Annotated in this window: 47 protein-coding genes and 1 pseudogene (2 of these 48 cut by a window edge); 11 read left to right on the top strand and 37 right to left on the bottom strand. The window is 35.5% G+C overall.

Going from position 1 to position 57,671, the window contains the following annotated elements:
- A protein-coding gene (locus MMB69_RS10865; RefSeq protein WP_277447710.1) for a GmrSD restriction endonuclease domain-containing protein crosses the window boundary here: on the bottom strand, positions 1-990 show its 5' portion. The gene continues 807 nt to the left of window position 1, outside the view; 990 of the gene's 1,797 nt are visible here — the first part of the coding sequence; it begins with the start codon at positions 988-990; the stop codon falls past the left edge of the window.
- Between the two features lie 881 nt (positions 991-1,871).
- On the opposite strand from MMB69_RS10865, the gene MMB69_RS10860 reads away from it, so the two are divergent.
- Positions 1,872-3,287 (top strand): excalibur calcium-binding domain-containing protein, encoded by a 1,416-nt coding sequence (locus MMB69_RS10860; protein WP_277447709.1) that lies wholly within the window; start codon positions 1,872-1,874, stop codon positions 3,285-3,287.
- 766 nt (positions 3,288-4,053) lie between these two features.
- Here the strand turns inward: MMB69_RS10860 and MMB69_RS10855 are convergent.
- The 7 genes from MMB69_RS10855 to MMB69_RS10825 all read right to left on the bottom strand — a co-directional run bounded on the left by MMB69_RS10855 (position 4,054) and on the right by MMB69_RS10825 (position 11,544).
- Positions 4,054-4,746, bottom strand: a complete 693-nt coding sequence (locus tag MMB69_RS10855; RefSeq protein ID WP_277447708.1) for an HNH endonuclease — start codon at positions 4,744-4,746, stop codon at positions 4,054-4,056.
- Positions 4,715-4,972, bottom strand: a complete 258-nt coding sequence (locus MMB69_RS10850) for a hypothetical protein (RefSeq protein ID WP_277447707.1) — start codon at positions 4,970-4,972, stop codon at positions 4,715-4,717. The genes MMB69_RS10855 and MMB69_RS10850 overlap by 32 nt, the downstream gene beginning before the upstream one ends.
- A 30-nt stretch (positions 4,973-5,002) precedes the next feature.
- On the bottom strand, positions 5,003-5,896 hold the full coding sequence (locus tag MMB69_RS10845; RefSeq protein WP_221813242.1) for a hypothetical protein: 894 nt from the start codon (positions 5,894-5,896) through the stop codon (positions 5,003-5,005).
- Between the two features lie 258 nt (positions 5,897-6,154).
- The gene (locus MMB69_RS10840; protein WP_221813240.1) at positions 6,155-6,589 is read right to left on the bottom strand and encodes an SMI1/KNR4 family protein; all 435 of its coding nucleotides are present in this window, start codon (positions 6,587-6,589) and stop codon (positions 6,155-6,157) included.
- Between the two features lie 3 nt (positions 6,590-6,592).
- The gene (locus MMB69_RS10835; RefSeq protein WP_221813238.1) at positions 6,593-8,734 is read right to left on the bottom strand and encodes a T7SS effector LXG polymorphic toxin; all 2,142 of its coding nucleotides are present in this window, start codon (positions 8,732-8,734) and stop codon (positions 6,593-6,595) included.
- 674 nt (positions 8,735-9,408) lie between these two features.
- Positions 9,409-10,593 carry a tyrosine-type recombinase/integrase gene (locus MMB69_RS10830; protein ID WP_277447706.1) on the bottom strand — a complete coding sequence of 395 codons (1,185 nt, stop codon included), beginning with the start codon at positions 10,591-10,593 and terminating at the stop codon, positions 9,409-9,411.
- Positions 10,594-11,544 (bottom strand): hypothetical protein, encoded by a 951-nt coding sequence (locus MMB69_RS10825; protein ID WP_277447705.1) that lies wholly within the window; start codon positions 11,542-11,544, stop codon positions 10,594-10,596.
- Between the two features lie 132 nt (positions 11,545-11,676).
- Between MMB69_RS10825 and MMB69_RS10820 the strand changes: the two genes are divergently transcribed.
- The 4 genes from MMB69_RS10820 (at position 11,677) to MMB69_RS10805 (ending at position 13,520) form a co-directional block, all read left to right on the top strand.
- Positions 11,677-11,868 (top strand): hypothetical protein, encoded by a 192-nt coding sequence (locus MMB69_RS10820; RefSeq protein WP_277447704.1) that lies wholly within the window; start codon positions 11,677-11,679, stop codon positions 11,866-11,868.
- A gap of 73 nt (positions 11,869-11,941) precedes the next feature.
- A complete protein-coding gene (locus tag MMB69_RS10815; protein WP_277447703.1) occupies positions 11,942-12,142 on the top strand; it encodes a helix-turn-helix domain-containing protein in 201 nt (66 codons plus the stop codon).
- A gap of 57 nt (positions 12,143-12,199) precedes the next feature.
- Positions 12,200-12,700 carry a hypothetical protein gene (locus MMB69_RS10810; RefSeq protein WP_277447702.1) on the top strand — a complete coding sequence of 167 codons (501 nt, stop codon included), beginning with the start codon at positions 12,200-12,202 and terminating at the stop codon, positions 12,698-12,700.
- Complete coding sequence (locus MMB69_RS10805; RefSeq protein WP_277447701.1) at positions 12,633-13,520, top strand: ATP-binding protein; 888 nt, start codon at positions 12,633-12,635, stop codon at positions 13,518-13,520. The genes MMB69_RS10810 and MMB69_RS10805 overlap by 68 nt, the downstream gene beginning before the upstream one ends.
- 460 nt (positions 13,521-13,980) lie before the next feature.
- On the opposite strand, the gene MMB69_RS10800 is transcribed toward MMB69_RS10805, so the two are convergent.
- Positions 13,981-14,736: a hypothetical protein gene (locus MMB69_RS10800; RefSeq protein WP_277447700.1), complete on the bottom strand. Its 756-nt coding sequence runs from the start codon at positions 14,734-14,736 to the stop codon at positions 13,981-13,983.
- Positions 14,737-15,200: 464 nt separating this feature from the next.
- Here MMB69_RS10800 and MMB69_RS10795 point away from each other — a divergent pair, with 464 nt between their 5' ends.
- Positions 15,201-16,079 (top strand): hypothetical protein, encoded by an 879-nt coding sequence (locus MMB69_RS10795; protein WP_277447699.1) that lies wholly within the window; start codon positions 15,201-15,203, stop codon positions 16,077-16,079.
- 451 nt (positions 16,080-16,530) lie between these two features.
- Here the strand turns inward: MMB69_RS10795 and MMB69_RS10790 are convergent, their stop codons facing one another.
- The 5 genes from MMB69_RS10790 to MMB69_RS10770 form a co-directional block, all read right to left on the bottom strand.
- Positions 16,531-21,000: a PGAP1-like alpha/beta domain-containing protein gene (locus MMB69_RS10790; RefSeq protein WP_277447698.1), complete on the bottom strand. Its 4,470-nt coding sequence runs from the start codon at positions 20,998-21,000 to the stop codon at positions 16,531-16,533.
- Positions 21,001-21,621: 621 nt separating this feature from the next.
- Complete coding sequence (locus MMB69_RS10785) at positions 21,622-24,441, bottom strand: zinc-ribbon domain-containing protein (protein WP_277447697.1); 2,820 nt, start codon at positions 24,439-24,441, stop codon at positions 21,622-21,624.
- 577 nt (positions 24,442-25,018) lie between these two features.
- Positions 25,019-25,267, bottom strand: coding sequence for a hypothetical protein (locus tag MMB69_RS10780; RefSeq protein ID WP_277447696.1), 249 nt, complete (start codon positions 25,265-25,267; stop codon positions 25,019-25,021).
- 181 nt (positions 25,268-25,448) lie between these two features.
- A complete protein-coding gene (locus tag MMB69_RS10775; RefSeq protein WP_277447695.1) occupies positions 25,449-26,015 on the bottom strand; it encodes a hypothetical protein in 567 nt (188 codons plus the stop codon).
- On the bottom strand, positions 26,016-26,249 hold the full coding sequence (locus tag MMB69_RS10770) for a hypothetical protein (RefSeq protein WP_277447694.1): 234 nt from the start codon (positions 26,247-26,249) through the stop codon (positions 26,016-26,018).
- Between the two features lie 460 nt (positions 26,250-26,709).
- Between MMB69_RS10770 and MMB69_RS10765 the strand changes: the two are divergent.
- Positions 26,710-27,859: pseudogene (locus MMB69_RS10765) on the top strand (IS3 family transposase).
- Positions 27,860-28,020: 161 nt separating this feature from the next.
- On the opposite strand, the gene MMB69_RS10760 reads toward MMB69_RS10765, so the two are convergent.
- The 3 genes from MMB69_RS10760 to MMB69_RS10750 are packed head-to-tail and all read right to left on the bottom strand — an operon-like array spanning position 28,021 to position 30,420.
- Complete coding sequence (locus MMB69_RS10760) at positions 28,021-28,416, bottom strand: hypothetical protein (protein ID WP_277447693.1); 396 nt, start codon at positions 28,414-28,416, stop codon at positions 28,021-28,023.
- Between the two features lie 20 nt (positions 28,417-28,436).
- The gene (locus tag MMB69_RS10755; protein WP_277447692.1) at positions 28,437-29,822 is read right to left on the bottom strand and encodes an FAD-dependent oxidoreductase; all 1,386 of its coding nucleotides are present in this window, start codon (positions 29,820-29,822) and stop codon (positions 28,437-28,439) included.
- A gap of 55 nt (positions 29,823-29,877) precedes the next feature.
- The gene (locus MMB69_RS10750; protein ID WP_277447691.1) at positions 29,878-30,420 is read right to left on the bottom strand and encodes a DUF6423 family protein; all 543 of its coding nucleotides are present in this window, start codon (positions 30,418-30,420) and stop codon (positions 29,878-29,880) included.
- An 811-nt stretch (positions 30,421-31,231) separates the two neighbouring features.
- Between MMB69_RS10750 and MMB69_RS10745 the strand changes: the two genes are divergently transcribed.
- Positions 31,232-32,143, top strand: coding sequence for a hypothetical protein (locus MMB69_RS10745; protein WP_277447690.1), 912 nt, complete (start codon positions 31,232-31,234; stop codon positions 32,141-32,143).
- Positions 32,144-32,707: 564 nt separating this feature from the next.
- On the opposite strand, the gene MMB69_RS10740 is transcribed toward MMB69_RS10745, so the two are convergent.
- From MMB69_RS10740 to MMB69_RS10710, 7 genes are all read right to left on the bottom strand, one after another.
- Positions 32,708-34,420 (bottom strand): TcaA NTF2-like domain-containing protein, encoded by a 1,713-nt coding sequence (locus tag MMB69_RS10740; RefSeq protein WP_277447689.1) that lies wholly within the window; start codon positions 34,418-34,420, stop codon positions 32,708-32,710.
- 79 nt (positions 34,421-34,499) lie between these two features.
- A complete protein-coding gene (locus MMB69_RS10735; protein ID WP_277447688.1) occupies positions 34,500-35,408 on the bottom strand; it encodes a phosphotransferase in 909 nt (302 codons plus the stop codon).
- A 98-nt stretch (positions 35,409-35,506) separates the two neighbouring features.
- Complete coding sequence (locus MMB69_RS10730) at positions 35,507-36,835, bottom strand: 6-phospho-beta-glucosidase (protein ID WP_182006067.1); 1,329 nt, start codon at positions 36,833-36,835, stop codon at positions 35,507-35,509.
- Between the two features lie 39 nt (positions 36,836-36,874).
- Complete coding sequence (gene celB / locus MMB69_RS10725; protein ID WP_277447687.1) at positions 36,875-38,227, bottom strand: PTS cellobiose transporter subunit IIC; 1,353 nt, start codon at positions 38,225-38,227, stop codon at positions 36,875-36,877.
- 11 nt (positions 38,228-38,238) lie between these two features.
- Entirely contained in the window at positions 38,239-38,544 is a 306-nt protein-coding gene (locus MMB69_RS10720) for a PTS sugar transporter subunit IIB (RefSeq protein ID WP_277447686.1), read from the bottom strand.
- A gap of 262 nt (positions 38,545-38,806) precedes the next feature.
- On the bottom strand, positions 38,807-39,289 hold the full coding sequence (locus MMB69_RS10715; RefSeq protein WP_277447685.1) for a hypothetical protein: 483 nt from the start codon (positions 39,287-39,289) through the stop codon (positions 38,807-38,809).
- A 56-nt stretch (positions 39,290-39,345) separates the two neighbouring features.
- Complete coding sequence (locus MMB69_RS10710) at positions 39,346-40,278, bottom strand: ADP-ribosylglycohydrolase family protein (RefSeq protein ID WP_277447684.1); 933 nt, start codon at positions 40,276-40,278, stop codon at positions 39,346-39,348.
- Between the two features lie 149 nt (positions 40,279-40,427).
- Between MMB69_RS10710 and MMB69_RS10705 the strand changes: the two genes are divergently transcribed.
- Both MMB69_RS10705 and MMB69_RS10700 read left to right on the top strand, forming a co-directional pair.
- Positions 40,428-40,916 carry a DinB family protein gene (locus MMB69_RS10705; RefSeq protein WP_014459715.1) on the top strand — a complete coding sequence of 163 codons (489 nt, stop codon included), beginning with the start codon at positions 40,428-40,430 and terminating at the stop codon, positions 40,914-40,916.
- 46 nt (positions 40,917-40,962) lie between these two features.
- Entirely contained in the window at positions 40,963-41,529 is a 567-nt protein-coding gene (locus MMB69_RS10700) for a DUF6434 domain-containing protein (RefSeq protein ID WP_277447683.1), read from the top strand.
- Between the two features lie 114 nt (positions 41,530-41,643).
- On the opposite strand, the gene MMB69_RS10695 is transcribed toward MMB69_RS10700, so the two are convergent.
- From MMB69_RS10695 to MMB69_RS10655, 9 genes are all read right to left on the bottom strand, one after another.
- The gene (locus MMB69_RS10695; protein ID WP_013083523.1) at positions 41,644-43,146 is read right to left on the bottom strand and encodes a malate:quinone oxidoreductase; all 1,503 of its coding nucleotides are present in this window, start codon (positions 43,144-43,146) and stop codon (positions 41,644-41,646) included.
- 745 nt (positions 43,147-43,891) lie between these two features.
- On the bottom strand, positions 43,892-44,488 hold the full coding sequence (locus MMB69_RS10690) for a DUF4352 domain-containing protein (RefSeq protein WP_277447682.1): 597 nt from the start codon (positions 44,486-44,488) through the stop codon (positions 43,892-43,894).
- Positions 44,489-44,723: 235 nt separating this feature from the next.
- Positions 44,724-44,999, bottom strand: a complete 276-nt coding sequence (locus MMB69_RS10685; RefSeq protein WP_277447681.1) for an Imm3 family immunity protein — start codon at positions 44,997-44,999, stop codon at positions 44,724-44,726.
- Positions 45,000-45,483: 484 nt separating this feature from the next.
- Positions 45,484-45,873, bottom strand: a complete 390-nt coding sequence (locus MMB69_RS10680; RefSeq protein WP_277447680.1) for a hypothetical protein — start codon at positions 45,871-45,873, stop codon at positions 45,484-45,486.
- Between the two features lie 31 nt (positions 45,874-45,904).
- Positions 45,905-46,771, bottom strand: coding sequence for an EndoU domain-containing protein (locus MMB69_RS10675; RefSeq protein ID WP_277448052.1), 867 nt, complete (start codon positions 46,769-46,771; stop codon positions 45,905-45,907).
- A 286-nt stretch (positions 46,772-47,057) separates the two neighbouring features.
- Positions 47,058-47,501: an SMI1/KNR4 family protein gene (locus tag MMB69_RS10670; RefSeq protein ID WP_063247811.1), complete on the bottom strand. Its 444-nt coding sequence runs from the start codon at positions 47,499-47,501 to the stop codon at positions 47,058-47,060.
- Complete coding sequence (locus MMB69_RS10665; protein WP_277447679.1) at positions 47,498-49,648, bottom strand: T7SS effector LXG polymorphic toxin; 2,151 nt, start codon at positions 49,646-49,648, stop codon at positions 47,498-47,500. The genes MMB69_RS10670 and MMB69_RS10665 overlap by 4 nt, the downstream gene beginning before the upstream one ends.
- Positions 49,649-49,848: 200 nt before the next feature.
- Positions 49,849-50,121: a DUF5344 family protein gene (locus MMB69_RS10660; protein WP_045292218.1), complete on the bottom strand. Its 273-nt coding sequence runs from the start codon at positions 50,119-50,121 to the stop codon at positions 49,849-49,851.
- Between the two features lie 6 nt (positions 50,122-50,127).
- The gene (locus tag MMB69_RS10655; RefSeq protein ID WP_016764505.1) at positions 50,128-50,481 is read right to left on the bottom strand and encodes a YwqH-like family protein; all 354 of its coding nucleotides are present in this window, start codon (positions 50,479-50,481) and stop codon (positions 50,128-50,130) included.
- 336 nt (positions 50,482-50,817) lie between these two features.
- Between MMB69_RS10655 and MMB69_RS10650 the strand changes: the two genes are divergently transcribed.
- A complete protein-coding gene (locus MMB69_RS10650; RefSeq protein WP_264407750.1) occupies positions 50,818-52,950 on the top strand; it encodes a GDYXXLXY domain-containing protein in 2,133 nt (710 codons plus the stop codon).
- A 221-nt stretch (positions 52,951-53,171) separates the two neighbouring features.
- Here the strand turns inward: MMB69_RS10650 and abc-f are convergent, their stop codons facing one another.
- From abc-f to MMB69_RS10630, 4 genes are all read right to left on the bottom strand, one after another.
- The gene (gene abc-f, locus MMB69_RS10645) at positions 53,172-54,800 is read right to left on the bottom strand and encodes a ribosomal protection-like ABC-F family protein (protein WP_277447677.1); all 1,629 of its coding nucleotides are present in this window, start codon (positions 54,798-54,800) and stop codon (positions 53,172-53,174) included.
- A 370-nt stretch (positions 54,801-55,170) separates the two neighbouring features.
- Positions 55,171-56,493 carry an alpha-glucosidase/alpha-galactosidase gene (melA, locus tag MMB69_RS10640; RefSeq protein WP_255901294.1) on the bottom strand — a complete coding sequence of 441 codons (1,323 nt, stop codon included), beginning with the start codon at positions 56,491-56,493 and terminating at the stop codon, positions 55,171-55,173.
- 26 nt (positions 56,494-56,519) lie between these two features.
- Complete coding sequence (locus MMB69_RS10635; protein ID WP_014459693.1) at positions 56,520-57,350, bottom strand: carbohydrate ABC transporter permease; 831 nt, start codon at positions 57,348-57,350, stop codon at positions 56,520-56,522.
- On the bottom strand, positions 57,350-57,671 hold the 3' portion of the coding sequence (locus MMB69_RS10630) for a carbohydrate ABC transporter permease (protein WP_221784903.1). 611 nt of this gene lie beyond the right edge of the window; the window shows 322 of its 933 coding nt (coding positions 612-933); its start codon lies beyond the right edge, outside the window; its stop codon occupies positions 57,350-57,352. The genes MMB69_RS10635 and MMB69_RS10630 overlap by 1 nt, the downstream gene beginning before the upstream one ends.

The following is a 57,671-nucleotide window of genomic DNA, read 5'->3' as shown; positions in this document are numbered from 1 at the left end:
TTTCAGAACTCCATCATGCAGCTTTTTAAAGGAATCTTCAATAATTTCTTCTTTATATTCTCTTGTTTCAAAGTCTCTTCCTGACAATAAGCTAACTAAATTTGATAATCTACCGCGAAGAAACTTAAATGTAAAAGATACTCTTAACAAGTCAGAATAGCTAGGTTCGTAAATATTGGTATTATACTCTTTCAACCATTTTATTTTTTTGAAGTCCTCAGATTGAGCAAACTCCTCGTCGTTTTGAACAATATTATCATAGATGGAAGGACTTTTAATTAAATGACAAAAGTAATCTATTGTTTTTCTAATTAAAGGACCGTTGTATATATCGTTCACCGAAACTTTTGACATTGCAAAATCGGCTTGACTCAAGTTAACCCCTGCTGAATTTATGCGGATAAATATTTCCGTTACTATTTCAATATCTAAAGTGTGTGCTAATTCAATAACACCGATCGAACTATACCGAACACTTGTTAGTTTTTGTAAAATTTCATTTAGCTTGTTGTTACTAATCTCAAGGTTTTGTTCACAGTAACGATTAATGAATCCAAAGGTATCGAAACCTTGTTTGAACACCTCCGAGATATCTGGAATCCACCTTTTATCTTTTAAAATAGCGGGGTTCTGTACTTCGAATGTTTCTTCTATTGGGTTAAAAGCAATTGTTATTCTTCTTTTACTATAATCCTTCGTAACCACTTCTTTTCCTGCGATAGCAGCCATAATAGCTGTCACACGCTGCTGACCGTCAATTAAAATTTTCTTACCATGAGAGATCGTCCCATCTTTAAGACGGGCATCTGGATTTTGCCATGTAATTATGTATCCCACGGGATAATCATTATATAAAGAATCTAGCAAATCCCTTACTTTAGAAGGTTTCCAAACGAATGGACGCTGTATTTCAGGGATAGCAACAATCCCCTGCTCAATCCAGCTTATAAGCGCATTAACATTTGTATTGTTTACTTGATAATTTGACAAAGAATCACCACCAAATTAAAGTTTTTTAAAATCTCACTACAATTTCTTTTAATATCGCTTGTTTCAGTACCAATATTGGATGTTAAAATTTCGATAAGATACTCTTCATTTCAAACCTAAATTTTTCATAACATAGCACTTCAATTTTTCTACATTCTTTAAGACACGCTTTATATTTCCTTATACTAGGTACTCTGAAAAGACATATCCAATTTCTCATTATCTTCTTTGATTGCCTTTTATAATATTCTTCCTTCATACCTATACTCCAAAAGCGTTTAACAATGCAAAAATATAAATTTTTTTTAGTTACATTGAGGCCCCCGCTGAAATTTTGGCCCCTATGAGGACTTCTCCTAACCGAATACCGTTAACTCTTGAAGATAATCTTGTATACGGTTAGCTACATTTTGATTAAGAAAGCAATTATTCTCATAAGCAAGGTTTTCTATCACATCTGCTAACTCATTATCAATCTCATTTTTTCTTCTTCCCTATTTTGGAGATAATAATATACCTGACGCTCATTTTTTTTACAAATTTCAAAATGCCAGGAGAAATATTCAAAATATGCTCACCCTCTATAAACAATTTTTTAGTAATTACTTATCCACCTGACTTGTCCTTTCAAAACGATAAATCACTGTCAATATTAAACCTGGTTAAATATTAAACTAGCTTGTAGTATTGCATTATCTTGATAATTATATAGACAAGGTTACCGATTGAGCCTGTCATGCTAATAAAACTAACTTAATTAATTATTCTAACTTTATATAATTCCTAATTATATATTTATGATTTTTTTTACAATTTTAACGTTACTTGGTGTAAGATTAAAATTGTGCATTTTAATGTTTACAATTAACAGGAGGTCAACTATGCAGAATATGCAGAAATGGTTTGGAAATAAACCTACAATGTCACAAAGTGCAGTAAAATCTAAGTATGAGAAATTACTTATTCATGCCGAACATAATGTCCTTAGTCTGGATGAAATTATACTAAAAGTTATTGAGGCTGAGTTTGACAAGAAAAGTGGAAAAGAAGTAGATGGCATACTCGTGCTTACTAACTATAGATTGTTATTTATCACTAAACACGAACATCGTGCTTTTGAGTACAAGGATATTAATGATATGAATATCCAAGCCGATGAAAAAGACAAAAATGAGTGGAAATTAACCATATTTGTGGGCTATACTTCTCAAAGATTTGATGATATTAAAAAGAATGATGATACTCAAGAATTTTTAGATATTTTGGAAGAGAAGATTTTAAACCCTAATATTAATATTCTCACAACTGTTACCCATAACTTTGATTATTTTCTACATGCTGAAAGGTTAAATGAACTCAAAGAAGATAGTACCAAAACTACTGCGTTCCTTATGAAACGTGATGATATGGGATTTTCTAAAAATGGCAATAGATTATTAAAAGAAAAACACCCTGATGCCCCCCTTATTATAGAGGGTCACTATCGTGAAAAAGATAAAAAAGGTAACTTTATTGTTGTTGATAAGCTTGTTTATCTTTATGAATATGACAATGAGCATAGAAAAGCTAAAAAAGTTTTTTCATGGTCCTTCTCATTTTTTGATGGTATGATTATTGATCATTTTGCTCTCAAAACTGAGATTGCAGGTGATGAAGGTAGACTTATACTAAACAATTCCGGGAAAAAATTTGAATCCTTACTGTCTGAAGAGGGAGTCTCCTTTAAAATAAAGACTCGAAAATGGTATCAAAAAATTCTAGGTTTCCGTAGCGGAAAATGGTGGAAAAGATCAATTGCATCTCTTACTTATCTTTTTATTCTATTAATTGCTAGTATCATTATATTCGGTGAAGATCCGCAGGAAACTAAGACCTCTAAACCTAACAAAAACAATGAAAGTGTTGAAGTAAGTTCAAAAGAGAACGAAGAAACTAAGAAATTAGATCAAGAAAAAGATAAAAAAGAAGAAACTGCTCGTCTTGCAGAGGAACAACGCAAGAAAGAAGAAGAAGCTAAAAGATTAGCTGAAGAAAAGCAAAAACAAGAAGAGGCAGCTCGCCTTGCAGAGGAACAACGCAAGAAAGAAGAAGAAGCTAAAAGATTAGCTGAAGAAAAACAAAAGCAAGAAGAGGCAGCTCGTCTTGCTGAAGAACAACGCCAACAAGCAGCAAACAACGTTTTTTACAAAAATTGTACTGCAGTACGTGAAGCTGGTGCAGCACCAATTCATAAAGGTGAACCAGGATATGCTAAACACTTAGATCGTGATGGAGATGGAATTGCTTGCGATCAATAATAATCCAGGAAGTAATAGAAACTTTAGCTCAAGCGGTTTATTTTATAAATTTTATAACTAATTAAAGCTAAGATAAAAACAGAGCAAGTACGAATGCTCTGTTTTTATTTTTTGTCATGCCCTGTATCTTATCTCTATAATAATATAACCCGGATGAATAACATATTTTTCATTGTTTTAATTTATCTTCACACAGCTTTTTCCTAAACAAAAAACGCCGGACTGTAAAGTATACTCCTCCCTACTATCATACTTATACTGAAAGAATGATAAGCTTAGCGAATCAAAGAACCCATGTTTAGGAAATGATCATTTTTCTTTATTAAATAACCTAGGTTTCTTTGATGAGAATCTTTAAAAATATATAATCCACTTAATAAATACGGCATACCATCACATCTCAAAATCATATCATTCTATAAAAGGCAAGCTACGTTTACCACAAAAATATTGATCAGATTTTTTTTACACGCTACAGAAAATTAAAGAAAACTATAGTTCATTTAATTTTCAAAATCACCCTTAACCCCTTAATATAAAAACATTTTGAACATAGTAGAAAATTGCAGAAATCTATTTTTTTACCCGTCAAACTTCTTAACTAACTTGGTGGTCTTTTGTAATTAATTCTTTGATTGATTTCACCTGTAAACCTTCAAAATCATCTCTATTAAATTAAAAAGTATATTTTACACTATTTGTACCTATTCGAGTAAAGTTAAAGTCAACACCTATTTCAATATAAAAAAGAAATGTACTGGCTTCATTATTCAATATAACGCTTAAATACATGTTCTGCATGCCATTGGAGAAATTCTCTCTTAGGTGGAGCAAATTTAAGATATTTAATTTTTTTATTTCCATAAGGTTTTAATAGGTTATAAAGAATAACATCCTTTTCTAATGCCGGTGAAAGAAGAACTCTATACTCAGATGTAATTGTTAGATAGCCCTTATCAAATGCCTTATCTACTAATGTCGATAAACAAATGCCATTCTGCGGATCTAGTCTATCTTTTTTACTTTGAGACCAAGGAATGATATGAGAAGCAACTAGAAATTCTTGTAATCTAATTCCTGTAATAGCACATTGATACCCATAGTTTAATTTTACTTGATCTGCAAATACTTTGTGACCTACTCTTCTTTTTTGTTCTGTTACTTGATCTTCTACAAAGAAGTGTTTTCTTTGTTGTTGCTGAATTAAGCTTACCTCTAACTTAGCATCTTGTACCTCTAAGTCATGTTTAAATGCTATTTCGAGAATTCCTAAAAAATCATCTTTGACTATATGATTCATTCCATATTGATTAAAAAAGTGTTTCCAATTTAATCCCCGCTGTTTAAATTTCCATATGTAAAGGTCAAGTTCTTCAGGAAAAAGCTTCCTCTCAAAGGGTAATGCTTTTTCAATTATCCCTCTCACTCTATCTACACCAATTTTCTCTATTTTTTTCAATTTTTCCAGCTCCAAAAAAATAAAATTTCCGAGTTTCTGAAGCTTTACTTGGACGTCTATAGAGAAATAAGTCCCCCTCTTTGACTTTATTATATTTACTAGGCGACCAATCATAGGAAACAAAATCTATATCCCCATAATCCGCCAGTTTTCCTTTAGTATCTAAAATAAAATAATTTGTATCTAAATTTCTTAGCTCTGACTCAAATAATTTAATAATATTCATTTATTGCCTCTCTTTATTTCGCTACTGACTTTATGAGTTTTCTAAAATCACAATTTGATTTTTATGATATAGGGAAATATTTATATTCAGATATGTGTTTTTTTCTCGAGCAGTACATAAAGCACATACCACAATACGCTGTCCTTCCTTAAATATTTCAGATGAAACATCTTGTTCATTACCAAAAATAGAAGGAGATGAAATTAGGGTTAAACCTTGATCGTTTGTTCTTTTATCACCAAAACGAAGGCCAACTGCATATCTACCTTCTTGATCTAAAGATTTAACACCACGTACAATCCCTTCAATACAAAGAGGGTGATTATCTTTCCACTCTAGCTTTTTCAAATAGTTGAAAGCCTTTGTATAATAATTAGATTCATAATAAAAATTATTCCAAGCAATTTTCTTATTGTACATTTCAATCTTAATTATAGAGTGTAATTCTGTATCTGTTTCCAAAATATTTCGTAACTCAATAATTTTTTTCATAGTAGCTAAATAGGGAGTTAATTTACCTCTAGCTTGATAACTACGATTTTTTTGCCTATTATTTATTGACGCATTGTCTTTTTTAGAATATTCACCTTCTTTTACCTTATTTAACTGTTCATGGATCATTGTTAGTCGAAACGTAAAATTTTTCTGATCTATATTTTCTAAAATTTTGTCATTGGATTGACGGGCTATTATAGAAACCTGTCCCACTGTGTTATATTTACAGGAATAATCGTGTTCAACTTTGCGATAAAAATGAGCTGGAATCCAGACCTCGTTCCTTAGATGCTTAGTTCGATGATACACAGGGATACCGCAACAATTACATTCTAGCCCTTTTTTTAGCTTCACATCTCTATCTACTTCTTCAGCCGTCACTTCCCGATTTATAATTCCAGAAAACGCCTTTTCCATAGATATCGCCATATATAGCCTCCTAAAAATTTTTTCTCACATTCTATGTACCATTATAATCCATATTAAAATCGGTTTTAAGGATATATTGCAATTTATATTTATAGAAAGGTTTGTCTTTCTATAAATGTACCTTCTTAACAATATCTTCCTAAATAAAAAACATTGACTAAAGCTTAGCCAATGTTTTTTTATTTGTTGGGTTCTTTATTTTGTCTATCGTTCATTATTTAATATAAATAAAGTCTTTAATATTCAATAAATATTGTATTATTCTAAATCAATATAATACTTATCATCTTCCATGATTTTCTTTAAAAATTCTTCTAAGGAATCTGCGATTTTTATATCATCATAATAAATAGCATTATTTTGTTCTTCACTTATTTCTATTAGTAGCAACGCACTTTCATTAGCTTCAAAAAATATTAATTTGTCCTCCTCCAGATCTTCGTAAACTTCTATATCAGGATAAAATTCAAAATCATTAACTTTTAATCTAGCATCTCTGATAGAAGAAGGCCCCATAATACGATTGATATTATATTCTGATCTTTGGAGGAAGCCATAACCAACCTCTAAAAGAAACTTCCTTAATTCAAAAGGGAACTTTAATCCTAATGTTCCTTCTACCTCTTCAATATCATTTTTACTTACAGGATAAAATTGATTATCTTTTTGATTCTTAACAAAATCGTATCTCATAATTTAATTATCTCCTTTAAATAATTCATTCGCCGGTGATCCAGTACCATGAATACCAGACTGATGTTCATTTGGAAATTTTGCGGGGTGTATATTCCACCATTCATGTTCTCCACGAAAGCTATTTTCAATTATATGATGTGCATCATATTTATCGCCTTTTCTTCTAACTGGTTCACCTGTATTCTCTGAAATAATATCTTCACTGTAAGTGGGCCATTTTTGCCCCGTTTTTATCTCCCATTCCTCAATAAGTTTATCTTTAATTTTATTAAAGGCCCGTCGATGCTTCCGCGTTTCTATAGGAGAAAGTTTTTGATATTCCTTATTTCTTAAGGTCTCTTTAAGCTTCTCTATTTGATTTTTTGACAGTTTTCTCGATGTTCTCATTTCAACATCTTTAATATACCTCTTTATTAAGTCAGAATTAATTTTGACTCCAGTACCGCTATATCTGTTAGTATTATTTTCTACTACCGAAATCGAATGTGTTGTTTTATCAATTTTTGAATCTTCTTTTAAAGATTCAACATGACTATTTTCCATCTTACTAACATGGTTTGGATCTTTCTTCTTTATAAACCTTCCCCTAGCATCACGCCAACGTTTTCCGTCAAAGTAGTCTTTCCCCATAAAATGCATCGTATCTTTAGCCGTACTCTTCAACACATCCCGTACAGTTTGCTGCGCAAAGTCTACACTCACACCCACTGGTGCTTCCTGCGGTAAGAACCTAGGTACTTTCGCATCTAATATCGCATCATACATCTTTTTGGCTTTATCAACACCAGCTGCTGGCATTTTTCGCATCGCCTGCTGAATGTCTTTTCCATATTGAGTCACTTTACTTGTACGAACTACGTTGCGCATATCATTGAACTTTTTCGTGACTGCCTGTGCACCTTTTTCGACAAGCTGAGTGGATGCTTTTGAAGCAAGTAAACCGCCTGTCGCAATCCCAAAGGATTGAAACAAACTAGCCTGCTGCTCTTCTTTAGTAAGCTTATTTCCTAGTAAGTCCTTCCCCATTGTATACTCATACATGCCATTTGTTAAGACAAGTCCATACAATCCTTTTTCTGTTTGTTCAAGCACTTTAAACGCTTTAGGTGTTTGGTAAAGAGCCATTGCACGATGCGCAGCACTCATGCCTTTTGCCGTTTTGTAGACAACGCTTCCGCCTTTTACCGCTCGTCCTGCCCAGCCTACGAACGGGATAAATCCAGCTGCTGCCATTGCTCCAGCCGTGACTCGCTGGGTAGCAGACAGTTTCTTATGCGTAACCGGATCGACTCCGTCTACGGCTCGTTTAAAATCATAGTATCCAGTAAGTTCTCCTGCAATATCCAGGCCTTTTTCATACCACGGCTTATTGGCTTGGATTTGTCTTTGTCTCTCAGCTTCAATGGCTGCTTTTCTTTCTTTAATTTCTTGTTTTTGTTCAGCTTTTCCTTCTACATAACCTGAAGCGACTTTATCAATTTGCTGCTGTGTTTTGTATGCTTCGCTATTTTTGTAAGCTTTGGTATCAAAAGTGAGCTGATAAGCGCTGCCGCCTTGAGAAGTCAGCTGTTCCAAACCATTTACGCTAAATTGAACGGATTCATAGAAAGAATTTAACATTTCATATTCACTTGAAAGTTGATTATCTAGTTCTTCTACTGCGGTAATAGTTTCTGTTCTTTTTTTCTCAGCAGCGCTTAACTCATCTTCAAAGCACTCTGTGGAAAACGGTGTAATATGTATAATATCTTCAATATTGCTTAAAATCGCTTCAAGTTCAGTGTGCTGCTGTTCGACCATTTGCTTAGATCGATCATTAGCAACAGCCAGCTCTTGCTCTAAAAATGATACGTCTACAACCGTATCACCTTTTAATTTAGCTTGTTCCGCATAATCTGCAATGCTATTAAAATAGGATTGATGTGAAGATACAAGGCTTCTCCAATGCTTGACCATATCTATTTGTGATGTATAAAAGCCTTTTATGCTGTCGGCACCTTTCCCTTGAAATTCATGATCCAGTGTAGCCACGGCATGAAGGGCTTTTTTTAATGCATCTAACTGTTCATCAAATGCTTTGTACGCCTGCACCCTGTCTTTTGCATAAGCTAAAAGCGTACTGGCTTCATATACTTTTCCCATTACGTACCCTCTTTTATTTTATGATTAACATATCTCTGGTTTGAGATTTTCCTCTATTATCCATTATAAAACTGCTAATACACTATCTAAATAGGATAATAATCCCTTTTACAAGCTTGTTGATTCAGTAAAAAGGATATAACTTCAAAATAAAAGGAAATAGTCATAGGTACAAATATTTATCTCTAGTTTATATTATATATAAAAACATTACGCTTCATGGTCATACTACATTACTCTTAATTGCTTTCTTGTAATTCCACCTAAGTGGAAAGGTAACTTACGGCATACTATCACATCTCAAAATCATATCATTCTACAAAAGAAAAGCTGCATTCACTCCAAAAATAATGGTCACACCCTGGTCATATTATGGTCATACACTATAGAAAATTAAGGGAAACTATAGTTCATTTAAATTTTAAAAATCCTCTTGAATCCTTGATATGGAGGCATGTCTGAACATAATAGAAAACTACAGGAAATTTCATTTTCCACGCTGGCAGCGTAGAAATCAGGGGTTTAATCCCCTTATATTTCTATAAACAGTAGCGGCTAAAAACCTAATAAATCAAGCTTTTTTCTATATAACAGGTTATTTGTTTTTTAGTGGTACAGATTTTCCGGGGACACATTGGGGACAATTGAATTTATAAAGGGATTTAGAAGTAATTTTATGCTTCTAGATCTCTTTTTTCATTATTAGTGAATAACTTATCGAAATGTTTTGTTGCTTCCTTATCTGCCTCTTGCAAAGCATGACCATATACGTTCATTGTTGTTCTAATATCGGCATGTCCTAAACGTGAGCTTATAATTTTTGCATGGACACCGCTATTAATAAGTAAAGTAGCTGATGTGTGCCTTAGATCATGAAAACGTATATACCTTAATTGATACCTGCTTATAAACCTCCTCCACCACGTAGTAACACTTGAAGGATGAAGCGGTTTTCCATGCCATGAGGTAAACAAAAACTGATATTGTCCTCCTTCCCATAAATCACTTGCTTTAAGACGTTTCTTATTCCAAGTTGATTTATACTTTCTTAGTTCATCGATTAATGCTACTGGAAGGGTAACTATTCTAACTGAATTTTTAGTTTTTGGCTCTCTAATGATGTGTTTTTGATTGACATACGTTAAAGCCTGCTTAACTTGCAGAGTACCTTTTTCTAAGTCTACATGTTTCCATTCAAGCCCTAATAACTCTCCTCTTCTCAATCCAGTTGTAATAGCAATTTTAATCATAACGTTCCACATCATTGCTTCTTTTTGCAAACAACTCATTAGTAATTCAGCCTCGGAATTGTCGTATACTGATGTTTCCTTTTGTATTCGCTTCGGCTTTTTAATATTCTCCATAGGATTTTTCTTAATGAGTTGCCATTCCACAGCTCGGTTGAAAATGTTTTTTAATATCCTGTGATTGTATTCAATAGTTGAAGTAGATAAAGTCCCCTCCTTTCCATCTTTTCTAAGCCCCTCACCTTCTAAAGATTTCAAAAAGCTTAAAATATGCAATGATTTAATTTGGTCTAATTTCATTTCCCCAAAGTAAGGAATAATACGATTTTTTAAATGTAGCAAGTATGTTACCAATGTATTGGGACTTAGATGTGCTTCTGCATATTTACTTTTCCATTCCTCAATAAAAGCTGAGAATAGCATTTTCTCGGGTGCGATATATTCTCCCGCTTCAATCTCTGTTATGAATTGAGCCAATAATTTTTCTGCTTCTCTCTTAGTGACTCCCTTTACGGTTTTGGTTTTCTTTACTCTCTTTCCATTTGCTCCAAATCCCATGCTGTAGACTAGACGCCACGAATCTTTTCCCCGCTTTTCAACACTTCCAGCCAATTACTTCTCCCCCTCTTGATCTTCCGTCCATGACATTACTCTACATGAAGTACCGCAAAATCTCTTTTTTCCAAACTTCTTGAATGGCCGACCACAATGGTCACAGAACTTGATTTCAACATCCTCATTGATAAGTTGCCACAAATCATAATAAATAGCTCCTAACAAATAATTAGTACTATAAACCTCTTTAATACGAAAACCCATTCTAGAATCCTTAGCCTCAACAACATCTGAAAAATCCACATTTATAGCATTTTTCAAACCATTTCTGACCAGTGTAGTAAAAATATTTACGCCAACTACTTGATCATAGTCTTCATAATCATCTAACTCTTCCTCATCATGAGAAAAAGGAATACTCCCACCATCATTCCATTTAAATATAGCGCTACCATCCTCCTTATTTTCTTTATAATCTATAAGTTCACCAATAATATCAATATCTTGATTTCTACGCTTTTTTTCCAACATTTTATATAACTTAAGTATCCGTTTAACTTCCTTGATATAAAATTCCCAAAAATAAAGTGGCTCAAATACTGTAACTCCATAATCTGTATTTTTAAAGGAGGGGGATAAAACGCCAAGTAATCCGTATTCTTTAGCAAAATTGATAATATCCTTATCTGTCTTTAATGAAGCAAATCTAGTTGCAATTCCTTTTGTCTCTTTTCTTACTGGAAGGGATTCTTGAGGAAGAAAAAAAAGACACGGTATATCTCCGGCAATTAACTGCTTAATAAAAAACTCATAGTTTTCAATAACCCCTCTTCCCTTGCTTAACTGGAAACCATAGAATTTTTTGAATTCTGAATTAAACAACTCACCTCTTATACCTTTTCTTTCATGATTACTAAGTATAGATTCTAAATTCATTTCGCTTAATATAGACGCCTTAGACAGTTTAATTTGCTCTGGTAGATGAATTGTATTAAATAATAAGTCCAAATTAATCACTCCCTTAAAAAATTTACGGTAATTTACGATACTTTCATTAAAATAACTTAAGTAACGTAAAATTCAATGTTATTGTAATTATAGAACAACAATATCATCAATTACAAGGGGAGGCATAAAAAAATGGAAAATAATAAAGATGTTAGAAATGCTATTAAAGAAGCTAAGCTCAAGCAATGGCAAGTTGCAGACATATATGGATTATCTGAAGGGAACTTTAGTCGAATGCTGCGTAAAGAATTGCCGAAAAAAAAGAAGGAAGAAATCTTTACAGCTATTGAGAAAGCTAAAAAAGAAATTAAGGAGGTTAATTAATATTATTAAAATGTAGACTCGTATGAACGTTAAGAGCTTAACTATTTAAAAATATTATTAAGGAGGAATCTTCATGGACAAACAAACAATATCAGTTAAAGAAGCTGCAGATTATATGGGAGTTTCAAAAGATTTGGTTTATCAACTGGTTAGAGAGGGCAAAGTGCCTCATTTAAGATTGAGTCGCCGTATTCTGTTTAGGAAAGAAGCTCTTAATAAATGGTTAACAACTAAAGAAACCCTCTCGGTTCAACAAAATGATAAGAATTATTAAATTCGTATACAATTTTTGAACTTTAATATCATATTTCCATAAGAGTGAGGTAATTTAATGACACAAGCTGGATGGATAAGCATTCATCGAAAAATTCGCGAACATAGTTTTTTTAGACAAAAACGAACCTTTTCCTATTTTGAAGCTTGGATAGACCTTTTATTGTCTGCTTCCCACAAAGATAACACAATTCTATTAAATGCTAATATAACTTCTGTAAAACGTGGAGAGCTTATTACTTCAAAAAAGACTCTAGGTGAACGTTGGAAATGGTCTAATAATAAGGTAAATAAATTTATGAGAATTCTTGAAGAAGATCATATGGCAATTGTCAAATGCACATCAAAGTATACACGGATAACCCTTGTAAACTATGATCTTTATCAGGTAACCCCCTTGAAAAAAGGAGATCAAAAGCACATCGAAAACACTTCGGATAGAAATCAAACACATACATTCAATAATGTTAATAATTCAAAAAATACTAATAATGGAGATGAAAACAATAATGCCGAACAAAAAAAAGAACCAAATTCCAATTACAGACTCTATTTCTGAAAAAAATAAACCTACACCCCTTACATGTGAATATTGTGGAAAGGAAAGACCACTATTATTTATCAGAAATATCGCTTTAATTGGTGATAAATGGGTAAATGCTGCTTGTTCGTGTATAGAAGTGCGCGAAAATGAGTTTTTGAAAAGACAAGTACAGAAAGAAACAAATCGAAAGACTCGTCAATTTCTACGCTTATCATCTAGTATTGAGGAACTTAGAGAATATAGCTTTAACAACTTAAAAGTCCGCTCTGGTATGGAGACAGCATTAAAAAAAGTACAGCAATTTGTAGAACACTTTGAAGACAATGGAAAACTGGGTCTCCTAATCTTCGGTGAAAGCGGAAATGGAAAAACACACCTTACAGCAAGCGGAGCAAACGAACTCCTAAAGCAAGGATATAGTGTCATTTTCTTAACGGAAAAAGATTTGCTTTCTCGACTTAAAGAAACCAACAATTTTAATAATGAGGAACGCTTCTTCGAAATCATGAATGCTTGTGTACATGCTGATCTCCTTATTTGGGATGACTTTCTTTCTTCTCAGCGGCTCACTCAAAACGAAAAAGATTTAATTTTTCAAGTTGTTAATGGTCGAGAAAGAGCAAATAAACCAATTTGGTTTACCAGTAACCTAACGGAAGAAGAGTTTATTAAAGACAAATATGCGAAAGTCTTAGATGATAAAGGACGAACGTGGTCTCGTATTGTTGGAAACACAATTCCAATCATCAATAAAGCTGGCGATTACAGAAAATTAAGAGCTATCGCGCGGTTGAATAACCTATCTATAGAGGAAATCGAAAATGAAACGACCTAATAAAAGGATCGTAATAAAATAGGAAAGGCTATAAAAAGTTACAAAAGAAAATAAGGATTAACTATTGAACAATTGAATGCTATTGATTTATTAGTAGGAGGAAAAACTAATTGAGAGGTTGCTAAGTGGTGAAACCATGATATATATTTTCAAACTCAACTGAATAAACCCTTCCTGACAGTTTAATAAAGGAAAACAATTTTCAAAGAGTATCCCTGCTAAAGAACTAATGAATTAAATATCCATAAAAATGTTGATTGGAAAGACTCAATTATTGAAAGAGTGGTAAAAAATAAAATTGTCACCATAAAAGGAAATTCAGAATCACGCATCACAGAATAGAGTGAATATACAAAGTCATAGAATCCATTGGAAAATAACAAATATATGAAACAAAAAAGTCTACCTGTAATTTAATTAAATTACAGGTAGACTTTTTTGTTCCCCTTCTAAATTAACTTCACACGTGCTGTTCTTCTTTTAATCTGTTTGGATATATCCAATTACTATTCTTCATGGGAAAACTAAATACTTCAACTGATTCTCCATCCTCATTCAGTACCCAATATCCCTCTTTTAAGTTAACTAGGTCATATTTATAATACATTTTTTCCCCTGCAATAGTGGAATAGGTGACCTCGACTAAATCCACCATTACTTCCTTTTGTTTTTCCAAATATAGAGGTATAAATACCTCTTCTTCCTTTTGTATGACTCCTATATTGCTTTTAATGACAGTAGATGTTTCCGAGGCTCCCCCTTTTAATTGGATTTTAACTTGACAGTTCAATATCACTTCTGGTATTCCAAAATGATATATTCGGTAAAAAATCGTGGTTTCCTTCTGCAGAAATGCATTTGTCTTACCCTCAATATAGTTTTCATAATCCTCGGTTAGCATAATCCGACTCTTGAAGCTTGTTTGAATATTTGGAAGTCGAAACTGCCCCTTAAATTCTTGTACAGAGACATAGGAACGATCTGCTTCAATAGATTGCTGCCTATTAAACTCTAATTCTTGTTTGATTTGAGAATTGGCTATAATGTAAGCAACTATACCTCCAATGATTCCACCAGAATAGTTTGCTAAAAACCCCAGCCACGAATCTGCACTGCCATATACCTTCCAAGCTCCCCAAGTCATAAGTAAATAATTAATTAAAATAGGAATGATAAATACACCTATACAACTTATGATGATATATTTTCTATTCACTATGTAGCCCTCTTTCCTTTATCATTAATTTAATTTCCTGTATAGCGCAATATCCTAAACTTTTATTATTGGAAAAGCTATAAATTCTGCCTTGACACCTTTCTATATATTTGAAATAGAAAATAACAAATTTATGAAAACCTATGACTTTAAACTCTTTGCAGTCAACCATTTTTAATCCTTTTCTTTTCTTTCTTTTGATACTGACTTTTAATTTAGAAATCCAACGCCTCCCTCACTTCACCAGTTCTTTCTCACTTTGTTCATTTGCTATCTCTTCTGATAAAAAATGATATTAGGTATGATTAGTAGTTATTATTAAGGCTTGTTTTGTTACCAGGTATTGCTATAATAATATCTTATCAGGTATTTCCAATTAATGTTGAAAAATATAAATTTTTCTCATAAAAGGAAACGAAGAATTTTTTGAAACAAGGGATATAAAATCACTGGGGGGATCTGGCATGTTTAAAAAAAGGACTTTGTTAGGGCTAATTATGTTATTGCTTCTTTTATTAACTTCTTGTGAGGGAAATAATAAGGGTTCAAAATCAACAGATGGTTCTAAGGAAAATTCAGGCTCAACGGCGAAAACCGGGAAGGTTTTAGAACCAACGGAGAAAAAAGAGAACTTTGCAAGACCGAAATTATCAAAAATGCTTGATATTATCTATGATTTTGAAGGTGGTTTATTAAAAGACAATGATGGAACCACAAATTATGGTGTGCTTGAAGAAAACTGGATAAAATATATTAAGGATAAACAGCTAGTATATAAAGACGTTCACACTATAACCAAAGAAGATGCAAGCGGTTATTATGAGTACTACTGGAAAGGCGAAGATTTATTCAAACGGAAGGATGATAAAAACCTTTATCCTTATATGACCTACCCTCTGGCACTTGTAGTGTTCGACACTAAAGTCTTAGATGGATATGGGAGCAAACTTGAAGAAAAAAATGGAGCGTTTGAGATGCTTCAAAAAGTGCTTAATGATGAAGGATATTCCAAAGATGTTCTAGGAAAACCACTGGATGAAGATGGGGATTTTCATAACGATTCTATGAAAGTGCTGAAATCGGTTCCTATCAAAGAGCACTTACATATTGCAAAAGAAATTCTAAATGAGAGAGACATATTCCATTGTGTACAAAGTAAAAGCAGTAAATATAATGATACGAATAACCCCATTGAAGGATGGTTAGAACGAGTTGAAACTTTGCGTAAATTAATTTCAGGTATCGATATACAAACTGGGAAGTTTACTTATGTGGGTAAGGAGGATAAATTTAAAAATTTACAACAAGCCAAAAGCTATTGTAAAGATTTATTAAAACAGTAATATTATCAATTCTTTTACTAACCTGCTCGTTAACACAAGAAGCAGTTCTCTTATTAAATTAATGATGAATACAATAAAGGCCTTACTCGATCAGAGAGGGCCTTTATTCTAAACTAATCTTTATATCATGTTTTTGCTTATTCTATAATCGCATTTGCACAAACTTTCAGCTATTCCATATTAATTTTTTTGTTCAAAAGTAACCATACTAGTAAACAATTGTTTTATCATTTTGTTAAAAATTAACAAATGCACATCAATTCCAACGATTCCCCGCTTCCCAAGCAACAGATTCGTCTTAAATAATTTAATGTAAATGTATAAATGTCTAATCCTCAATTAGTTTGCATCCCTCAGTTACTTAGAAACTTCATAATTAAAGCCGCCTTTTATCCTTATTATATTAATATGTCTTTATGAATAACTATGTTTTTCTCTTTAAATTTTTAGCTTACTCATTAGAAGGTAAACGTTGTATTACTTCAGAAATATCTTTACTACTTTGAAGCATAATATAATACTTAGATTCTAAATCTTCAACAAACAAATGTAAAAAATTTATAAATTTAAGGTGTTTGTTATCTCTGATGAAAACTTCTAATACTGTTTGGACTTCATTGAAATATTGCTTTGATTTCAATGCAATATTTGTTAGTGCATTTTTAATTTGAACATCTAGAGGATTAAATTCATCTTGTTCAAAGCCCTCGGTATAACTTAAAGTAAGTAAATCCATTAAGTAAGGTAACGCTTCAATTACTTGCACATTAGCTAAACTCACAGGGTCTTTTATTAAGTTTCTACGTTCAACTTGTCTCTCTATCCAACCAACATAAAATTTCAAAGCCTCAATATTTTGCAACTTAATAAGGAAACTTATCGATTTTAATTGTTCTTCTTCTAAGTCTGACTCTCTCATTACAGAAAGTAAATATGTTTCACATTTGACGCCTATATCATTATCAAATATCTTTTTTATAACCTCCCATTTAAAATCATCATTAATATTTGTTAATTTACTAATTAGAACCTCTCTATCCTGAGATAATTCCAGATATGTTTCTAAAGCAGTAGTTCTAGTTGTAAAACTTCTAGTCGAATCAGAAATCGCCTCTAAAGCATAGGGTATTACATCATAGATAGAATGTCTTTTACAAAAATCCAAATGATTATTTAATATATCGTCCAATTCAATCCCATTTTGTAAATTCACCCAAACTTTTTCAGACATTTCCTCAATATCAAGATATTGTTCTAAGTATTTTATTCCCAATAATTGACTATCTTCTATCCAATCAAAAGAAATCATATCAAACATTATCTTTTTTGGATAAGTTAAATTATATTTCCTTAAGAAGTACCAAAAAATTATTGCTTCAACGCTTGTAGTAATTCCTCCATTTTCCGCTTGTCTGCAAGCCGTGTTAAAATCGACAGAATCTACATTTTTAATACACCAGTCTGAAACCCACTGAACTTGATCGTCAGTAAGCTTAACTTCTGACGAGGAAGACATTATTTCGTATATCTTAATTATAGTGAAGGTATTCCAATCAAAATTCTCAATAATTTCAATTACCTTCTCATACAATGCAGGTTCACTTTCTGCTATGTGATATATTTGATCAATAACAATGGTAGAATAATTATTCCTTTTTCGTCCTCCTAGCCTTATGTCTACTAGCTCGTCTTGGGTAAAACTTTCTTTCCCTTCATTCTCGTATATAACTTGAACTTCTTTAAGGAATGTCTCTTTATTAAATAACAAAGCAATGTCATGTTTCAAACTTTCTCTACGTTCCTGTTCATAGTCTCTAGTCGGAGGAAGGATAAATTTATTACCTGAAATTTCATTCATACATTTATTAAATGTCTTATAAAGGTATTCAGTATATATTCCTTGCTGTATTGTCCAAATATCCTTATCGGATAGTTCATGTTCCAAATATTTTTGTGACACAAAATCAATAGAGTGTGTATCAATTAAAAAGCCTAGTGTTCTTAAGCTATCTTGATCTACACGTTGCTCAAAAAGCAATTCTATAGCTTTATGCCTTGTCTGACTTTCATCGAAGAAAACAGAAAATTCCTTTGCCTCTTTAGTCCAATATTTTTTGTGGAGAGTTTTAAATAGGCTGAAGGCTAAATCAAAAATTTCAATATCATTTTTGTAAGCTATCGAAGAATTAATGCCGATAATTTCAAATATATCCCCTGATAAATCTTGGATTTTTTCGGTATTTTCATTAAAAAACTGCAAAATTTTAATCATACTTGAAGGGGATTTTACTGTTTTAAGTCCTTTTTCTAGCTCTACCTTTTCATCAATTAACCTTGACTCTGACCTACTAAAATTAAATTTAACATATTTTATTCCTTCCAAGAAAACGTCAATATTCTCCTCAATATGATTATGCTCAGCTAAATATCTGTATAAATAAGTACGTAACATATCATCCGATGATTCTCTTATTTTGGATACTATCTTTTCAACTTGCTCAGAAGATCCCCACTTATACTTTGTCAGTACTCTTAAAGCTGTACTTCTGACCGCTCGATGCTCTTTGTGATTAACTACTATGTCAGTCAATCTAATACTCAGAATAGACTTCTTGGAAATAGGAATCTTCATAAATTCCAATAACCTTAATGCATTTATGCGCGATGTATAGTGACCTTTTAGAATTTTGTCCATTAAGAACTCTACATTAGGAAGAGTATTTCCGAAATTAGATAAACCTTTTAAATCAAATTTACCTCTATTGATCCAGATTTCTTTCTTTTCGTAATAATTAAAAATGTGCTGAAATATTTGGTTTCTTAGTGATTCATCAATTTTATCTAATTCAAACTGAATGACCATCTCAGGATCATTTTCACTAAGCCATTCTAATAATTCAATAAACCTTTTATCTTTACAGTCCATGATGCTCACTAAAAAAGATAAGGTATTTACCCAACTTGGGATCACTTTCCTATGCTCGGGTGAGAACGAAAGAAAATCCTTAATTGTTTCAAATTCCTGTCTTGATAAAATCCTAGCCGCCAGAAATTCCTGGAAATTATTGTGCTCAAATTGCCATCTAATTTCACCGTTTTCTTCACTCTTTTTCCATAAAGTACAATGTGTTAATAATTCTTTAGTTTTCTCATCTATAACTAAAGTGAATTCCTGATCTGTTAAATAATTTCTACCCAAATCTTCCATACTAAGTGCGACAGTTTCTAAAGAAACCATCAACCTTTGTTCCTCTTTACTCAGATCAATTGCGTTCTTAAAATGTTCTATATCATTATATAGACTTTCTTTTATTAAATCTTGATAAAGACCAGCCTTATTCTTCGGTAATATGCCAGACTTAAAATACCTATCGAGAATTCTTACTAGATAAAAAGGAATGCTTATGAGGCTTTTCATATTAGTATTCCCAATAAGCATATTAAATTTTTGTGCTTTTGTCCTTCCTAAAAATGAATCAATATATGAATCTACATTTTGTTGATTTAAATTGTAAAGTAAAAATGTATCAAAACCTTGTAATGTACCAGAAAAATGTTCATTCTCTGCTTGATAAAAGTTTTGCCTACACGAAACTATAATTTGCGCTTCTGGATGCTGTTCACTGAACAGCTCTATGTACTTTATTGCATCTTTTTTATAATGACTTTCAACTTCATCTAAACCATCAAGAATTATCAACAATCTATTGTCCGAAACTAAATTCCATTCAGCCCAAAACTCACTTATTACTTCATTTAAGCTACGGGGCACATACTTATTTAGCTTTATCAATATAGGTATAAATAAAGAAGACTCTTGTGAGCAAATAGCAGCAATGTGTCTCATTTCCACAGATTTCCCAGTACCCGCTCCACCTAAGAGAACTACATGTTTATTTTCCTTTACTACATCTAGCAGATCTTTAAAATCCTCGTTATTAATTAATAAAGAATTAGTATTATATTTTTCAAATTGTATTACTTTTCTTGGTATATGCCCTTCTACCATAGGGTAACTAAATGAAGGAGATAACCTAGAAGCTTGTGTATTATCATTTTCACTGCTTGAAACTTCTGATTGTCGAGATTCTAGAGAAAAACCAGAATTTCCATCTCTTTTTAAGGCAGCTTCTTCAAGAGCTACTTTGTCCTCCTCAATAAAGTTTATTAGTTTATTTTTAACCGTAGTATAAACAATTGAATCTTTACTCTCCGGCTTTGAAATTGTATAATGATCGTCCTGTTCACATAAAATACTTACTACCTCTCCGTTTTGCATCCCTATTGCGCTGGTAGGTGATACAACTCTATCAGCACCCCCATAGAAATATACTGTATAAGGTATTCCGGAGTACTGTCTAATCCACCTTCGAGTGATGTCCGTTAAGACTGTACTATTGTTTGATAAACCTATTAATTGATCATTTCTTTTATATAACATCTTTCCAATAGTCGCTAATTCAGCTCCATTATGTGGAACAGCTAAAGAAAAGAAAATCTTGACCCTTTCAGAGCCAGAAGCTAATTCATTAAGCAAATATGCCTTGGCAATAATTCCTCCCATGCTATGAGCGACAATAAAAATATTTTCATATGTAGAGCAATATTGATCAATAATAGATTTTAAAGAAACGCTAAGTTCATTTATTCCTAAGTTTTTGTGAGCTACTGAAGAAGGAGCTTGAAATATTCTTTTTATACCGTTATATACATTTTTAAACTTTTCGAAACTCACAAATTTTGTATAGTAGTTGATGATAGCAATATCAAAATTAACCGCAATTTCCTTTTCATCACGAAGCATTTGAGGAAAAGAAGGCATATTTTTTCGATTCCAAGTTTCTTGTCCTCCCATAAACCCGTGAATAAATAATATAATATTTCTATTATTAGCTGAATGAATAAAATCTATTTGTTTCATATACGTATGTTCCCCTTTTCATATTTCCATATGGATACTCACTATCCAATAACCAAAGAAGATAGTCACTTTAATCAATAGATTAAAGGTTATACAAGGTTGCTAATGCTTATCTTAACAATTTGTTTATTTCCAAAAAGTTATTAAATTAACTTAAATTTACATGTTAAGAAAAATAAAACTCAACAGAGCCATTTTATTATAACAAAGAGTTAGACAATTATAGTATAAGATTAAGTTATTTAATTAACCTTCCCTATTTCCGTGAGCATTTTTACCCTGAAGCTTGGTTAATTGCTTTCTTATGCTTTTAGCATTATTTTTTAATAAAGCTACTTGGTTACAATATCTTAATTTTCAAAACGTATTATCCCATTCTTTTATGTGTGCATACAAATTATGAAGAAATAAAAATTAAAAGGCTCCTGATTTCATTTAAGTTTTATCCTTTTTTATTAATCATAAAAGTAAAATAATATACCATTATATGTATCGTGATCAAAATGTATCCTGACTATAGAGAGGTGGTATTTGGTCTAAAGCTTATACCACCTTTCTTCATATCCCTATTAACAGATAGGTCAGTTATCAAGCAAATCAAGGTACTTCTACAACTTTTCTTTATCGTTTTTCTTTGGCACAACGAGGGCAACCTTGACCCTTGTTACGATTTTTAATTATAGCTTGCCAATGATGCCTACATTTTTTACACTTCCACCATACTTTTTTATGAGAATTTGGGGTAACTTTGGATGGTTCCAGGGTATTATTGTCATAATCCCATTCTTCTGTCAAAACTTTATTCTGACTTGCCAAATCATTGTATCCAGCTAATACCCTTTTACTTGCACAATATGGACAGCCATTTCCTTTATGGTATCTGTCACTAATCTTTGCATCCCATTCGTGTCCACAACTACTTTTCCACCAAACCTTTTTTGATGAACTATAGACAACATCGGTTGATTTAAGGTTAATGTTTTTTGTTGGATGCCACTCTTTAGCTATGTCCGGGCATTTAAATGCCAAGTCATTAAATCCAATCTCAACCCGTTTGTTTGCGCATACCGGACAACCATTCCCTTTACTTCTGCTCCAAATAGAGGCTTGCCATTCATGACTTAACTCGCACTGCCACCAAACCTTTTTACTTGAACCAATAGATACCATTTCAGGTGTTAACATCCTATTCTTATTGTAATTCCATTCAGCAGCTAAGGCAGGATTTTTTGTTGACAAATCATTATATCCGGATAAAACACTGTGTCCCGAACAAATGGAACAACCACTTCCAGCAACACGGCTTGAAACAACAGCTTTCCATTCATGACCTAATTTACATTTCCACCAGACTTTTTCTCTAGAACCAGCAGATATGGAATCGGGTAATATATTAATATTCCTGTCATAATTCCATTCCGTAATAAGCAATGGATGCGTAGCTGATAAATCATTATATCCCTTTAATACTGATTGTCCGGCACAAATTGGACAACCACTCCCAAGTACTCTACTACTAATCACAGCTTTCCACTCATGACCCAACTCACACTGCCACCAAACTTTTTTATCTGAACCACACTTAAAATATGAAGGCTTTAAAACTCCATTTTTTGTAAGATGCCATTCTTCTGACAACTCTGGATATTTCAATTGTAAGGAATTAGTTTTTTCATACATATCTATACACTCATATATCGCTGTCCTGTCCGCTTCTATGCTTATGGCAATGGAAGCTACTCGAATATGTTTATGTAATACAATCCATTGTATAATGTGTTTTATGCTCTCTTCGAGTTCTTGTTCCGATAAATCATCAAGATGGTAGTAATATGTATTTACAAGATGCTCAGTCGGCATAGGGCAGTTAGGTTCCCGAATCCTAATAAGAGTAATTCCGTTCTCATGGCATAGCTGATCTTTACGTCTATCTTTTGCAATGTTTTTATGCCAATAATGCCCATCATACTCGATTCCTACATTCAGAGACGGAATGAAAATATCAATTTCCATCTTGCCAATAAAATTGAATTTTTGGTTTTCTTGTGCATCCTCAAACACTTGTTTAATATAAAAGAATATACATTTTTCTGGAAAAGAGGTTTGTCTCTCTTTTATACAACGAGGACAGCCCCCTCCTTTAGTTCGTCCGTGAATAACAGCTTTCCACTCATGTCCACATTTACTACACCTCCACCAAACTTTCTTGTTTGAGTTCACTGTTATTTCATAAGGAGTATAGTCTGTGTTTTTTTCATAATCCCATTCTGATAGCAAATCTTTATATTTATCACCGAAAGATCCTCTATTTTGTAACAATCTTTCATATCGATTTTCTTTTGCTTTTATCTTCCCGCAAATTGCGCAACCGCTTCCTTTACTTCTGTTTGATATTGATGCTTTCCATTCATGTGCACATTTTTTACACTTCCACCAAACGATTTGTCCCGATGAACGTGTCATATCGTTCGGAGTTAATTTACCATTCTTTTCGTAATTCCATTCAGAAGCAACTTCTGGAAAATGTACAGCAAAAGACCCCCTTTTATTTAAATATCCTTTTCGTACACCTTTACCCCTATTAAGTTGAGCACATTGTGGGCAACCTCGGCCTAAACGATTTCTATTACTTATTACAGCCTCCCATTCATGTCCACTTTTACATACCCACCAAACCTTTTTGTGTGAGTTTGCAGTGACCATTGTCGGTAATAAAGGGGCATTCTTATTTAGGTGCCACTCCTTTGCTAAATCCGGATTTTGGGATTCTAAATCGTTAAATCCTGCCAATATTCTTTTGTTCGAACAATATGGACATCCCTCACCATTTGCTCTTTTATAAATTGCTGTTTCCCATTTATGTCCTTTTTCACACTTCCACCATACCTTACGGCTTGATTTTCCAGCAATTTCATAAGGATTGACACCTATATTCCTCTCATAATCCCACTCAGCCAGTAATTCTGAATGTTTATCGCCAAATGACCCTCTGTCTTTCAATAATTTTTCATATCGAGTATCTCTTGCTTTTATTCTTCCGCAAATCGGACAACCGTTTCCTTTACTTCTGTTTGATATTGATGCTTCCCATTCATGTCCGTGTTTATCAATCCACCAGACTTTTCTCCCGCTGCTTCTTGTGCAATCTTCTGGACGCAATTCACCGTTCTTTACTGGATGCCATTCCTCTATCAAATCAGGGCAGAGTGTGGCTAAATCAGTTTCTCCTTTTATTGCACGTTTCCCCGCGCAATAAGGACATCCACTTCCGCTTACTCTGTGGTCTATTCTAGATAGATATTCGTGCCCTTTTAAACATTTCCACCAAACCTTTGTTCTGTTTGCACAAGTCAAAGCGTTCGGATTAAGATCCCTATTCTTTTCAGAGTTCCATTCTGTCATAAGATGAGCATTATCACGCAAATATTTCTTTTCTTCCATAATTCACCCCTCATATTATGTAGCATGATTAAATACCGATTTTATTCTTTTATATCTCATCTGATCTTATCATACAGCAGATGAGATAAGTCGAATCTATCGTTATAATACCAACTTAACTTTCATAACAATTAATAACATTAAATGGAGTGATTAACACCATATAATTGTAAGTAGTTCCAATAACGTTGAGAAAAACCAATCTACAGTATAATCTAGTAATAGAAATTATACCTTTAATACCAATGAATTTAACACCAAAAAGGCTGGGATTAATCCGTACCTTTTTGACTGCAATGTATAATTCTTATTGAACAAAAACATCCCATTGTTGCTACTCTTACATAGATTTTTTGTTACTAAACTAACTTTTTTAATCATGGTTGGTTTACTACTTGTAAGAGGCGGACTATAGAGCAAAAAAAGTAAAGCCAAATCTGACTTTTCCAGATTTGACTTTACTCCTGTCTAAAGAGGTCTATCGAAAATAAAATGAAGGGGATAAAAGCATGTTCCTTATATACATTTTTTCTTGACCTAACTTTTGGTTACTCATTTAGTATTTTATAAATTCTGTTTACCTCTTCTCTAGTCTCCTTATCATAACCCCAAAGAACCCCCCCCTATCAGTTAGCTCATATTGATAACCTTTACCAATAATGTCACCACTGAACTTATAGAATTGATTCTGATAAATTCCGTATTCTTCTCTTTTATAAGGTTCTAAAGCTAATAATATTATCCTTTTGGCTCCAACTTCAAGCAATAAATTCCTAACTGTTTCAAATGAAATACCTTTTGTAAGGTAATTATCTATTACACACACAACTTTCCCTTTCACTCTTTTAGAGTAATAGGGATTCAGTACAAGAGAATCGAAGTGCTTTTTATACCTTAACGTATAGAAGGGTCTGTTTAACGACTCTTGGTTACTGTGTGTCTAATAAAATAATGATTGAGACATTTTTCTACCTGTTAGATAAAGAAACTTGAAACTGTTATTTTTTTTATAAATACGCTTCCAATCTATCAGCCCATCCTTTAATAAAGATTTTTTCCAACCAAATATCTTTTAATGTTTTATCGAGCTCGACTTGGTAAAAATCTAGATATTCTTTTATTTTGTTAATCTTTCTAATGTATCTTTCATCATACCCGTACCAAGCTTGAATCATTTCCTTCGAATCAATGCCCAGATGTTCCTCACAAAAAGCCTCAAACGCTAATAGAAAAGCCTGAACTTCACTAACTATTTTGATTTCATCATTTATCCCTTGCACTTTGCTATTAAATCCTTTAAGAATCTTCATAATAGATATTATTTTGTCATATTCTAAAAGCTGAATTATAAATATTGTTACAATGTCCCTAGAAGTCTCTACTCTTTCTGCATAAGCGTGATCTGATTCAAAATAGGTAAACTTCGGACAGGAATTTACTAACTTTTCTCGCTGCCCCTCATCACCGTTTACAAATGTCTTGATAACCATTTTAAAACGTTCTTCAGCACCTAATCTTGAGTACATTTTTTTGTTCATTTTTTTTAAAACATTAATATTATTTTTAATACTCACTTATTTGTTACTCCCTTCCAGTCTTTGTACTACTTCCTTGAGTTGTTCCAGTTCCTCTTGCAATTCCCCCATTTCCATACTTTTTAGTGCCGTGTTTGATAGAGAATTTAGAGCTTTTGCCTTCTCGTTGGTCATTTCTCCATTAGTTAATAAATGATTAATCACTCTTGATAACATTCTTCTAACGTCTTTAGGCTTATTCAACCTTAGTTCATTTTTATACAGCGGAGCCATTTCTTCACTCCTCCTAAAAAAGCTTTAACTCAACTACTCTTGCTATAATTGAAGTACATTTTTTAGAAAACTTTATTACATTAGTTACTTTTTAATGCGTAAAAACTCCACCCATACACCACCAAAAAATGCTTCAATTTTCAAGTTATATTCTCTTTATATGAATATACATTTTACTTTGGGGAGAATAAAATCAAATGTGTTGCCAATAGCTATTGTATTGTTACTGATAATAAGTTTCTCTCCCTGTTTCCTGTCCTACTTTTTTATCCCTTTCAAAAATAACTAATATCTCCTGCTTATAATCTCCTATACTAGCTTCAATTAAATAAGAGAGATATTTTTCTTCTTTATTTTTATAACACTTTTAAATTGGAACTAAACATATTGGAGTTAGTACCGTTTCATGGACACCATTTAATTAAGTCCTTACAATTATTTTTGAGAGGATGTATCCGAAATGGAACGTAAACGTGCAGGCAAAAAATACAATGATGAGTTTAAGAAAACCATTGTGGATTTATATCATGCGGGAAACTAGGTTAAAGATTTAAGCAATGAATATGGCGTATCAGAAGTAACAATCTAAAAATGAGTGAAGGTATTTACACCTATCAGTTCAGAACAAGGCTCTCTAACACCGAAAGAATTAGCGGAGATTCAGAAGGAAAACTTTCAGTTAAAACAAGAATTAGATATTCTAAAAAAGGCTATGGCCATATTCACGAAAAAGTAACCGAAGCAGAACTCAAGCATTTTATTGAGAAATATAAAGAGCAATACAGCGTTCAGAAAATGTGCGAAGTGTTAACGATTCCAAGAAGCAGCTACTACCACTCGTTCAAAAAGACGGTGTCAAACCGCGAACAGGAAAATCAGAAGCTGACGAAAGAAATGCAACGAATTTATTTGAAAAGTAGAGAGCGTTATTGTGCTCCGAAAATTCATAAGATCTTAGTAAACAATGGGTGTTATCTAAGTCTAAAGCCTGTTCAGCGCTTAATGAATCAGGCAGGAATTCGTTCGATTACGAAGAAAAAATACCGTCCCTATCTGTCAAAAGAAAAGGTGATACAACTGACTAATCTGTTAAAACGAGATTTCGCTACACAGACGATTAATGAAAATGGGTAGCAGATATTACGTATATTCCTACGGTAAGAGATGGTTAGTGCTATTTGCTGTTGGTATTAGATTTACATTCTAAAAAAATCGTTGGCTATTCTTTTTCTCGTTCAATGACATCTGAACTGGTTATTGAAGAACTTCAAAACGCCTACGCTGCTCAAAAGCCCCGAAAGGGCTTACTTCTTCATACAGATCTTGGCCCACAATACCCCAGTAGTGAGTTTACCTAGCATGTTCACAAATACAAGATGAAGCAGTCCTTCAACCAGAAAGGCTGTCCTTATGATAATGCCTGCATAGAGTTGTTTCATTCCATATTAAAGAAAGAAGAAGTGTATCATACGCAATACACAGACTATTCAGCTGCAAAATTAGCCATGTTTCAGTTTATAGAAGGATGGTATAACCGAAACAGAATCCATATTAGCCTCGGCTATCAAACCCCTCAAGCGATTGAGGATCAAACGAGAAAAACAGCCTAAGACTTAACTTTCTTGTGTCCAAGTTATTGACTCAAATCCAGTTTTAACAATAAGTAATGTTAGATAATAAAAAGACACTATGCACATTCTTATAGTGTCTTTTTCCATGTAACTTTTCATTTTTACGTGTCGGAGATTTCGATTTATCAATCACCAAAATATCACAAACCTCTAACTATCATCACTGATACTAATAAAGGAACTACAGGGTTATAATACCCTTCTTCTAAACATAGTTTCTTTACCTTTTTAAAATTTAATTTTATCTCGTTTCTTGGATTACCATGCAGTGGATAATAGCTGTCCTTAATTTTACTAGTCAGGTCATATACTTTTTTCTCACCAATTTTTTCTAGGTATGAGGAAGTATGAATATTATTGTTAGAATGGTGATTAAGGATTTCTACGGTTTCCATTACACTACTTATATCAGTTGACAAGGTAGCCATACCTAATGCCTTGTATAAATAATTACTTTCATATGCCAAAAGCGTTAAACCTATTTCTCCTACTTCATGCAACATAAAGTTATTATTTCCTTTTGTAATTAACTTCAAGGAAAACACTCCCTTCTTACTTAACCTGTTATAGCACCTGTAGTACCAAAAAATGAACGCCTTACCCTATTGATACTATTATTCAAATCGTTACTGTATAATATATTAGATTTATTTTCTTTATTAACAATATCTATAAGGATTCTTTCACTCGCTAGACGCGCTCCATCAATATTTTTAGCTGCCGGCCCAAGACTTAGAATACTATGTGTACTTGCAATATACAGGTTTGATCCTTTTGCTACTTCTAAGGTTTCATCTATCAAAATAGGGAGTCCTTTCTTAGTTAAAATATCAAATTGAATTGACGGTAACTTTGAAGGAACAAGACCGTTGGATAGTACAACAGCATCTACATGAATTATTTCTTTATTTGACAGTTGAATTTTATCTAAAGCAACTTGTTTTTCAATTACAGTATGCTCATAGACCTTTAGTGAGCCTCTTTTTTTAAAATACCTAAAAAGATAAAAGTGTTCTAACATTGCACTCCCATGAAAAATTTCTTTCAATTTAAGCTCTCTTTCAGGAATACTTAGTTTCATAAAAGAGGATAAACCTTCATCACGCCAATATTCATGAGGTATATCTGTACACTTATATATTTCTTCATTTCTTATAATCCAATTTACTTTTTTACCTCGTAACAGAGCTGATAGTATAACGTGGGCTGCAGTATTTCCAGAGCCAACTACACATATGTCTTGATTTTTCTCACTTAAATAATCATTAATAGAGGTAGATAAACTATTAAATAAAGGTACTGTCATAGGTGGGATTTGATTAGAATTACTGACTTTACTTCCTAAAGCCAGTATTACATATTTAGATTGAATTAAGTTATTATTGTCATCCTCAATAATCCAGCTGTCACCTTTTTTATAAATTTCTTTTACCTTGAATTTATAAGCGTTTGTGTGTAGACTATGTTTAATTACTACATGTATAGTATGGGACAAAAAGAAGTCTAAAGGTGGTATAGCTCTTTCACCTAATCTATCTAGATAAAGTTGATGTTTTTCTGCACGAGATAGCTTTTTATAATTTAGCCGTGCAAAGTCGCTCAATGATAAATCTTGTGAAGGACCCGTATGGTGTTTGTAGGGACTGCGCATAACCTTTTGGTTTATATTTCTCGTTCTTTCAATAAATTGTTTAGCAAAGTAATCATTTTCATCTAATATAATTAAGTCTTCGTTTCTAAACCCTAGATGCCACGCTTTTGCTGCAATTGAAATTCCGGCTAGACCTGCACCTACAATAACTAGCTTAGTTTTCTTGGGTAAATCACTTGCTTCTTTAAACTTTAAATGTTCATATTCAGCTCTATTGCCAAATTCCTCTGTGAAAATACTTAAGTTTTTCTCCATTTTTAATAAGGAATCGCAATCATTAATAACCCTCACTTATCTATTCACCCTTTCTTAGACAATATACTCTCCTTTAGAAACATTCAATTTATTAAAAATTCTTATCAGGCTCATTAATTTTTGTTACTGGTGCTATAATTTCTATTTTAGGAAATTGCTTACCAAAATCTCCATTCGTGAGCATTGTATTAATAAAATTACTTGCTCCATGTCTAGAAGTTAAGCGATTGTGAGAACCAGTAAAAATTTTATTTTCAATATTTACCTTTACATACTTTAAAATAGCATCTCCAGGTCTAACTTCACTTTTATCTTTATCTTCGCCACCACTGTAAAACACAACGGTATTTTTATCACGAAGATAGCGAGAGTTATTAAAATTTTTACTCATGAGTAATTCTGGCTGTTTATCTTTCTCTACTATAGTAGTACCTTCTCCTAAGTTTATTTGCCATGCTATCCACGGCTCATCAGTGATATTTACTTCCGCCTTAATCACGGTCCATTCTCCATTGCTAGGAACAGGAACTTTTAAAATGATTGTATGATCATTACGATCGATACACCCAGTTACTAAAATAACTCTATTTTTTTCATCAATTGCTGCTCCCATATGAATATCATTTGCACGCATATATATTACCTCCATATTTAATGAATAGTAACATTTTAGACAAATAATTAAATATTGATTCTCTTCCACCAGAATTATTTATGTTTATTAAAATTTTTTCATTTCTAAATATTTAACATTGTCATTTATTATAGAAAAGAAAATCTGCCTTTTTATAGACAAATAATACTTAGATAAAAAGCTAAACGTTTCCTCTTTTAATTCGGCAGCAGTTTCATTTTTAATAAAAGACTTAGGTTATTTCTATATGTTAGCTTTTATGAATCTTAAATAATTGTTTTGTGGCAGCGAGACCATTAGATTCTGTCTCTATTAATGAATAAAGTCAAAATGTGATTTACCTATATATTCTGCTCAACTTTCAAAAGTAGAGCAGTAGACCCGACAGTGAAAGTGAAAGGTAAAAACATAATCATAAAAAGAGGTCATTATATATTATTATTGCCTTTCTTTCAACTTCCATCATATTTTTATGTTTTTGAGGCACCCATAACATTTTTGTTTTATTACACGATCACTAGATTACACTGTATAATTTGTAGGGGTAGTGCCTTAAAAACGAATCACTTGCTCTCCTATAGAAATATATATAATTTATTGCTTGACCAAGGAATTTTTAAAATCGCTCTTTTAGAGTTTTCCAATATGCTCAAACATGATTTTTACTGTATCAATACTCCTTATGCAAAATAAAAAAGTCATCTTAACGTTTCTTCCTTCTTTTTTCTTCCACTGAAATGTTGTGATTTTATAATACTGTTTGAATATAATTATTAAGGTTAGGCATGCAATGGTAGGAGGAGATTTTCACATGAAAGAAATCTATGGTCTACGCTACCGCTTAATTTTGACATTTTTAGCATTAGTCATTGGAATCATCATCGCTGGATTTTGGAATTATAAAGTGGTTGACGGTTTTGGGCATCACATAGCAGACCGAACAATCGGTAATACCAATAACCTTGCCAGTACTTTCAGCGAAAATGGAACAGGATTCGGTTTCATCTTTGCCTGTGTAGCAGGGCTAGCTGCTACTTTTACCGCCTGCAACTGCGTCGTTTTTGCTATGATTCCAGGGCTTACTTATTCTAACCACCATTTCTCCCGAAAAATGGCAATTCGAGCTTTAATCGTTTTCATAACTGGAGTACTTGCTATATGTGCTTTCTATGGATTTATTATCGGTTTACTCACCCCCGGTAAGGTCGATATGTTAAATCAATCAAATATTCGTATAAATCAAGCTGAAATAACCTTTAGTCTTATTGGTACAGCTATGTTAATTTGGGGTGTAATTAGTTTTGGGTTTTTGAATCGTCTGCTCGTTCTCATCCCATTAAAAATCCGTTATTTTTTGGCAAATCCATTTACAAAATCTGCTATTATGGGTATATTTGTAGGGCTTTTTTCAATAGGTCGACCGTTTCCGGTATTTCGAGATTTTCTTACTTATGCTGCTGCATCTAAAAATCCATTTTATGGGGCGGCCGTAATGAGTATGCAAGGGCTGGGACAAATTGCAGTCATGGTATTACTATTTCTCATCATTATCTTTATTTTCGGAAAAAAACTTATACAGTGGACAGAAAGAAAGCCTCACCAACTAGAACTTATTAGTTCAATTGCTCTAACTACAGGAGGCACATATTTCATCTACTATTGGGGTATCTCAAGAATATTAGATATTGGTGGTTGGGGATTTAAGTTCGGATGGTATCAATAAGTTAAAAAGGAAGGGATCTATTCATTATTCACAGTTAAGGCTAGGTATTATTAAAAAAATAATAACTCACAACATAAGTATAAATTACACCTCTCCAGTTTTTTGAGATAGATGAACTGAAAGATACCGATTCACAATTCTTAAATATAAAATTAAGATTTTCTCGTCGATAGTTATTAAGACCTTAACACCATTGAAGGAAGCCATTTCATTTATATAGTGCTAGACTAAACGAAAGGAATAATTAATGCATTGTCTCTAGCCGCTAGAATAGAAATTTATAATAGGGAGATAGGGATTTTTAATTATGGATGAATTGTAATATTGGGGACAACTGGGGGACACAAATAAACAAACTGTCCCCAATTACCTCATCCTAAATCTTATATACTAAAAAGCCCACCCCGTTATATCAACAGTTTCAAACTCAATCTGTTATAATCCGAATTAATGTTTATCTCTGGCAGCGTAGCAGTCACTCAAAACACTTCCCTCTCCCCCAACCACAATAACCGCTAGCCCTCAAAAGGAACTAGCGGTTATTCATAATCTCTCAGAAACCATTCACTCCTCCACCGGCTTCTGCTCATCTGTTAACGTATCAATTTTAGTAATTTGAAGTTTGTCTTTGCCAGCGACTTTAACATGATAAATTCGTTCTTTTTTAAACTGCGTGCTCGCGTCATATGAGTCAGTAAATGTGTACACTTCGCTTGTATAAATGTCGTAGGTCCCATCATCATGTGATTCTGTTTTTGTCACGAGAAACTGATCGTTAGCAAACGATACGTTTTTGCCGGCGAGTGATGTGATGTAGCTTTTCAGCTGTTTATACACTGGCTGATTCGAGTCGATATAGGGTGCCATCCCACTAAAGTCTCCACTGTTTAAACTTGAAAAGTAAGCAGCTTTATAGGAGATAAAAAAGTTTTCAAGATCCGTTTTGCTTACAGAATCTGGTTTGACCTCTTCATTTTTTAACGGCTTCGTGCTGGGCGTTTCTTTTATATCTGAGCTTGTTTCTGCCGTTTGATTGTCACGATTCATGTATACAATCGTAAGTAACAAGAGAAGTCCAATAATGATTCCTATTATAATAGGAAAAGTGCGTCGTGATGCTTGCTGCTTTTTGAGCACGGGAAAGTCTGCGTAGGATGGCAGTGTAACAGGTTCTATATCTACCTTTAACCGAGCTAACGGCTTTGGCATCTCCGTGCTTTTTATACTGTTAAGCGGCTGAAGTGCTAAAAATTCTTCGTAGGTAACAATAAACTCGTTTACTGCTATTCCTTTATACATGCCGTAAATTCGGTTCCATAGCTCTTGACACCGAGTATCCTTTATATCTTCACTCAGTTCGTTAAAAAATGGTCGTGATTTTTTAATAAAAGCCGCTAGCCACGTTTGATGAACGTCGACTTTGTGGACTGCATGTAGGTCGTTAAGTGATTGCTTTAACTTGGCGTGTTCATTTGCAACGTTTTGGCTAATGACTTCCATACTGCATTCCGTTTCTTTCAGTACAGTAGAAAGACTCTTACTCATTTTTTCTTGTAGCGCATCAAACTGGCTGCGAATATCAGGCCAGTGCAGTTCGAGTAACTGTTTTTGTGCAGTCGTGGCTTTTCGAATACTTTCATTTAGCTCATGCTGCTTTGTGCGAAAGGCGGTCGCTTTTTGTTTGGTCACCAATTTGTTTTTGCTTAGCTGATGCCATTCTTGCTTCAAGCTCTTGTCTTCTTCGAGTACTGTGGCTATCGCTTGTTTTACATGTTCATGCTTTTTTTGAAAGTCAACGAACGCGGGCAAATAAGCATTCCAGCTTTCCTTGATTTCTTTTAGCAATGACGTGTTAGCATGTTTTTCTGTTAGTTGAAAAAAGTCGTTTCTAAACGCTACCATATCCGCTTCAGAAATGCGTTCTTTTCCGAAAAGCTCTGTCACATTCCTATGTATGCTTGTTAACTGTTCAATCTGTCTCATATTGCTTTGACGCTTGTTTATGTACTCCGGATAGTCGCTTGAAAGAAACGTCACCATTGTATATTCACTGTTGTTCATGTTGTACTCTGTCCGTTCTTTTTCCAGTTCGTCATACACTTTCTGCAGATGACGTTCTACTATGGAGAGAAATTTTTCTTTGTCCATCCCGTCTACTTCTTCTTTTAGCATGTTTAAAGATTCCGTTTCTCCAATAAGAGATTCCTTTTCTTTATATAGCTGTATCCACCTTTCTAGTAAATGTGCTGCTGATTCATTCCAGTGGCTTGTATTCATCTTTTGCTTCACCTGTTGTTTTTATTTTTATCCTTTCTTAACTATACAGGAATTGAACAGAAATTCTATTACAGTTTTGTTACTCTTGAAAAATCAGGTTCAAGCTTTCTAGAGCCGCTTCTAGCGTTTGTTTGTCTCCTTGATCGTAACTGTGTGCCACCAGCACTACGGTTGTAAATACGGCTTTCCATTTTGCTAGTCTGTGTGTTTCTTCGTCCACTTCACCGTATTCTTTAAAAAACCGTGTTCTTCCTTGAGGAGGTAAAAAGCTATAGGCAATCGCTAGGTCAACTGCTGGGTGACCAATATGAACATCCCCCCAGTCAATAATGCCTGAAACCATATTGGTTTGATTAACAATCATGTTTTTAATATGAAGATCTCCGTGAACTAGTACATGTTTTTCTTGATAGTGAATTTCTTGTATGTCATTTACATAGTCTTCAAGAATTTCTTGTTTTGAATAAAGACTACGCTCTTTCATTTGCTTGACATATTTCTCTAGCGCCGACTTTCGTTTCATCATATCAAGCCGATTTAACTCATCAAACGGGACGCAGAGCTTTTGGGCTTTTAAATGAGGATAGTGATGCAGCGTGCGAAGAAATCTTGCTAATACAGAAGCTGATTGTATGCGCTCTTCTTCTGTTAATCTTGCAGGCGGATTTCCTTGCACGTAGTGATATCCCGTAAAAGGCCAAGGATAGCCTGCATTCGGCTTACCGAAAAAAATGGGCTCTGCAATGGATAGCGGCAACTGAGAAGCAAGGCTTGGTAAAAGCTGATTTTCTGTTTTTAATAGTCCTACTGCGAGTTCTCGTCTAGGAAACCTGAAAACAAACCGGTCGTTTACTTGATAAACCGTATTGTCAAAGCCGTAGCCAAGCAGTGAAATCGCAGCGGGCGCAAGTTCTGGAAACTGCGTTTCGATTAGCGTTTTGGCAAACGGTGCTGATACAATTTGTTCTGCATCCCATGCATTTGGCACTGTGATCACCTTTCTTTGATGTTGATTTTGTATCTAAAGTATACTATAAAAATGAAAAAACCTCTGACTCGTTGTCAAAGGTTTTTTCACTATACGTATTAGACATTCACCGAGTTAAAAAACTGCGGTAAATGAGATTTATGCGCGTCTAGCATTTCGTCCAAGAGCTGCTTGGCAATAGTATCAGATGGGACTAACGGATTGATTGTCATTGCAACAAGCGCGGTATTGTAATCTCCCGTAACGGCTGCTTCGGCCGCCACTCGTTCAAAAGATTTGATTTGCTGAACAAGTCCTCGAACAGCTACAGGTAAATCACCGACTGCAATTGGCTTTGGCCCTTCTTTTGTAATCACACAGCTCACTTCAACAGCAGAATCATTTGGAATACTGGCGATTGCCCCATTGTTAATGGTATTTACAGGCTGAATATCGCCTTTATCATTATAGATAGATGAAATTAAGCTGCAGGCTGCATCGCTGTAGTACGCGCCTCCTCGCTTTTGAAGCTGAGGCGGTTTAATTGCAAGATTAGGATCTTTATAGAGCTCAAATAAGTCTTTTTCTAACGCGCGCACTACTTCAGCTCGTGTACCTTCGAGCTCAGCTGCATTTTGTTCTTCTTGCAGCATCTCGTTTGTTTTATAGTAATAGCGGTGATACCCGCATGGAATAACCCCTAGGCCTTTAATAAAGTCAGGATTCCACGAAATCCCTTTGATATTTCGCATAGACATCGCATTCGTCGGGTCTGCCATAGCGTCAATCACTTGATCTTTTACGCTCACTCCGTCTAAAAAGACATCTAATCCAAAGACCATATGATTCAACCCGGCAAAGCTAACTTGTACCCGGCTTTCGTCTACTTCTAGCGCTTTAGCAATCCCCATGCGAATACCGATTGGCACGTTGCATAAGCCCACTACTTTTTTATGATTGCTATAGCGTAAAATGGCTTCTGTCACCATACCAGCTGGATTCGTAAAGTTTACAAGCCACGCATTTGGACATAGTTCTTCTATATCTTTCACAATACTTAAAATCACAGGAATTGTGCGCAGCCCTTTGAATAAGCCGCCCGGTCCATTTGTTTCTTGCCCAATCACGCCGTATTTTAACGGAATTCGTTCATCTTTCATTCTTGCGTCTAACAATCCTACGCGAAATTGTGTAGTGACAAAGTCGGCATCTTTTAACGCTTTTCTTCGATCCAACGTAAGATGAATATCAATTGGGACTCCTGCTTTTTCGACCATTCGTTTTGCCAGGTTTCCAACAATCTCTAGCTTTTCTTTTCCTTCTTCTACATCTACTAGCCAAAGCTCTCGTACAGGCAGCTCGTCATAGCGCTTAATAAATCCTTCGACAAGCTCCGGCGTGTAGCTTGAACCTCCGCCAATGGTTACAATTTTAATTCCTTTTGTCATTTGAATCCCTCCGCTATAATGAATGATTTAAAAAATACGTTATACAATACTTTGCTGTTCTTCTTTTACCGGTGAACGATCACGATCTATAGAAGCTCCGGTTTCTTCTATAAGTTTTTGTTTGTCCCACATTTTAAAGAATGGAAAATAGACGCCAAACGATACCACCATTAGCACAAGCTGCAGAATAGCTCCTGATATGCTTCCTGTAATTAAGTAGCCGCTAATCACCGGCGGCATTGTAAACGGCGTGACAATTCCTATTGGCTTTGCAACGAGGCCTATATCCATCGATACATACGTAATGATGACCGATAGAAGCGGCGCTAAAATAAACGGAATAATCATAATCGGATTTAATACGATAGGCATTCCAAAAATAACAGGTTCGTTGATATTAAAGAAGCCCGGTCCGATGCTTAATCTTCCTAGCTGCTTCATTTGCTGGCTTTTCGCAAACAGCACCATCGCCAGCACAAGAGAAAGCGTAGTGCCGGACCCTCCTACAAACACAATATCGTTAAATTCATTCGTTACAATATGCTTCACTGGCTCACCAGAAGCAAGAGCGGTTGCGTTTTCCGTTGTTAGCGTAAGCCATACAGGCGTCATGACAGAACCAACAATCGTCGCACCGTGTAGCCCTGTACTCCACATAAGAGTAATTAAGATAAAAATCAGAATCGTACCGACTAAGCTTGTACCAATATGAGTTAAAGGCTGCTGCAGTAAAACCGTCACGACATTATGTAAATTCCCCAAGTCTCCGACGTTTTCTACAAGCAAACGCAGCGCCCATATAACCATTACAGCTCCAAATCCTGGTATTAAAGCTGAAAATGAACGAGCGACAGCTGGCGGAACGGTTTCCGGAAGCTTAATCACAATATTTTTTTGAATAATCTTCCGGTAAACTTCTGTTGCAATAATAGCTATAACCATCCCCACAAAAAGGCCTTTACTTGTAAACATAGCCGTTTGGTAAGCTGTTTCGACCATAGCCGTTCCATCTGCGTTTTCTCCAATCGTATACGAAACAAAAGGTGTACCGACAAAGAAAGCAGCTAAAGACACTGCACCTGAAGCAAGTGCATCCACTTTATACGATTCTGCTAAGCGATAGGCAATCCCGAACGTAGCTACTAAAGCCATAATTTCAAACGTTCCTCGGTACGGGTATAAAATGCTTGCTTTTAGCTTAGGATGTTCTGTTAAAAAATCTGTGTAGGCTTGAAAAGGCAAATTGGCTAAAATTAAGAAAAGTGAACCGATAATAATAAGCGGCATCGTCAGGACCATACCGTCTCGTAATGCTTGAAGATGACGCTGCTGGGCAGCTTTGCCAGCAAGCGGCATAATATATGTTTCAAGTACACGATTCATTTTGCTCAATTGATTCCCTCCTATTTCGAAACTAACTGCTCAGCAGATTTTAGCACTTCTTCTCCGTTACACATTCCGTAATGAACCGGATTAATAACCTCTACTGGAATTCCTTTTTCCTCTCCTAACTTTTTCATTTGAGGAAGCAAGTAGCGCACTTGCGGACCTAAAAGTAAAATATCTGCATCATCAATATGATTTCTAACCGCGTCTCCTGGTACTGCCCAGATTTTGCACGTTATCTCTTTTTCTTTTGCGCTTTTTTCCATTTTAGTCACTAACAAACTTGTAGACATCCCTGCTGCGCAGCATAGTAAAATATTCATTTCCAATTCCCCCTTGATCAGTAATTGATTAACATCCATAAATGAGATAAGTATCTTGCTAAGATGTTTTCTTGTTACCTTCACTATATATTGAAAACGCTTTCAATTGAACGCAATATTTTTCCGTTGCTAAAGGAAAAATATTGTTTGAATATTCTTTAAATTTAAAAGGAAAGGGATTGTAAATCAGATTGAATTGTGGTAGCTTTTTAAAAAATAATAAGCAGCTCACCCATCTAGGTAAGCTGCTTATCGGCCTTTATTATAACCCAGTAGAAATTGTCTCCTGATGTGAGATCCCTAGGTGGCGGTATGAGATGGTTACTTTTTGTATACTTATATTATCTGCAAGAGAAAGCGCATATATCTGATCACTTTCTTTTCCTTTGTGCGATCTTTCTAGCTGTTCGTCAGGGCCTGTATGCGGCTGCAGCTTCACACTTTGCAAGTTCTTAAACGTATAGCCTTTTGTTTCTTCGCTAGTAAAGTCTCCAAGAAGGAACCCTTTTTTATCATTGCTTACTTGTATTTTTGCATATTCGGGCGTTTTGTTTCCGTTGATACGGATTTGTTCTATTTGAATATCTCCTAGAGAACTCTTATTACCTATAGAAATCAGCTGAACTTTTTTGTTCTTGGCAAAGCCAGCGGCTTTAGCCTCCAACGACGCACTCATTTTTACAAATGTATATACTCCAGCAAATACGATAATCAAGATACTAGCTATAAGAAAAATCTTTTTCAAAAAAACACTCCTTACCTTACTTTTTCATGAAATACAGCTTCTGTTCATTGTCTTTTTCATATACACGCATCTGCAAATCTCTTACAAGCTCCTATCAACTCTTCTTTTTTAGCAAGCTGACAAACCCACGCTTCAGGAATACCATCCAGCTGATAATACATTCCTGCTAAAGTACCCGTAATAAAGCCAATTGTATCGGTGTCTTCTCCTAAATTCACAGCAGTAAGTACAGATTCTTTGTAGTCATCACTTTGCAGAAAAGACCAAAGAGATGCTTCTAGCGAGCTGACGACGTATCCGGTTGACCCGATTTCATTTCTTGCTGCGTGGGGCAAGCTTAGGTTTAACACTCGTTCGTACGAAGAAAACTCTGTTTCATACTCCGTACCTGTTAACTGCTTTTGACAAAGATTTACCGCTTTTTCATATGCTTCAAAAGGCTGGTCGCCGTCAAGAAGACAAATAAGCAGCTCCACGTATATAATGCAGCCAAGCGTAGAGCGCACATGGCGGTGCGTGACGTGAGCAATTCTTTCTATTTCTTCTTTTCTTTTTGTAAAGCTAGGTTCATCACATAGTGTAAACGCAAGCGGAGCAATACGCATAAGCGCTCCGTTTCCGTTGTCGTATTCAGCGCTTCCTCCCCACTCTTCTTTAGGAAGCCCGCTTTTATAGCGGCGAATCGCTTCGCTTGTTGCGATGCCAATATCAAACATTTCTCCGTACGGCGTCCAGTAGCCATCCGACCAATAGTTTGCAAACTTTTGCATCAAATCATATTCATCTTGTTTGTCTATTAAATTATCAATCAAGCACATCGTCAGAGATGTATCATCTGACCACGTTCCTTTAGGCTGGTTGTATGTACCGTAGCCTGTCATAGTTGTGATCCGAAATGTATCGCGTTTTTTAAACTCAACTGGAACGCCTAAAGCGTCTCCGACAGCTCCTCCTAGAATTGTAGAAAGTACTTTTTTATGTAGCGTCATGTGATCAACTCCTTTCTATTATTGTAATTGTTTGCTTTTGGAATTTACAAGAGATCTCTTGCCTAGATGCTTTTTCTTCTTTTTACAAAGGAATTTACAAGCCTTAATCTAATTTAGTAAGAGGTAAAAAAACATGTGAGGTGTGGTAGATGATTCATTTTTTTGAATATAATTGGCAAGTGAGAGATGAATGGTTTAGCTGGTGTTATCAACTTTCTAGAGAAGAACTGTTGAAGAAGCGGACTGGAGGAACGGGAAGCATTTTACAAACTCTGTTTCATATTATTGATGTGGAAGACAGCTGGATACGCGCCATCCAAGGTAAACCAGATATCGTTCTTTCTTTTGAAGAACACGATACGCTCGAAAAGCTTCAAGCACTCTCTTCCGCACATAGACCCGAAATTGCCGACTTTCTAAGTCATTTGAATTTTTCCAACAAAAGGTACGTAACAGTCCCTTGGGATTCTACTTCTTACACGGAAGCTGACATTTTGCATCACATCATCATTCATGAAATCCATCACATCGGCCAGCTTTCTATTTGGGCAAGAGAGGTGAATAAACAGCCTATTTCTTCTCACTATGTAGGAAGAAACATAAAAGACATTCCTTCATACTTCTCTAAAAACAATTGACCAACAAGAACAAACGTTCTATAGTAAATATATGGAGGTGAAAACGATGCGACCTGAACTTACAAAAGATTTACTTATCAAAGACTTTACCGATTTTTACTGGCTCAAAACCGAGCTGCAGCAATTTTGTCGAGAAAACAACATGAGCTCGTCTGGATCTAAAATGGAACTTTCAAAAAGAATTGAAGTGTTTTTAACAACCGGTGACACTCAACAATCAAAATCACCTTCTAAAAAACGCTCGTCCTCTAAAACGAAAGCTCCGCTGACATTAGATAGCGTCATTGGAGAAAATCACCGCTGCAGTCAAGAAGTACGGGCTTTTTTTAAGAAAGCTATTCATCCTACGTTTCATTTTTCCACGTATATTCAAAACTACTTTAAAGAAAATGTAGGGAAAACCTATCGAGACGTGGTAAAAGCGTGGCATGAAGAAGAAAAACGAAAAAAGCAGCCTTCTTATCAAAAAGAAATTGCGCCTCAGTTTGAGTACAACCGCTTTATTCGCGATTTTTTTAACGATCCGAAAAACAATGGAAAAAGCCGCGATGATGCAATTGCGGCGTGGAAGCATTTGAAACTTCAGCCTGGAAGCAATCAATACCGCTCTTAAATCAAACTCTACATATAAAGACCATTAAAACACCACCTCAAGAAAAGGTGGTGTTTGTGCACGCCTGTAGATTTCTTCACATACACATGTACTGTTTGTTACGGCGTAAAATCTTTAGCTATAAACAGACTCTTTTTTAATTAAACCAAGCGTCTGTGAAGTAGACGCATGAATTTCGTTAAAGAAGTCTGGATGATCAACTAACGACATGCCATAGGAAGGAATCATTTCTTTTATTTTTGGCTCCCACTTGTTCATGTTTTCTGGGAAGCATTTTTCCAATACTTCTAGCATAACGTGAACCGCCGTTGACGCACCAGGAGAAGCCCCAAGAAGTGCAGCAACAGAACCATCAGCGGCACTTACAACTTCTGTACCAAACTGAAGCGTTCCTTTTCCTCCGGCTTCTGTGTCTTTGATTACTTGCACACGCTGGCCTGCTACAACAATATCCCAGTCTTCGCTTTTCGCGTTCGGGATAAACTCACGCAGTTCTTCCACACGTTTTTCATTTGATAACAGCACTTGCTGAATTAAATATTTTGTTAACGCCATTTCTTTGACGCCTGCTGCTAGCATGGTTAAAATATTATTCGGCTTTACAGAACTGATTAAGTCCAGGTTTGAACCTGTTTTTAAGAATTTCGGTGAAAAGCCGGCAAACGGGCCAAACAACAGCGTCTTTTTGTTGTCAATATAGCGTGTATCAAGGTGCGGAACTGACATTGGCGGAGCTCCGACTTTGGCTTTTCCGTATACTTTCCCGTGGTGCTGCGCAATGACTTCAGGGTTATTGCATACCATAAATAATCCGCTTACCGGGAAGCCTCCAATATGCTTGGATTCAGGAATACCTGTTTTTTGAAGTAAAGGCAAGCTTCCGCCTCCACCACCGATAAAGATGAACTTTGCCGTGTGGTACTCAACTTTGCCGCTGTCTACATCTGCGACTTTTACTTCCCACATACCGTCACTTTTACGTTTAATATCTTTTACACTTCGTTTGTAATGAACGTGAACCCCTTTATTCTTCAGGTGGTCAAACAACATGCGTGTTAAAGCACCAAAGTTTACGTCTGTTCCCGAATCAATTTTAGTTGCGGCAATCGGTTCATTTGACGTGCGCCCCTTCATGATTAACGGAATCCATTCTTTTAGTTTGTCAGGACTGTCGGAATACTCCATTCCTTGAAACAACGGATTGTTTGACAGCGCTTCAAAACGCTTTTTCAGAAACGATACATTTTTTTCCCCTTGTACCAAACTCATATGCGGAATTGGCATGATAAAATCTTGCGGATTGCGAATCAACTTGCTGCTTACAAGATAAGACCAAAACTGTCTTGACAGCTGAAACTGCTCGTTAATTCGAATCGCTTTCGTTATATCTATAGATCCATCAGCTTTTTCTGATGTATAGTTTAGTTCACACAGCGCAGAATGGCCCGTCCCTGCATTATTCCATTCGTTCGAGCTTTCTTCCCCTGCGTCTGCGAGTTTTTCAAATACTTTAATGTCCCATTCAGGTGCTAACTCTTTGAGTAATGATCCCAAAGTTGCGCTCATGACTCCGGCACCAATTAAGATAACGTCTGTTTTTTTCTGTACGTTGCTCATTATAACCTTCCTCATCCCCTATATTTGTAAAAAGATGTAGGCGCTCCTGCTTACGTAGTAAAAAAATTCAGGTGCGACCTAAGAACACACCTTTTTCTGTCTCACTTATAACTATATCACAGTATAATTGTCTGATGATTATAAACTATTCAAAAATGATAAAAAAGTGAGAAAATCGCCCACAAATTCCAAAAAACTTATTAAATTCCGTCTGCATTTTCTTTTATTAGTAAACTTTTATACCTACTTCTAAGTGGCAAAGCATCGATTAACAAAATAACAAACTATTCCAAAAATTCAGCTTAAAAACCAAAATAACTGCCTTGAAAATTTCACCTACTATAACTATACTCAGCCCAAAGAACAATCAGCACTATAAATAGAAAAGCCTTCATTCTTTTTGACTAGTTATACGTAGACGTATATATGTATAGAGCACCAGCTCATTCAGGTGCATTTTTAGAAAAATAAGTATATATTGCAATGGCTAATTTTCAGCCCATATCGCAAGTTACAATATCTATGTCATATAACATACCATGAAATAAGTGAATAAGTAAATGATTATTCAGAAATTTATGTTATAAAACCTAACATGTATGTTGACTTTTACATAGGACATACTTAACAGTAATTTACATGCTCCTTTCATTTTAAATTTGTTTAATTACTTTATTTATGCGCCATGGTTGTTGCTGAGTTCAATCAAAATAAGCCACGATTAGCACGTGACTTGTTTTGCTTCTTATTGAGCTGGTTGAATATCATCTTGTGTAAACGTCCAAATACCACGATTTTTACTAAAACCGCTAAATTCAAACTTAAAATCGCCTTCTTTTGGTATATCAAACGTTGCAATACCGCTTTGTTTTTCTCCTGGTGAAATGTTTCCGTTCAAATGATTCTCTGTGGCACCAGAAACAACTGTAGCAAAGTATTGAGTGTTTCCTTTTTGAATATCAAAATGAAGTAGCTCACTTATTTTATGATTTTTCTTTCCTTTATTCTCAATCGTAATATTCATTTTGATAAACTGTCCGTTTTTGTTTTTAGATAGCTCATCATCCGGCACGACTTGCGGAGAGTCTACTGTAATCGTAAAATCATCAACATTAGCAGTTTTACCTAATTTTTTGGTGACCGTATTGTAGAATTTATCCGTTTTTTCTTTATCAAACTTCGCATCAACATTTAGCTCTTTATCGTCCGATTTCTTTTCTGATGAGTCAGCTGAGTGTTTCTCATTTCCACTAGCTTTTTCTGATTCTCCGCTCGAACAAGCCGCAAGCCCTAATACTAGGAAACATGCACTTGCTCCTATTAACCATTTTTTCTTACTCATTACGGGTTCTTCCTTCTTTCGATTAGTATTTTATGTATAAAGAGTTAAATCTACGTAACTCTTAATCCAAAAATAGGATATACCAAATACTAACAGTCTGTCAAAAGTAAATATATTATAACTGTTCTATATATTAAATAAGGACCTTCTGCTCAAAACTCATTCATTAGACAATAGCGGTACCCATATACCTTAGCAAATTGCCATTCACCAAGTATTTAAGTAATGTTTGTTACTATTCCACTGAAGGGTTATGATCAGCTTTTACATGCTTTAGTCCTTCTATTACTTTATTCATTCGTGGCAATAAATCTTTTATTTCGTCTAATGTTAGCTCGTCTTGCGCTTCTTTTGGGGTAAATTCCCCCAATCTTTCTGTTATACCTCTAATGCACCCAACGAAAACTTGTTCATGGGTAATTGCAATTTCTCCAATAGCAGTATCCACAATAAAATCTTCTACCTTGCCTAAATTATCAAATTCATCCGTAAAACAATTAGCTCTACCCATTTTTGCTCGATTCTTGGATCATTATTATCTAGTAATACTCGTGCACCTAAGACTGCTCTAACTTTTTCCTCAAACATTGTGAACATCTCCATTTTAATTTTGCACCTTGCACTGCTTCGTCTCACTCAAATATCAGCTGATTCGATATAATTTAAAGTAAAAAACCTCGAAAGGCATTTAGCCAATCAAGGTTATAAACTTACTCTATTCTACTCATATGCTCAGAAGTAGGCTTTGTACGAACATTTTGTGCGAACATGATGAATTTTTAATATCTATATATCTACTAATATCCTCATTCAATATAGAGATTATCTCTTAGTTACATAAAGCCTTTGTTTGATGTCCTTGAGATCGGTACCAGTTTATACAACACAGCTAGATTTTTGTCAGTAATTTGAAACTTTATAGGGAGGTCATAAAGCTATGTGACTTAGTTACCCATTAAAATAATGGAGTGCCTTTTTTAGTTAATTATTAAAAATTATACACATAAACTGCGTTTCACTTCTGCCAATAAACCTGTCAGCTCAGTTTTCTCTGGTTTATTCTCTACTTCTTTCTTTACATTTTTATCCAAATAATCATAGAATGTTTTAAAATCTAAAAAAGCTATTTGTTCAATTTCAACAGCTGGGTAACCTAGCTCTATCAAAACATGTTTTTCATCTAAAGGTCTAGGTAATTGTGCCATGTCATATTCATCTAAATCAGACTGAAAAAAGGCAAATACTATCTCCTGTCCATAACCTTCTCTTTCGGCAAAGCTTTTTAATGCTTTTTCTAGATATTTTCCATTTATAAAATTAAAATATGTTAACATTAATTTATCAATATCTTCTTTACTTTCATTTACTTGATATTCTCCACTCATTTTTCGTCCTCCAATAACATCGTATTTTTAGTTAATCAACAATAGGGAAAAAGTTTGTTATTTCACCAGCCTCATTTAAATACCCTCTAAATTTTAAACCATTTGAAGCAGTTCCTTCGACAAGTCTCCCATTTACTTTTCCGTTCTGCATTGCTTCCTGTCCCAATCGATAAATTTTGTCGTCACTAATCTTAGATGGGTCATAAACTGTTTTAGGTTCCTTGATATTTTTATATGATACTGGGTCTGCAACATTACCAGCCATATCTTTTCTAGGTATTTTATACTCTACTTCATAAATTCCTTCAATCGATTGATGTGATTTTTTAGACACAATTAAATCATCCGGATTGAAGCCTTGACTTTTCAACGCTTTATTGAATTCATCCATATTGTGACCACCAACAATACCTTTTTTAGTATTAACATTTTCGACATTTATTAGGTGATTTTTTGCATTTTCAACAAAATTAAATTTATTAGCCCTAACAGCATTTTTACCCGTACCCTTATTCTCAATACTTCTATCTTGTTCTTTACCTTTCCCTTCGACCTTCTCCACAGCTTTTGACTCGCCCTTAGAAACATCTTTAACCTTATGCTTGGTTACGGTCTTTTCTGCTTTGTTTACGCGAAGTACGTATTCTGCTCCTTCGCTTCCGTATTTCACCACTTTCCCTGGCACTCTCGCAAAGCCGCCAAAGACAATTCCTGCTCCAGAAACAGAACGGTCAAAACTAGATAGTTCATTCCCAGTAATAGGGTCGTATCCTACACTTACTTCCCATCCACCTTTTACATTGGAAACCACAGGCACCATATCCGCTACAAAAGAAACAGCTGCTAGACCATCTTGTTGTTGCTTTTTGGCTTCCTCCTCATATACACTTCTTGCAATTTCAGGCTTTTTATAATTTTGCTTTAGAGTGAGAAAGTGCCGTAAGATCTTGCTGAGCCTTTGGACTGTTTTCTAGTTCAATTGCTTACTCTTAAGGTGACAGTGCGGCTAATACTATTTGTATGGTATAGCCATTCATGAGTTATGAACTTCATACAGTCAATTTTTATATTTTCCAAAGGGGTAATTTCTCACAAAAAAGCACTTGTTGCCTAAAATACAATCAAGTGCTTACAGTTAATTTTCGTTTTTTTGTTTTATCTTATTACAATTAATATCTTGAATATTAAAAATGTATATTTAATTCTTCACGGATTGCTTTTTCTAAATATTCCTCAAAACTCTCTGCTATGATTTCTTTCCCACCGAAATTAAAGTCAAATGTAATAATTTCTATATTCGGGGAATTAAAGCCTACTGGATTTCCTGCACCGTCTATACCAATAGCAGTAAAATTCTCATACTCTTTAGGGAGTACCTTTCTAAAATGCAGAGATTTCTCAACAAATGATGGTGTCGCAACAAACTCTGCCTCTTTCAATCCCAAAATAATAGCCTCACCAACTGCTCCAGAACCATATCTCAAAAGAAATTCTTTAAAATCCTCTGGCAATTTTACTTTTAGTTCATCTTCTGCTTGGTTTACTTCCTCGATATTAAGAGGTCCTCCAAAGGCTTCTGGGCACATTTCGAACTCTTCATCGATAGCATTTAATATTTCTATCTTCATTCAATGATCCCCCTTTTAATCATTTCATTGGCATATCTTGCCTTCCAATATTCTTTACGCCACTTATTAAATTCTATCCTAGCTTCTCCACTTCCAACTCCACCTGAATTTCCAAATGGATGTTGTCTTTTATTACCTAAATCATGGTATCTGTTAGGCATCTCAATTATTGGGCCCTCAACTTTTTGTTCATGATGATGGAGTATAATTGTATCATTTGCTCCATCTTTTGGTGAGTAACCTTTTTTAAATGAATATATTAATTGTTTATCAGACATATGGGATAATGAACGCTGTGCTTTTACTTCAAATCCTCTAAAATTCGCAGCGAATTTATGAGTTTGATCATAGCCTTCTAGTGCTTGGTGAACATCTTTAGGTAATACTTTATAAATATCTTTTTTTGAATTTAATCTACCCGTACCCTTAACCACTGCCCCCTGATCATTTATCCTCTCAGCATTTGCCTTGCCACCAGGCTTTTCGACTTTCTCCACCGCTTTCGACTGACCTTTCGAAACATTCCCTATCTTATACGCCGTTAACCCATTTAACGCTTCACCAACGGTCTTTCCAGGCAAAGCCTCTCCTATCCCTACCAGTTGAGGTTGAGGACGTAAAGTCGGTATCTCAGCATCTAATAAAGGTTGAAGCTTCTTCTGAACAGGTTCATATACCTTCTTCGACCAATTGCTTGCTGCTTTTGGACTGACGACATTTCGCATATCGCTTAATGTTTTGGTCGCTTTATGGGCAGGTACACGCGGAACGTTTGTTATTTTTGGAACGGATTTTACGGCTCCTGCGGGTTTCGCTCCTCCAATGACGCTCGCAAACAGAAACATGCTGCTTTCCCAGTGCTCTTTTGAAAGAGGTTTGTCAGGATCAAGTGCCTGCTGCCCTACATCTAAGAGTCCCATCGTTGCGTGATTGACAAAGTCATACGGTGAATCAAACGATTTTTCTCCTCGCTCAATTAAGCCTTCTTTGAAGGCAACAGCGCCATCAAATCCACCCATCGTTACAAAGTTTCCAAAATCATATAAGGAGTTGAACTGTTTATCTCCTCTCTCCCCCATACCGGCCCAAACGTCTTGTGCTACTCCTTTAGTACCCGTAACTGTGCCTTTTGCTAAAGTTATAGCACCTTCTCCTACGTCCTTGACTACAGCTTTTATACCGGTTTCTTCTTTTTTAGCTTTAGGATTTTCACAGATTTCTGTAAAGTCAAAGGATTCAGCTGTTTTTTTAGTCCCAACACTCCTAACCTGACCCTGACGCATCACTGACTGCATAAGCATTCCCTCAACGCCCGTAGCGTTTTGAAGAATCTGTTGAGACATTAGCATGCCTACAGTTGAAGAATCGTTGAGCGCCTGCAGGTATGGGCTTTTTTCTAGTTCCACTGCTTGCTCTGCAGGTGACAGTTCCGCTAGTTTTTTCATGTTAGCAGGTGCTGTATCCTGCTGAATTTGCGTTAGCACTTCTCTTATGTAAGGCGAGGTTTTTTCAAGCTTGTGAATTTCTTTTAACTGCTCAGCAGGCGTCATTTCCTGAAGCTGAATCAGTTTTTTTAGGCCTACTTCCTTTATCACTTTCTCTTGTTTTTCTGTTCTTGTCAAGGTTGTTGGAATGCCTTTTTCAAAAACCGAGACGCCTCCTGAATCGTTCATCGTTTTGTCCGCTTTGTTTTTTGCTTGTTCTACTTCTGTTAAAAAACCTTGATCGTTAAGCGCTGAAACAGAAGCAAGATGACTGACTTTTTGAATTGCCGCATTCGCTTGGTCGACAAGCGAAACGGTTGTATTTCTTGTTTGATTTAAATGCGCGGGAATAATGTCTTGCAGAAACGGCTGGGTGATGTAGCCGTCTTCGCTCGGTTCGAATGAGCGCAGCGCATGTGTGATTTGAGTTAGTCGAGCTTCATAGGAAGTGAGTAGTGAATGATACAGCGTTAAAAAAGAAGCATGTCCCGTTTCGTAAAAAGACCGAATCGCTTCTCCTCCTTTTCCTTTAAACGCATCATCTAAGCTTGAAAATGCCTGAACCTGTGAAATCAGGACTTGAATTTGTTCTTTTTGACTTTTAATAGAGTCTAAGATAGCTTGAATATTTTCGTGAAAAGCATCGACATCAAGTGTTTTCAATAACCTGTAACCTCCTAGCTGTATCGATGTAGAAAAACAACAAACGATTAACGAACAATCGCTCGTTATTTTTCTAAACCTAAGCGGACGCTCCTCTTTACAAGGCTTGCATCATCCGCTAGATAAAACCTTTTTATTTGAATGCCACATCTATGCTGGTTGAAAGGTTGTTTTTGATAGCTTTATATAAAATATGAACATTATTTAGCGGCGTTTGCAGCTTTTTCATCTGCTTCTTTTATGGACTGCACGGATTTTTTGGTGGCGTTCAAATCATCGAGGAGCGTTTGCTTGTAGTCCACAATTAACGTTTGCAGCTGCTGGTTCAGCTGGTTTAATTCATCGAGCACCGCTAGATCTTGTCCGCTTCCTACGTGAAACGGAAAAAGCGGCTGAAACTGCTGCGCAGCAGCGCTTAGGTCACTAAGTGTTCTATTAATTTCACCATCTATTACTTTAATTTCGTCTGCCATATTGCATCACACCTTATCTTTTGCTTCGTCTTCTTGCATTTTAATGGCGCGTTCCATCCCTTGTATATCCGATTGAAGCGCCGTAATTTTTGCTTCAATTGTCGTAAGGGCATCCGTCAGCTGACGGGTCAGCAAATCATCGTATTCATCTAACATAGCGGTGCGGATGTCTTCAAACCCAACAGCAAGGCTGCCTGACCAAGTGGCGGAAGTGAGCTCTGGTTCTTTTACCTTTTCCTTTGCACGTTCAAGCTCGCCTTTGACTTCCGTTAACGTGTTTTTACTAGCGGTAAGCTGCTGGATATCTTCATGTGCCTGCTTCACTTGGGTATACAGATGAGCAACAAACATCTCATTCATATGATGACACTTCCTTTATATCTATCTCTTGGTTCCTCTAACAGTAATTCCCTTTTATAGCTTATCAAATAAAGAAAGAGAGCACATCGGCACGTTTTCTTATATTTTTTGGGAATAATGTAGGTTTTTAGTTCAATACCCACTCTTCAGGATAAAATAACCAAAACTATCTTACCATTGACAATTTATCAAGATTTTTGGACTACTTCACTTGTTATTTCCACGCCACTAAAAGGCCTTTTTACACAATTTTTTTGTTAAAACGCATTCATTCTTTCTATTTCCAAATATTTAAACATGCGCTAGTATATACATAATATAAAGAGGAGGTTGAGTATGAGAGAAAAGCTCGTAAGACTCGGTTATTTACTGGGGTTGGCTCTTGTTTTGTCCGGCATTTTATATTTCTTTGCATCGAACTGGCAAGGCTTTGACCGCTATACTAAAATTGCGCTGAGTGTGGGGCTGATGCTGCTGTTTTACGGAAGTGCGTTTGCGGTGCGAAAGCTGCTTTCTCAGCAGGCATTTTTAAGTCACTGGACGCTTTTGGCCGGCGCTCTTTCATTTGGATTAAGCATCGCGCTTCTTTCTCAAATTTACAACACGCACGCTGAATCGTACTGGCTGTTTTTAATTTGGCTTGTGCCGGTTATTTTGTTTAGCTTTTTTACAAAGTATCAGCCGTTTTATGTGTTATCGTTTGTTTTATTTCAATTCACCATGGCTTTTTTCATTTCACCAACAGGCGCAGTTTCACAGCGAGGTGAACATGAAACAATTTTACTTTACGCAGGAATGGCGTTTGTGAACTTGATTATTTTTTGGATCATAAAAAAGAAACAGCTCTCGTCTCCTGTGATCATGTATGCGGCGTTTTGTTTGTTTCACTACATTTTTTTAACTCTTTCTCTGCCGGATTTCACAGGCAGCTCTAGCTTACGGATTGGTCTTATTATTTTTTATTTGCTGTTTTTACTAAGCTCCTTTTTTTATTTTTCAAAAGTGGAGCCGCAAAGGTCATTTTTAGGGATTTCCATTGTGGCATTTGCTTTATTTGTTATTGAACAGTTTTTCTCTTTTATTTTTAAACACTACGCTGAATGGTCACTGTTTTTAGCTTTAGGGTTCGTGATTTTGTTTATTGGTGCAAGCGTGTGGTTTGTTAAATGGCTCACTGCCAACACTTCAGCACAAAAAACTTCGTTGCGCGTGATTAAACGTATAGCGGTAATTGGGATTACGGCCATTGCATCGGTAATTGGCAGCAGCTCTTTAGGAGGACTCGTCACACTTATTACAGGAACGTACCCAACAAACGGAATGCTTGTAATTGGTGTTTTGCTGATTGTGGGATGTTATTTAATTAAAGCAGATATTCCAACCGTGAAATATACGCTTTTAATGATGGGCGTATTAATTAGCGGCGGCGCTTCTTTTTTTGTGAACGACATTCTGTTTTTTATCTACGTCATCGCACTTGTAGCGCTTTTAGTATTCACGAACCATACGCCCGTTCGCCTGTTGCTTTTTGTGCTAGTGCAAGGGCTCCTGTTAATAAAGGTTCCGACTGCTTACTATGACACTATCAAAATAGATTATGTGCTGCTCGCTTTGTTTCTATTAAATGCCGCTGTGTATGCGATAAACGTACACCACGCGTTTAAAAAAGCGGCGCTGCTTCTTGCTTTTATCTTTTTACTGTCGCTGACTGAATTAAGCGAACCTTCTTTTTTAAATATCATTTACTGCACGGTGTTTTTTGTAATTTCGACCGTCTTTTTATTTGTGACGGTACGAAAAGAGCCAAAATATGATTTTATTGTTGGCATGATTTTCTGGTTTGTTTTTTTAGCGATGAAATATTACGACTTTGTGTGGGATTTATTTAATAAATCGCTTGTGCTCGTTATTTTAGGCCTGATCTTTCTTTTCCTAAGCAGGAAATGGGACCTGTCAACGTCTGATCAGCCGCAGCCGTCGTTTCTTGACCGCAGCCGAACTGCTGTATGGATCATCATTCTTGTTCAGCTCATTATGCTGGGCGGCATTTTCACTAAAAACGAAGTGCTTCTTCAAAACGGAAAAGAAATTAAACTCGCTTTACAGCCGATCGATCCGCGCTCGCTGCTGCAAGGCGATTACGTTGAGCTGAATTACGACATTGCGCACGTTACCTTACCTCATGTGAAAGACGGTGAAAAAGTGAAGCTCGTTCTTCGCCCTAACAAACAAGGCGTGTATGAATACGCAAAAATCTACCAAGCGGATGATGACTGGAATAAGCCGTATACTTCTAAAAAGAAAGACGTTGTCATTACGGGCAGCTATCACGACTGGGGAATTCAGTACGGAATTGAACATTATTTTATTCCAGAAGGAACCGGCAGCAAAGTGGAAAGCGAAGCTCGTTTTGCTACTGTACGCGTTGGAAAAAATGGAGATGCCATTGTTACAAAAGTAGGCAAATAAAAAAGCAGCCGCTTCAACATTGAAGCGGCTGCTTTTTGTTTTAATTGATAAATACGCTGATGATCATCGTTAGAATAAGAATCACAAAGAAAATAATGATTCCATAGCCAATCCATTTTATTCTTTTGGGCGTTCCTTTTACATTCATATCCGTTATTTTTCCTTCAATACGCTTTTGATGTTCAGTAACATCATTGTATTCATTGTTAGGTGAAGTGATATTACCCTTCCTTTCTATTTAATCGTTTTCTTTCTTCTAAAAGCTCTTCATATCTTTTTTCAAGACGCTGCTTGTCTTTTCCTTCTGGCGTGATAGAAAGCTCGCTAATCACTTTTGTTAATTCTAGTTGAAGCGCAAGTTTCTCGGCTTCATTTTGCTGCTGTGACGCTTTTTTGCTTTTACCCGTATCTTCAATCGCCGCAAGCTCCGCTTTGGATTCTTTTAACGTCAAAACATGCGTCGCAAGCTTTTTAACAAAATAGCGGTCGTGCGTCACAAATAAAATCGTCCCTGGATAAGCTTTTAACACTTCTTGAAGCGCTTCTTTTGTATAAAGATCAAGATAGTTGGTCGGTTCATCTAAAAGAAGAACGTTATAGTTTCCTAAAAAGACTTTTGCTAATGCCGTTTTGACTCGTTCTCCTCCGCTTAGCATCTCTACTTTTTTATACACGTCTTCACGTTTGAAAAGTAAGCGCGATAGCACCGTACGAATAAACTGCTCGGTGTACGGACTGTCTTCTTTAATGTTTTCTAAAATGCTTTTAGCGGGATCTAGATTTTCAAGGCGCTGATGGAAAAAGCCGAGTTTTACAGGCTTCGCAACCGTGATGCCTTCTGTTTTCTGCTCAATCATATTCAGCAGCGTAGATTTTCCGGCGCCGTTTTTGCCGACAATCGCTACTTTCGCTCCTGGCTTCACACCGCCTTTTAGATTTTGAAACAACATATGATTACCAGCTGATGCTGATACTGTGTCAAAGCTCAGTACCTGCTTGCTGTGTACTTGGTGAAACTGCGATAGGTCAAAATGGATTTCTTCCATTTCTTTTGGCTTTTCTTTTTTCTCCAGCTTTTCAATTCTTGTTTCAATCGCTTTTGCGCTTCTATCTAGCTTCGCTTTTTGTTTTCCGACCGCTCGCTTATGAAGTCTCGCTTCAGAATTGCCCATGCGGCTCGGCGCTTTTTTAAGCGACTTTGATTTTTGGCTTTTTTCTTCAGACGCCAGTTCGAGCCGCTGCTTTTCTTTTACATACTGTTCATATTCAAACTGCTGTCTTTCAACCGCGTGTTTTTTTTGCGTCACATATTCTTGATAATTGCCTTCATAACAGTGAATTTTGCCGCCTTCTACTTCCCAAATAGACGTACAAAGGCGGTTTAATAATTCTCGGTCATGTGAAATCAGCAGCAGACTGCCTGTAAAAGACTTCATTTCTTCTTCAAATTTCTCTACGCCTTTTACATCTAAGTGGCTCGTTGGCTCATCGGCTGCAAGCAGTTCCGCGCCGGATGAAAGAGCAGCTGCAATTTTCTTTCTTGTTTCTTCTCCTCCGCTAAGAAAGTCCGCTTCAGTTGGCACACTCCACTGACTTTTCATCTCCGGAGAAACGTCTCCTGTAGGTTGAACATCAAGCTGCGGAATCAGTGAGGAACGGCCATATGTTTGCACAATCCCTTGATCTGGACTCATTTTTTTCATTAAAATATGAAGCAACGTCGATTTGCCTTCTCCGTTTTTCCCCACAATTCCAATTCGCTCTCCGCGATGTACTTGAAGTTTCTCTGCTTGAAACAGCAGGCGATCTCCATAGCTTTTTTCAATATTTATAGCTTCTAACAATAACATAAAAAAACCTCCCTAGGATTTCTAGAGAGGATTAGAGGTCATAATTAGGCATACGCAAATATGCACCCTTTTATAGAGTAAAAAAAGGGAGAAATCACTTCATATAAGACATATAGAAATGGCACCTAAAAATGTACAGACTAATCCTATCTAGACAAATGTTCATTTAAAATAAAGTTTTAAAAGAATGTCTAAAAAAATAGGATTACTTATCCATTGTCTACGGTACCTTTCCTTTCTTAGTATAAAATGACTTGCTTCTTACAGTGTATGATGAACATTTTTAAATGTCAATATCCATTTGGATGATATTCCCTTCTTTTCCTAAGCATAAAAGATCCTCAGCTGATCTCAGCCGAGGATTCTTTTCTTACACGTATTGGTTCACTTTCCCTGTAAAGTCAGGCAGCCACTCGCCGTGTGCTTCAATTAAATCATCGCACATACGAATGATGTCATCCATGGATAATTCCGCATTTGTATGAGGATCTAGCATCGCTGCTTGATAGATGTGCTCTCTTTTTCTAGTGACAGCTGCTTCAATAGTTAATAATTGCGTATTAATATTCGTGCGATTTAACGCCGCAAGCTGCTCTGGTAAATCTCCTACATAAGTCGGCATAATACCGCTTCGGTCTACAACACATGGAACTTCTACACACGCTTTTGTCGGCAGGTTACTAATTAAGCCTCCAGTATTTAATACGTTACCCGCAAATTTAAACGGCACGTTTGTCTCCATTGCTTCAATAATTCTAGAGCCGTACTCATGCGAACGTGTATGAGTTAGCTGACTGTTGTTAACCATTTCTTCTCTCATGGATTCCCAATTGCTAATTTGCTCTTCGCATCGGCGCGGATATTCATCAAGAGGGATGTTAAACTGATCAACAAGATTTGGATATTTATGTTTAATAAAGTATGGGTGATACTCTGCGTTATGCTCAGACGATTCGGTAATATAATAACCGAACTTATCCATTAGCTCAAAACGCACCATATCGTGATGCTTTGTTCTTTGTTTTTCTTTTGCCAGACGCTTGATTTCTGGGTATAAGTCTTGTCCATCTCTTTTTACTTCTAGCAGCCAGGCCATATGGTTAATGCCTGCGATTTTCTCTTGTATTCCTTCATGATCCATTCCGAGAGAATCAAATAAATCTTTTGTACATACTTGAACACTGTGACAAAGGCCTACCGTCTTTACATTGGTATAGCGCAGCATTGCACCCGTTAGCGTTGCCATTGGATTGGTGTAATTTAAAAACAGCGCATCTGGACATACTTCTTCAATATCTTTTGCAAAATCAAACAGCACTGGAATCGTGCGCAGTGATCTGAAGATTCCTCCAATTCCTACTGTATCTCCAATCGTCTGACGCAAGCCGTATTTTTTAGGAATTTCAAAATCAATGACGGTGCTCGGTTTATAACCCCCTACTTGAATGGCGTTAATCACATACTTTGCTCCTGTTAAAGCTTCTCTGCGGTTCAAATAGGCTTTAACCGTAATATTCACTTTATAGTTTTCTTTTAGATTATTTAGCATATTTTCCGAATCTTTTAAACGCTCAGCATCTATATCGTATAGCGCAAATTCAAAGCCAGCTAAAGCAGGCACAAACATGCAGTCTCCTAAAATATTTTTTGCAAAAACTGTACTTCCCGCTCCGATAAATGTGATTTTAGACATTGTCATCTTCCTTCCTCGTATTGGTTTTATCCTTTTACAGATCCTGATGAAAGCCCTGCAATAAAGTATTTTTGTAGCACTAAAAATAAAATGGTCATTGGAAGCATCGCAATAATCGCAGCTGCTCCTACTAAGCTAAGATTATTTTGATTTTCGGCAAAAAAGCTTGCTAACGTAACGGTTAACGTATGCATTTCCTTATCTTGAAGGAAGAAAATTGCAAACTGATAGTCGTTCCAAATATAGACGCTTGCAATAATTAAAATAGACGCAGTGACAGGCTTTAGCAGCGGAAATACGATTTTAAAGAAAATTGTTAACGTGCCGGCCCCGTCAATTCTTGCTGCTTCCTCCAGCTCTTTAGAAATAGTGGAGCGAATGAAGCCTGCATACAAAAAGATCGTTAGCGGCAAAAATGCTGCGACATTATTTAAAATAGCAATTTGGTACGTGTTCATCATCCCCATATTCACAACCATTTTGTACAGCGGAACTAACGCTGTTAGAGGCGGTATTACCATCACGGCGATAAAGATAAAATAGACGTACTTATTTAGTTTCGTTTGGCGGCGCGCTAAAGGATACGCAGCCATTGATCCTAAAAAAATAAGCAGAATCGCCGAAACGAATGTAATGATAAATGTATTAACGAAAGAATTTCCTAAGTTCGCTTGCTCCCAAGCCGCTGTGAAATTTTCAAGGTGTATGCTTTTTGGAAATACCCATTTGGAACTAAAATCCCCGGTTGCTTTTAAAGAAGTGGTAACTAGAATATAAAAAGGGACAATATGAACGAGCGTTATACAAAGCGCTAGAAAGGTAAAAAATCGTTTTTTCCGTTTATTTGTATAGTCCATCACGCTTCTGTCTCCTTTCGCTTAAAGTACACAAGTGCTGATAAGCTAATGACTAAAATAATGAGCGCCATGCACACACCTTGAGTTGCAGCATAGCCGGCGTCTTGTCTTCTAAAATATAAATCATACATAAAAGTAGACATTGACTGCGATGCATCTCCAGGTCCTCCTCCTGTCAGCGCAACAATGACGTCAAACAGTTTTAAACCTCCGATAATATTTAAAACGACGTTAATTGTAATCGAAGGCATAAGCAGTGGAAGCGTGATGTTTTTAAACTGCTGAAGAGCCGATGCGCCGTCAAGCTGTGCCGCCTCGTAA

It is taken from the genome of Priestia sp. P5 (assembly GCF_029522155.1).
Classification (GTDB): domain Bacteria; phylum Bacillota; class Bacilli; order Bacillales; family Bacillaceae_H; genus Priestia; species Priestia megaterium_E.
Note: the sequence above shows the minus strand (reverse complement) of the source record. Positions and strands in the feature narration are given on the sequence as shown.

Excerpts from the sequence above, each read along its gene's own strand:
- MMB69_RS10860 (WP_277447709.1), top strand. The coding sequence starts at position 1,872 with ATGCAGAATATGCAGAAATGGTTTGGAAATAAACCTACAATGTCACAA.
- MMB69_RS10850 (WP_277447707.1), bottom strand. The coding sequence starts at position 4,972 with ATGAATATTATTAAATTATTTGAGTCAGAGCTAAGAAATTTAGATACA.
- MMB69_RS10845 (WP_221813242.1), bottom strand. The coding sequence starts at position 5,896 with ATGGCGATATCTATGGAAAAGGCGTTTTCTGGAATTATAAATCGGGAA.
- MMB69_RS10840 (WP_221813240.1), bottom strand. The coding sequence starts at position 6,589 with ATGAGATACGATTTTGTTAAGAATCAAAAAGATAATCAATTTTATCCT.
- MMB69_RS10835 (WP_221813238.1), bottom strand. The coding sequence starts at position 8,734 with ATGGGAAAAGTATATGAAGCCAGTACGCTTTTAGCTTATGCAAAAGAC.
- MMB69_RS10820 (WP_277447704.1), top strand. The coding sequence starts at position 11,677 with ATGGAAAATAATAAAGATGTTAGAAATGCTATTAAAGAAGCTAAGCTC.
- MMB69_RS10815 (WP_277447703.1), top strand. The coding sequence starts at position 11,942 with ATGGACAAACAAACAATATCAGTTAAAGAAGCTGCAGATTATATGGGA.
- MMB69_RS10810 (WP_277447702.1), top strand. The coding sequence starts at position 12,200 with ATGACACAAGCTGGATGGATAAGCATTCATCGAAAAATTCGCGAACAT.
- MMB69_RS10805 (WP_277447701.1), top strand. The coding sequence starts at position 12,633 with ATGGAGATGAAAACAATAATGCCGAACAAAAAAAAGAACCAAATTCCA.
- MMB69_RS10795 (WP_277447699.1), top strand. The coding sequence starts at position 15,201 with ATGTTTAAAAAAAGGACTTTGTTAGGGCTAATTATGTTATTGCTTCTT.
- MMB69_RS10790 (WP_277447698.1), bottom strand. The coding sequence starts at position 21,000 with ATGAAACAAATAGATTTTATTCATTCAGCTAATAATAGAAATATTATA.
- MMB69_RS10785 (WP_277447697.1), bottom strand. The coding sequence starts at position 24,441 with ATGGAAGAAAAGAAATATTTGCGTGATAATGCTCATCTTATGACAGAA.
- MMB69_RS10770 (WP_277447694.1), bottom strand. The coding sequence starts at position 26,249 with ATGGCTCCGCTGTATAAAAATGAACTAAGGTTGAATAAGCCTAAAGAC.
- MMB69_RS10750 (WP_277447691.1), bottom strand. The coding sequence starts at position 30,420 with ATGCGTGCAAATGATATTCATATGGGAGCAGCAATTGATGAAAAAAAT.
- MMB69_RS10745 (WP_277447690.1), top strand. The coding sequence starts at position 31,232 with ATGAAAGAAATCTATGGTCTACGCTACCGCTTAATTTTGACATTTTTA.
- MMB69_RS10740 (WP_277447689.1), bottom strand. The coding sequence starts at position 34,420 with ATGAATACAAGCCACTGGAATGAATCAGCAGCACATTTACTAGAAAGG.
- MMB69_RS10730 (WP_182006067.1), bottom strand. The coding sequence starts at position 36,835 with ATGACAAAAGGAATTAAAATTGTAACCATTGGCGGAGGTTCAAGCTAC.
- MMB69_RS10720 (WP_277447686.1), bottom strand. The coding sequence starts at position 38,544 with ATGAATATTTTACTATGCTGCGCAGCAGGGATGTCTACAAGTTTGTTA.
- MMB69_RS10710 (WP_277447684.1), bottom strand. The coding sequence starts at position 40,278 with ATGACGCTACATAAAAAAGTACTTTCTACAATTCTAGGAGGAGCTGTC.
- MMB69_RS10705 (WP_014459715.1), top strand. The coding sequence starts at position 40,428 with ATGATTCATTTTTTTGAATATAATTGGCAAGTGAGAGATGAATGGTTT.
- MMB69_RS10700 (WP_277447683.1), top strand. The coding sequence starts at position 40,963 with ATGCGACCTGAACTTACAAAAGATTTACTTATCAAAGACTTTACCGAT.
- MMB69_RS10695 (WP_013083523.1), bottom strand. The coding sequence starts at position 43,146 with ATGAGCAACGTACAGAAAAAAACAGACGTTATCTTAATTGGTGCCGGA.
- MMB69_RS10690 (WP_277447682.1), bottom strand. The coding sequence starts at position 44,488 with ATGAGTAAGAAAAAATGGTTAATAGGAGCAAGTGCATGTTTCCTAGTA.
- MMB69_RS10685 (WP_277447681.1), bottom strand. The coding sequence starts at position 44,999 with ATGGGTAGAGCTAATTGTTTTACGGATGAATTTGATAATTTAGGCAAG.
- MMB69_RS10680 (WP_277447680.1), bottom strand. The coding sequence starts at position 45,873 with ATGAGTGGAGAATATCAAGTAAATGAAAGTAAAGAAGATATTGATAAA.
- MMB69_RS10670 (WP_063247811.1), bottom strand. The coding sequence starts at position 47,501 with ATGAAGATAGAAATATTAAATGCTATCGATGAAGAGTTCGAAATGTGC.
- MMB69_RS10660 (WP_045292218.1), bottom strand. The coding sequence starts at position 50,121 with ATGGCAGACGAAATTAAAGTAATAGATGGTGAAATTAATAGAACACTT.
- MMB69_RS10655 (WP_016764505.1), bottom strand. The coding sequence starts at position 50,481 with ATGAATGAGATGTTTGTTGCTCATCTGTATACCCAAGTGAAGCAGGCA.
- MMB69_RS10650 (WP_264407750.1), top strand. The coding sequence starts at position 50,818 with ATGAGAGAAAAGCTCGTAAGACTCGGTTATTTACTGGGGTTGGCTCTT.
- abc-f (WP_277447677.1), bottom strand. The coding sequence starts at position 54,800 with ATGTTATTGTTAGAAGCTATAAATATTGAAAAAAGCTATGGAGATCGC.
- melA (WP_255901294.1), bottom strand. The coding sequence starts at position 56,493 with ATGTCTAAAATCACATTTATCGGAGCGGGAAGTACAGTTTTTGCAAAA.
- MMB69_RS10635 (WP_014459693.1), bottom strand. The coding sequence starts at position 57,350 with ATGGACTATACAAATAAACGGAAAAAACGATTTTTTACCTTTCTAGCG.